The sequence below is a fragment of the Sphingomonas sp. A2-49 genome (assembly GCF_025548555.1).
Classification (GTDB): Bacteria; Pseudomonadota; Alphaproteobacteria; order Sphingomonadales; family Sphingomonadaceae; genus Sphingomonas.
In genome coordinates, this window is sequence record NZ_JAJLPA010000017.1 from 1 (window position 1) to 55,221 (window position 55,221).

At 70.3% G+C, this 55,221-nt stretch carries 56 protein-coding genes and 2 tRNA genes (1 of these 58 only partly in view); 31 read left to right on the top strand and 27 right to left on the bottom strand.

Annotation, left to right across the window (positions count from 1 at the left end; genetic code table 11):
* The 5 genes from LPN01_RS13240 to LPN01_RS13260 all read left to right on the top strand — a co-directional run.
* Positions 1-2,741 (top strand): TonB-dependent receptor plug domain-containing protein (locus LPN01_RS13240; RefSeq protein WP_316748176.1); only part of this gene is annotated, 2,741 nt, incomplete at its 5' end.
* 54 nt (positions 2,742-2,795) lie between these two features.
* Positions 2,796-3,557, top strand: a complete 762-nt coding sequence (locus LPN01_RS13245) for a glycosyltransferase family 2 protein (protein ID WP_262828887.1) — start codon at positions 2,796-2,798, stop codon at positions 3,555-3,557.
* An 83-nt stretch (positions 3,558-3,640) separates the two neighbouring features.
* Positions 3,641-5,215 carry an MFS transporter gene (locus LPN01_RS13250; RefSeq protein ID WP_262828888.1) on the top strand — a complete coding sequence of 525 codons (1,575 nt, stop codon included), beginning with the start codon at positions 3,641-3,643 and terminating at the stop codon, positions 5,213-5,215.
* Positions 5,216-5,288: 73 nt separating this feature from the next.
* Positions 5,289-5,471: a hypothetical protein gene (locus tag LPN01_RS13255; protein ID WP_262828889.1), complete on the top strand. Its 183-nt coding sequence runs from the start codon at positions 5,289-5,291 to the stop codon at positions 5,469-5,471.
* Between the two features lie 29 nt (positions 5,472-5,500).
* On the top strand, positions 5,501-7,252 hold the full coding sequence (locus tag LPN01_RS13260) for a histidine kinase famiy protein (protein WP_262828890.1): 1,752 nt from the start codon (positions 5,501-5,503) through the stop codon (positions 7,250-7,252).
* Positions 7,253-7,258: 6 nt separating this feature from the next.
* Here the strand turns inward: LPN01_RS13260 and LPN01_RS13265 are convergent.
* From LPN01_RS13265 to LPN01_RS13300, 8 genes are all read right to left on the bottom strand, one after another.
* Positions 7,259-7,334: transfer RNA gene (locus tag LPN01_RS13265), tRNA-Val, on the bottom strand.
* 55 nt (positions 7,335-7,389) lie between these two features.
* Positions 7,390-8,388, bottom strand: coding sequence for a MarR family winged helix-turn-helix transcriptional regulator (locus LPN01_RS13270; RefSeq protein WP_262828891.1), 999 nt, complete (start codon positions 8,386-8,388; stop codon positions 7,390-7,392).
* Positions 8,389-8,507: 119 nt separating this feature from the next.
* Entirely contained in the window at positions 8,508-10,016 is a 1,509-nt protein-coding gene (locus tag LPN01_RS13275) for an NAD(P)(+) transhydrogenase (Re/Si-specific) subunit beta (protein ID WP_262828958.1), read from the bottom strand.
* 154 nt (positions 10,017-10,170) lie between these two features.
* Positions 10,171-10,470: an NAD(P) transhydrogenase subunit alpha gene (locus LPN01_RS13280; protein ID WP_262828892.1), complete on the bottom strand. Its 300-nt coding sequence runs from the start codon at positions 10,468-10,470 to the stop codon at positions 10,171-10,173.
* 10 nt (positions 10,471-10,480) lie between these two features.
* On the bottom strand, positions 10,481-10,696 hold the full coding sequence (locus LPN01_RS13285; RefSeq protein ID WP_262828893.1) for a type II toxin-antitoxin system HicB family antitoxin: 216 nt from the start codon (positions 10,694-10,696) through the stop codon (positions 10,481-10,483).
* Positions 10,693-10,938, bottom strand: coding sequence for a type II toxin-antitoxin system HicA family toxin (locus LPN01_RS13290; RefSeq protein ID WP_262828894.1), 246 nt, complete (start codon positions 10,936-10,938; stop codon positions 10,693-10,695). The genes LPN01_RS13285 and LPN01_RS13290 overlap by 4 nt, the downstream gene beginning before the upstream one ends.
* A gap of 2 nt (positions 10,939-10,940) precedes the next feature.
* Positions 10,941-12,062: an NAD(P) transhydrogenase subunit alpha gene (locus tag LPN01_RS13295; protein WP_262828895.1), complete on the bottom strand. Its 1,122-nt coding sequence runs from the start codon at positions 12,060-12,062 to the stop codon at positions 10,941-10,943.
* An 11-nt stretch (positions 12,063-12,073) separates the two neighbouring features.
* Entirely contained in the window at positions 12,074-12,196 is a 123-nt protein-coding gene (locus tag LPN01_RS13300) for an aa3-type cytochrome c oxidase subunit IV (RefSeq protein ID WP_262828896.1), read from the bottom strand.
* 156 nt (positions 12,197-12,352) lie between these two features.
* On the opposite strand from LPN01_RS13300, the gene LPN01_RS13305 reads away from it, so the two are divergent.
* Complete coding sequence (locus tag LPN01_RS13305) at positions 12,353-13,777, top strand: sigma-54-dependent transcriptional regulator (protein WP_262828897.1); 1,425 nt, start codon at positions 12,353-12,355, stop codon at positions 13,775-13,777.
* Between the two features lie 4 nt (positions 13,778-13,781).
* On the opposite strand, the gene LPN01_RS13310 is transcribed toward LPN01_RS13305, so the two are convergent.
* From LPN01_RS13310 to glmM, 7 genes are all read right to left on the bottom strand, one after another.
* The gene (locus LPN01_RS13310) at positions 13,782-14,666 is read right to left on the bottom strand and encodes a bestrophin family protein (RefSeq protein WP_262828898.1); all 885 of its coding nucleotides are present in this window, start codon (positions 14,664-14,666) and stop codon (positions 13,782-13,784) included.
* A 71-nt stretch (positions 14,667-14,737) separates the two neighbouring features.
* Positions 14,738-15,793, bottom strand: coding sequence for a dihydropteroate synthase (folP, locus tag LPN01_RS13315; protein ID WP_262828899.1), 1,056 nt, complete (start codon positions 15,791-15,793; stop codon positions 14,738-14,740).
* Between the two features lie 79 nt (positions 15,794-15,872).
* The gene (locus LPN01_RS13320) at positions 15,873-17,009 is read right to left on the bottom strand and encodes a site-specific DNA-methyltransferase (protein WP_316748237.1); all 1,137 of its coding nucleotides are present in this window, start codon (positions 17,007-17,009) and stop codon (positions 15,873-15,875) included.
* 191 nt (positions 17,010-17,200) lie between these two features.
* The gene (locus LPN01_RS13325) at positions 17,201-17,860 is read right to left on the bottom strand and encodes a ribonuclease HII (RefSeq protein ID WP_262828900.1); all 660 of its coding nucleotides are present in this window, start codon (positions 17,858-17,860) and stop codon (positions 17,201-17,203) included.
* Positions 17,848-18,672: a bifunctional hydroxymethylpyrimidine kinase/phosphomethylpyrimidine kinase gene (gene thiD / locus LPN01_RS13330; protein ID WP_262828901.1), complete on the bottom strand. Its 825-nt coding sequence runs from the start codon at positions 18,670-18,672 to the stop codon at positions 17,848-17,850. The genes LPN01_RS13325 and thiD overlap by 13 nt, the downstream gene beginning before the upstream one ends.
* Before the next feature lie 244 nt (positions 18,673-18,916).
* Entirely contained in the window at positions 18,917-19,153 is a 237-nt protein-coding gene (locus LPN01_RS13335) for a DUF1272 domain-containing protein (protein ID WP_262828902.1), read from the bottom strand.
* Complete coding sequence (gene glmM / locus LPN01_RS13340; protein ID WP_262828903.1) at positions 19,153-20,505, bottom strand: phosphoglucosamine mutase; 1,353 nt, start codon at positions 20,503-20,505, stop codon at positions 19,153-19,155. The genes LPN01_RS13335 and glmM overlap by 1 nt, the downstream gene beginning before the upstream one ends.
* Positions 20,506-20,562: 57 nt before the next feature.
* Between glmM and LPN01_RS13345 the strand changes: the two genes are divergently transcribed.
* Positions 20,563-21,783 (top strand): dicarboxylate/amino acid:cation symporter, encoded by a 1,221-nt coding sequence (locus LPN01_RS13345; protein ID WP_262828904.1) that lies wholly within the window; start codon positions 20,563-20,565, stop codon positions 21,781-21,783.
* A 128-nt stretch (positions 21,784-21,911) separates the two neighbouring features.
* On the opposite strand, the gene LPN01_RS13350 is transcribed toward LPN01_RS13345, so the two are convergent.
* Positions 21,912-23,726: a peptide MFS transporter gene (locus LPN01_RS13350; protein ID WP_262828905.1), complete on the bottom strand. Its 1,815-nt coding sequence runs from the start codon at positions 23,724-23,726 to the stop codon at positions 21,912-21,914.
* Positions 23,727-23,848: 122 nt separating this feature from the next.
* Here LPN01_RS13350 and LPN01_RS13355 point away from each other — a divergent pair, with 122 nt between their 5' ends.
* On the top strand, positions 23,849-24,442 hold the full coding sequence (locus tag LPN01_RS13355) for a nitroreductase (protein WP_262828960.1): 594 nt from the start codon (positions 23,849-23,851) through the stop codon (positions 24,440-24,442).
* A 37-nt stretch (positions 24,443-24,479) separates the two neighbouring features.
* Positions 24,480-24,836, top strand: coding sequence for a GntR family transcriptional regulator (locus LPN01_RS13360; RefSeq protein WP_262828906.1), 357 nt, complete (start codon positions 24,480-24,482; stop codon positions 24,834-24,836).
* Positions 24,837-25,024: 188 nt separating this feature from the next.
* Here LPN01_RS13360 and LPN01_RS13365 read toward each other — a convergent pair whose 3' ends face one another.
* Positions 25,025-25,843, bottom strand: coding sequence for an arylamine N-acetyltransferase family protein (locus LPN01_RS13365; RefSeq protein WP_262828961.1), 819 nt, complete (start codon positions 25,841-25,843; stop codon positions 25,025-25,027).
* A 138-nt stretch (positions 25,844-25,981) separates the two neighbouring features.
* Complete coding sequence (locus LPN01_RS13370) at positions 25,982-27,712, bottom strand: acyl-CoA dehydrogenase (protein ID WP_262828907.1); 1,731 nt, start codon at positions 27,710-27,712, stop codon at positions 25,982-25,984.
* A gap of 36 nt (positions 27,713-27,748) precedes the next feature.
* On the opposite strand from LPN01_RS13370, the gene LPN01_RS13375 reads away from it, so the two are divergent.
* Entirely contained in the window at positions 27,749-28,681 is a 933-nt protein-coding gene (locus LPN01_RS13375) for an L-threonylcarbamoyladenylate synthase (protein WP_262828908.1), read from the top strand.
* Between the two features lie 144 nt (positions 28,682-28,825).
* Here the strand turns inward: LPN01_RS13375 and LPN01_RS13380 are convergent, their stop codons facing one another.
* Complete coding sequence (locus LPN01_RS13380; RefSeq protein ID WP_262828909.1) at positions 28,826-29,644, bottom strand: flagellin; 819 nt, start codon at positions 29,642-29,644, stop codon at positions 28,826-28,828.
* Between the two features lie 275 nt (positions 29,645-29,919).
* On the opposite strand from LPN01_RS13380, the gene LPN01_RS13385 reads away from it, so the two are divergent.
* From LPN01_RS13385 to fliS, 18 genes are all read left to right on the top strand, one after another.
* Positions 29,920-31,248, top strand: coding sequence for a sigma-54 interaction domain-containing protein (locus LPN01_RS13385; RefSeq protein WP_262828910.1), 1,329 nt, complete (start codon positions 29,920-29,922; stop codon positions 31,246-31,248).
* Positions 31,245-31,604, top strand: a complete 360-nt coding sequence (gene fliE / locus LPN01_RS13390) for a flagellar hook-basal body complex protein FliE (protein WP_262828911.1) — start codon at positions 31,245-31,247, stop codon at positions 31,602-31,604. The genes LPN01_RS13385 and fliE overlap by 4 nt, the downstream gene beginning before the upstream one ends.
* A 3-nt stretch (positions 31,605-31,607) precedes the next feature.
* Entirely contained in the window at positions 31,608-33,287 is a 1,680-nt protein-coding gene (fliF, locus tag LPN01_RS13395; RefSeq protein WP_262828912.1) for a flagellar basal-body MS-ring/collar protein FliF, read from the top strand.
* A complete protein-coding gene (gene fliG, locus LPN01_RS13400; RefSeq protein ID WP_262828913.1) occupies positions 33,284-34,327 on the top strand; it encodes a flagellar motor switch protein FliG in 1,044 nt (347 codons plus the stop codon). The genes fliF and fliG overlap by 4 nt, the downstream gene beginning before the upstream one ends.
* Positions 34,320-35,057 carry a flagellar assembly protein FliH gene (locus tag LPN01_RS13405; RefSeq protein ID WP_262828914.1) on the top strand — a complete coding sequence of 246 codons (738 nt, stop codon included), beginning with the start codon at positions 34,320-34,322 and terminating at the stop codon, positions 35,055-35,057. The genes fliG and LPN01_RS13405 overlap by 8 nt, the downstream gene beginning before the upstream one ends.
* The gene (locus tag LPN01_RS13410) at positions 35,051-36,376 is read left to right on the top strand and encodes a FliI/YscN family ATPase (protein ID WP_262828915.1); all 1,326 of its coding nucleotides are present in this window, start codon (positions 35,051-35,053) and stop codon (positions 36,374-36,376) included. Before LPN01_RS13405 ends, LPN01_RS13410 begins: the two co-directional genes overlap by 7 nt.
* Complete coding sequence (locus tag LPN01_RS13415) at positions 36,369-36,800, top strand: hypothetical protein (protein ID WP_262828916.1); 432 nt, start codon at positions 36,369-36,371, stop codon at positions 36,798-36,800. Before LPN01_RS13410 ends, LPN01_RS13415 begins: the two co-directional genes overlap by 8 nt.
* Positions 36,801-36,835: 35 nt before the next feature.
* Positions 36,836-39,346, top strand: coding sequence for a flagellar hook-length control protein FliK (locus LPN01_RS13420; protein ID WP_262828917.1), 2,511 nt, complete (start codon positions 36,836-36,838; stop codon positions 39,344-39,346).
* A gap of 23 nt (positions 39,347-39,369) precedes the next feature.
* Positions 39,370-39,996 carry a flagellar basal body-associated protein FliL gene (gene fliL / locus LPN01_RS13425; protein ID WP_262828918.1) on the top strand — a complete coding sequence of 209 codons (627 nt, stop codon included), beginning with the start codon at positions 39,370-39,372 and terminating at the stop codon, positions 39,994-39,996.
* A 4-nt stretch (positions 39,997-40,000) separates the two neighbouring features.
* Positions 40,001-40,939, top strand: coding sequence for a flagellar motor switch protein FliM (locus tag LPN01_RS13430; protein WP_262828919.1), 939 nt, complete (start codon positions 40,001-40,003; stop codon positions 40,937-40,939).
* A complete protein-coding gene (gene fliN / locus LPN01_RS13435; protein WP_262828920.1) occupies positions 40,936-41,238 on the top strand; it encodes a flagellar motor switch protein FliN in 303 nt (100 codons plus the stop codon). Before LPN01_RS13430 ends, fliN begins: the two co-directional genes overlap by 4 nt.
* Before the next feature lie 11 nt (positions 41,239-41,249).
* Positions 41,250-41,504, top strand: a complete 255-nt coding sequence (locus LPN01_RS13440) for a flagellar biosynthetic protein FliO (protein ID WP_262828921.1) — start codon at positions 41,250-41,252, stop codon at positions 41,502-41,504.
* Positions 41,501-42,382: a flagellar type III secretion system pore protein FliP gene (gene fliP / locus LPN01_RS13445; RefSeq protein WP_262828922.1), complete on the top strand. Its 882-nt coding sequence runs from the start codon at positions 41,501-41,503 to the stop codon at positions 42,380-42,382. The genes LPN01_RS13440 and fliP overlap by 4 nt, the downstream gene beginning before the upstream one ends.
* A gap of 10 nt (positions 42,383-42,392) precedes the next feature.
* Entirely contained in the window at positions 42,393-42,662 is a 270-nt protein-coding gene (gene fliQ, locus LPN01_RS13450; protein WP_262828923.1) for a flagellar biosynthesis protein FliQ, read from the top strand.
* 226 nt (positions 42,663-42,888) lie between these two features.
* Positions 42,889-43,659 (top strand): flagellar biosynthetic protein FliR, encoded by a 771-nt coding sequence (gene fliR / locus LPN01_RS13455; protein WP_262828924.1) that lies wholly within the window; start codon positions 42,889-42,891, stop codon positions 43,657-43,659.
* The gene (locus tag LPN01_RS13460; RefSeq protein ID WP_262828925.1) at positions 43,659-44,798 is read left to right on the top strand and encodes a flagellar biosynthesis protein FlhB; all 1,140 of its coding nucleotides are present in this window, start codon (positions 43,659-43,661) and stop codon (positions 44,796-44,798) included. Before fliR ends, LPN01_RS13460 begins: the two co-directional genes overlap by 1 nt.
* 50 nt (positions 44,799-44,848) lie before the next feature.
* Positions 44,849-46,336 carry a flagellar filament capping protein FliD gene (gene fliD, locus LPN01_RS13465; protein ID WP_262828926.1) on the top strand — a complete coding sequence of 496 codons (1,488 nt, stop codon included), beginning with the start codon at positions 44,849-44,851 and terminating at the stop codon, positions 46,334-46,336.
* On the top strand, positions 46,336-46,734 hold the full coding sequence (fliS, locus tag LPN01_RS13470) for a flagellar export chaperone FliS (protein WP_262828927.1): 399 nt from the start codon (positions 46,336-46,338) through the stop codon (positions 46,732-46,734). The genes fliD and fliS overlap by 1 nt, the downstream gene beginning before the upstream one ends.
* 37 nt (positions 46,735-46,771) lie before the next feature.
* On the opposite strand, the gene LPN01_RS13475 is transcribed toward fliS, so the two are convergent.
* Genes LPN01_RS13475 through argH form a run of 5 tightly spaced genes read right to left on the bottom strand, consistent with a single transcriptional unit; the run spans position 46,772 to position 51,368 of the window.
* Positions 46,772-47,725: a zinc transporter ZntB gene (locus LPN01_RS13475; RefSeq protein WP_262828928.1), complete on the bottom strand. Its 954-nt coding sequence runs from the start codon at positions 47,723-47,725 to the stop codon at positions 46,772-46,774.
* Positions 47,722-48,510, bottom strand: a complete 789-nt coding sequence (locus tag LPN01_RS13480; protein WP_262828929.1) for a bifunctional precorrin-2 dehydrogenase/sirohydrochlorin ferrochelatase — start codon at positions 48,508-48,510, stop codon at positions 47,722-47,724. Before LPN01_RS13480 ends, LPN01_RS13475 begins: the two co-directional genes overlap by 4 nt.
* Complete coding sequence (lysA, locus tag LPN01_RS13485; protein ID WP_262828930.1) at positions 48,480-49,757, bottom strand: diaminopimelate decarboxylase; 1,278 nt, start codon at positions 49,755-49,757, stop codon at positions 48,480-48,482. Before lysA ends, LPN01_RS13480 begins: the two co-directional genes overlap by 31 nt.
* Before the next feature lie 10 nt (positions 49,758-49,767).
* Entirely contained in the window at positions 49,768-50,004 is a 237-nt protein-coding gene (locus LPN01_RS13490) for a hypothetical protein (RefSeq protein ID WP_262828931.1), read from the bottom strand.
* Positions 50,004-51,368, bottom strand: a complete 1,365-nt coding sequence (gene argH, locus LPN01_RS13495) for an argininosuccinate lyase (RefSeq protein WP_262828962.1) — start codon at positions 51,366-51,368, stop codon at positions 50,004-50,006. Before argH ends, LPN01_RS13490 begins: the two co-directional genes overlap by 1 nt.
* A gap of 130 nt (positions 51,369-51,498) precedes the next feature.
* Between argH and LPN01_RS13500 the strand changes: the two genes are divergently transcribed.
* The gene (locus LPN01_RS13500; RefSeq protein ID WP_316748212.1) at positions 51,499-51,981 is read left to right on the top strand and encodes a TlpA disulfide reductase family protein; all 483 of its coding nucleotides are present in this window, start codon (positions 51,499-51,501) and stop codon (positions 51,979-51,981) included.
* 4 nt (positions 51,982-51,985) lie between these two features.
* On the opposite strand, the gene LPN01_RS13505 is transcribed toward LPN01_RS13500, so the two are convergent.
* From LPN01_RS13505 to LPN01_RS13515, 3 genes are all read right to left on the bottom strand, one after another.
* Positions 51,986-52,537: a hydrolase gene (locus LPN01_RS13505; RefSeq protein WP_262828933.1), complete on the bottom strand. Its 552-nt coding sequence runs from the start codon at positions 52,535-52,537 to the stop codon at positions 51,986-51,988.
* A gap of 6 nt (positions 52,538-52,543) precedes the next feature.
* Positions 52,544-53,365, bottom strand: a complete 822-nt coding sequence (locus tag LPN01_RS13510) for a DUF429 domain-containing protein (RefSeq protein ID WP_262828934.1) — start codon at positions 53,363-53,365, stop codon at positions 52,544-52,546.
* A gap of 54 nt (positions 53,366-53,419) precedes the next feature.
* Positions 53,420-53,493, bottom strand: a tRNA-Gln gene (locus LPN01_RS13515).
* A 172-nt stretch (positions 53,494-53,665) separates the two neighbouring features.
* On the opposite strand from LPN01_RS13515, the gene LPN01_RS13520 reads away from it, so the two are divergent.
* Both LPN01_RS13520 and LPN01_RS13525 read left to right on the top strand, forming a co-directional pair.
* Positions 53,666-54,688: a Ppx/GppA phosphatase family protein gene (locus LPN01_RS13520; RefSeq protein ID WP_262828935.1), complete on the top strand. Its 1,023-nt coding sequence runs from the start codon at positions 53,666-53,668 to the stop codon at positions 54,686-54,688.
* A gap of 19 nt (positions 54,689-54,707) precedes the next feature.
* Positions 54,708-55,221 carry the 5' portion of an RlmE family RNA methyltransferase gene (locus LPN01_RS13525; protein ID WP_262828936.1) on the top strand. Its footprint extends 158 nt past the window's final position, so the window shows 514 of its 672 coding nt (coding positions 1-514); it begins with the start codon at positions 54,708-54,710; its stop codon lies beyond the right edge, outside the window.

Below are 55,221 nucleotides of genomic sequence, written 5' to 3' on the forward strand. Positions count from 1 at the left end.
GCATCCGCCGCCCCGATTACGAAGCGCCCAATCCGATCGTCTCGCTCGACGCGGCGACGCTGGAGCGATCGGGCAACACCAACGTCACCACCTTCCTGCAACGCGTGCCGGCGCTGACCAATTCGCTCGACAGCACGCGCACCGCCGGACGGTCGCAGGCGGACGGCGCGGTGGGTCAGGTCGGGCTCAACCTGCTCGACCTGCGCGGCCTCGGCCCCAACCGCACGCTGGTGCTGGTCAACGGCCGCCGCCACGTCGCCGGCCAGGCGGACAGCGCCGCGGTCGACATCAACGCGATCCCCACCGACCTGATCGAGCGCATCGACGTGCTGACCGGCGGCGCGTCCGCGGTCTATGGCGCCGACGGCGTGTCGGGCGTCGTCAATTTCATCATGAAGCGCGACTTCGACGGTATCTCGGCGCGCAGCCAGTTCGGCATCTCGGACCGCGGCGACGCCGGCAACCGCTTCGCCTCGATCGTGGCGGGACGCAATTTCGCCGCCGGCCGCGGCAACCTGACGCTCGCCTACGAATACAATGCCGACGATCCGCTTGCGAACGACGACCGCGACTATCTGGCGCTCGCCAGGCGGCAGTTCTTCGTCAATGCCGACAGCTACGATCCGACCCGGCCGGGCAGCTACCAGCAGGTGCCGGTCACCGACCTGCGCTATCCCTATGGCTCGAACCAGGGCTATATCACGATCGGCAACCAGATCTTCCGCGGCGACGGCGCGATCTACACGCCCGGTCGCAACCTGGTGAACGATGGCTATTCGATCGGCGGCGACGACACCCCGGTCGCAGGCTATATCGGCGACATCTTCCCCCGCACGCGCCGCCACGCGGTCAACTTGCTCGGCCATTTCGATGCGTCGGATGCCTTCAAGCTCAGCGCGGAGGGCAAGTTCGTCCAGAACACCGTCACCACCTTCGGCGGCTACGGCGGCAATTATCCCGCCACGATCGCGCTCGACAATCCGTTCATCCCGGCGACGATCCTCGCCGCGGCACGCGCCAACGGGCTGACCGCGATCGACGTCAACCGCAACAACTTCGACATCCCGCGTCGCGGCGAGGAGGATCGCCGCCGCACCTGGCGCGGCGTCGTCGACGCGACCGGCCGGATCAGCGACCACGCCAGCTACGACGTGTCCTACACCTATGGCCGCACCGACGTGCGTGCGACCAAGCTCAACGACCGGCTCGCCGACCGCTTCACCGCGGCGCTCGACGTCGTGCGCGATCCCGCCACGGGCCAGCCCGTCTGCCGCTCGCGCGCGGCCGGCTGCGTGCCGGTCAATCTGTTCGGCGGGACGACGGTCGATCCCGCCTCCTTCGCTTATTATCTCAGCAACCCCGTCAACGACGCGCGGATCGAGCAACAGGTCGTCAACGCGTCGCTGACCGGCGACTTCGGCCAGGTCTTCCGCCTGCCCGGCGGGCCGGTCCAGTTCGCGGCCGGCGGCGAATATCGCAAGGAAAGCAGCCGCTTCCGCCCCGCCGACGACCTCGTCAACAACCGCTTCTACCAATATGACGAATATATCATCCCGACGCCCTCGTCGGGCAGGTTCGACGTGTGGGAGGCGTTCGGCGAGGTCAACGCGCCGATCCTGAAGGACGTGCCCTTCGCGCAGGTGCTCTCGGTCGGCGCGGCGGGTCGCTATTCGGACTATTCGACGATCGGCAGCACCCGCGCCTACCAGTTCAACGGCGTGTGGGCGCCGATCCGCGACATCAGTGTCCGCGGCAGCTACGGCCGTTCGGTCCGCGCACCCAACATCGGCGAGATCTTCCGCCCCGCCACCGGCACCAGCAACTTCTTCTCCGACCCCTGCTACGTCGGCAATCGCGGCAACGGGACGCAATATCGCGTCGCCAATTGCCAGTCGCTGATCGCCGGGCTGGGCGGCAACGTCGCGGCTTTCACCGCGGCGAACAATCCCAATGCGACGATATTCATCCCCGGCACCGTCCAGGGCAACCCGGACCTGCGCGCCGAGGTCGCCCGCACCTGGACCGCGGGCGTCGTGCTGCGCCCGCGCTTCGTTCCGGGCCTCGACATCGCGTTCGACTGGTACGACATCCGGCTGAAGGACGCGATCAACCAGCCCGACGCCAACGTCATCGCGCAACTGTGCGTCGATCAGCCCAGCCTCGACAACGTCTATTGCCGGGCGATCAGCCGCCAGCGCGGCACCGGCTTCATCGACGGCTTCGTCGTCCAGCCGCAGAACGTCGCCGCGTTCCGCACCGCAGGGCTGGAGATGAACGCGAGCTACCGGTTCGACACCGGTCGCTACGGAAAGTTCGACCTGCGGCTCGTCGGCGGCTACCTGCACCGGCTGGAACAGGTCGCGACGCCGGGCGCCGCGGTCGAGAACAACGTCGACGCGCTGTTCCGTCCCCGGTTCAACGCCAACTTTTCGCCGACGTGGAGCCTCGATGCGATTACCGTCAGCTACAACCTGCGCTGGCAGAACGGCGTGCGCCGCTTCAGCCGCTTTGCGACCGACGACAATCCCAGCCTCGTCGATCCGCGCTATTTCCGCTACAAGGCGCTGTGGCAGCACGACCTGCAGCTGCAGATCGCCGCGACCGACGCCTTCGCCTTCTATGGCGGGGTCAACAACCTGACCGACCAGAAGCCGGACATCGGGTTCGAGACGAACGTGCCGATCTCGCCGCTCGGCCGCTATCTCTACGCCGGCGCCAAGGTGAATTTCGGCCGGCGCTGACGGCGGCGGGCGCGGCGCTTGATCCGCGCCGCGCCTCCGCACATAGCGGTGGCCATGTACCAGACCTTCGACCCGCTGCCCGCCGGGCTGCCGCTTGATGCCTATGACGTCGTCATCCCCTGTCACGATCGCGCACATGTCGTCGCCGATGCGGTGGCGAGCGTGCTGGCGCAGGACCACCCCCCCGTCCGTGTCGTCGTGGTCGACGACGGTTCGCGCGACGACGGCGCGGCGGTGATCCGCGCCCTCGCGGCGGCGCATCCGGGCCGGGTCGACGCGGCGATCCTGCCGCGCAACGGCGGCGCATCGAACGCGCGCAACGTCGGCGCCGCGTTCGGTCAGGCACCGTGGATCGCCTTCCTCGACAGCGACGACGTCTGGCTGCCCGGCGCCGCGCGCGCAATGCTCGGCGCCGCCGCGACGCAGCGTGCCGACATCGTCGTCGGCCGGTTCGCGCGGGTCGAGCACGGCGGCCCCGTCGGCGAGCCCGAATGCGGCTGGGACGGCGGCGACATCCGCGCGGCGCTCGCCACCGGGGGCGTGATCGGTCCGTCCTGGTCGATCGTCCGGCGTGACACCGTCATGGGGGTCGGCGGCTTCGATCCCAGCTTCCACAATTGCAACGACTGGGATTTCTACACGCGTGCCGCCGCCGCGGGCGCCGCGTTCCACCGCATCGCCGCGACCGTCGCGCTGTACCGGACGGTGGCGGGCGCGCGCCTCGTCAACGACCTCGCCATCGGCGGCCGCAACGCGGCGCGCGTGCTGGCCCATCCCTATCTCGCGGGCGTCGCCGCGGACGCGTCGGTCACCTGACGCACCGGGCGCCGGATCGCGAACGCCGCTTCTGCGGCGGGCGGGGACCTGCTAGTCGCAGCCGTCATCGGGGTGGGAACGCAATGAACGGATTCAGCACGACGCTGTCGGATCGCCAGGCCGTCTGGGCGTTCGTGCTCGGCTGCCTCGCGGTGACCGCGGGCGTGTGCGCGCACCTGCCGATGTTCGCGATGGCGCGCGCGATGCACTATCGCCTCGCCGGCATGCCGATGGACGGTACGATGATCGCCGGCATGGGGCTGATCGTGGCCGGCACGCTCGTCGCCGCCTATGGCCTGTTGCCGCGCAACGTCGCGGCGCAGCGCGCGGCGGCGGCGGACATCGTCGTCTCGGCGCCCGAGGACGCACCGCTCGGACCCGCGCACTGGGGGCTGATGGCGGTGCTGGTCGTGGCGCTCGTCATCGACGTGATGAAGCCCGCCTCGCTGGGCTTCACCGTACCCGGGATGATCGGCGAATACGGCGTGCCCAAGCGCACGGTGTCGCTGGTGCCGTTCTTCGCGCTCGCCGGCACCGTCACCGGATCGGTGGTGTGGGGATGGATCGCCGACGTCTACGGGCGCAAGGCGTCGATCCTGCTGTCCGCCGTGATGTTCGTCGGCACGTCGATCTGCGGGGCGATGCCCAGCCTCGCGTGGAATATCGCGATGTGCTTCATGATGGGTGCCGCGGCGGGGGGCATGCTGCCCGTCACCTACGCGTTGCTCGCCGAGATGATGCCGAGCCGGCACCGCGGCTGGAGCCTCGTTCTGGTCGGCGGGCTCGGCGCGGTCGGTGGCTATTTCGCGGCGAGCGGCCTGTCCGCGCTGCTCCAGCCGGTGTTCGGCTGGCGCATCCTGTGGCTCGCCAACCTGCCGACCGGGCTGACGCTGGTCGCGCTCGGCGCGCTGATCCCCGAATCGGCGAAGTTCCTGCTCGCGCGCGGGCGCACCGCGGAGGCGGAGGCGGTCATGCGCCGCTTCGGCGCCACCGCGCAGCGACGCAGTTCGTCGCCCCCGCCGGCGTCCGCGCCGGGCCAACCGCTCGCCGGGTTGCGGCTGTACGGCAAGCTTGCCGCGCTGAGCCTGTGCGCGGCCTGCTGGGGTCTGGTCAATTTCGGCCTGCTGCTGTGGCTCCCCGCCGATCTGGTCGCCAAGGGCTATTCGGTCGGCGTCTCCAGCCGGTTGCTGGCCGAAAGCGCGCTGATCGCCTTTCCGACCGTGTTCGTCGCCGCCCTGCTGTACAGCCGGTGGAGCACCAAATGGTCGCTGGCGACGATGATCGCGGTGACGCTGGCGGGGCTGGCGCTGGTGCTCCGGCTGGAACTGGCGGGCGGCGGCAGCCCGGTACTGCCCGTCGCGCTGCTGATCGTCGGGACCAACGGGCTGATCGCGATCGTGCTGCCCTATACCGCCGAAAGCTTTCCCCTGCGCGTGCGCGGCCGCGCGACCGGCTGGGTCGCGGCGTGCACCAAGGCCGGCGGACTGATCGCGCAGGGGCTGACGATCAGCGGCATCGTGCTGTCGATGGGCGTGTCCTCGGCGCTGGTGATGCTCCCCACCGCGCTGTCGCTGCTGCTCGTCGCCGCCTTCGGCCGGGAAACCCGGGGCCGCGACCTGCGCGAGCTGGAAGCCGGCGACGCCGCGGTCGCGGCATAGCGGCACGCCCCTCGCCCATCGCATTTCGATGGTTAACGCAGGAACACCATTTCCCCCGCCGAGTTGAGCCGCGATGATCCAACCACCCGCAGGCGCCTTCGCGCTCGAAGAGGCCGACCACCTGACCCGCATCCACCTCAAGCTCGCGCTGGAGGACGTCGGCTTCGTCGTCACCGAGCGGGACGCGACGATCTCGCTCGAGGTCGAACCGGCTGCGCTTTCCTTCGGCGAGGGCGGCCCGGTCCGTCTTGCCTGACGGCGCGTCGTCCGCCATGCAGAACCGATATGGTTGAAAACGACGACGACGCTCGGCGGACCCACGCCAACCCCGGCGAGGCGTCCGGCGTACCGGCGCAGGGGACGATCGACAGCGGTCACGACGACCCGATCGGCCGGCCGGGCCTGCATCACTGGCGCGAAAGCACGATCACGCGGCCCGGCCTCGACGATCGCAGCGGGGTGTTCTTCGCCGCGATCGAGATGACGCGGATGCCGATGATCCTCACCGATCCGAACCTCGACGACAATCCGATCGCCTTCGCCAACAAGGCGTTCCTCGACCTGACCGGGTATGAGGAGAGCGAGGTGCTCGGCCGCAACTGCCGCTTCCTGCAAGGGGCGCAGACCGATCGCAACGCGGTCGGCGAATTGCGCGACGCGGTCGCCGCGCGCCAGTCGATCGCCATCGAACTGCTCAACTATCGCCGCGACGGATCGCCGTTCTGGAACGCGGTGTTCATCGGACCGGTCTATGACACGTCGGGCAAGCTGCTGTACTTCTTCGCCAGCCAGCTGGACGTCACGCGCCGGCGCAATACCGAACAGAGCTATCGCCAGGCGCAGAAGATGGAATCGATCGGCCAGCTGACCGCCGGCCTCGCGCACGATTTCAACAACCTGCTCCAGGTCGTGAACGGCAATCTCGACCTGCTCGCCGCGGTAACCGACAGCGAGCGCGCCAAGCGCTATGTCATCGCGGCGCAGTCCGCCGCAGAACGCGGTGCCAAGCTCACCCGCCAGCTGCTCGCGTTCGCGCGCAAGACGCGGCTGGAACCGCGGCCGGTCGATCTGGGACATCTCATCACCGAATTCGGCGACGTGCTGGAAAGCTCGATCAACAAGCGCGTCGACCTGCACCTCAGCCTGCGCCGCGGCCTGCCGCATGTCGTGATCGATCCCGACCAGCTCGAGATGGCGCTGCTCAACATCGTCAACAACGCCCGCGACGCGATGCCCGACGGCGGCGTGGTGACGATCGCGACGATGCCGCTGCGCCTCGACGACGACAATGCGCGCGACCTCGCGCCCGGCCAGTATGTGACGCTGGAGGTGCGCGACGAGGGCGTCGGCATGCCGGCCGAGGTGCTGGAACGCGCGGTCGAGCCGTTCTTCACGACCAAGGGCGTCGGCCAGGGCACCGGACTGGGCCTCGCGATGGCGAGCGGCTTCGTCCGCCAGTCGGGCGGGCGGATGGAGATCGAGAGCGAGGCGGATCGCGGCACCGTGGTGCGGATGATCTTCCCGGTCGCCCGCCTCGGCCAGACCGGGGCGTCCAACGAGGATCCGGAAGGGACGGCGACCGCCGTGGCACCGACGCCGCCGAGCGGGTACGTCGATCATGTCCTGATCGTCGAGGACAATGAGGAGGTGCTCGCGATCGCCAGCGAGATCCTGACCAGCGCGGGCTATCGCGTGACGACGGCGATCAGCGGCGAGGAAGGGTTGCGGACGTTCGAATCGATCCATGCGACCGATCACGTCGACCTGTTGTTCACCGACCTCGTCATGCCGGGCGGCATGAACGGGCTGATGCTGGCGGATGCGGTGATCGAACGCGATCCCACCGTGTCGGTGCTGCTGACCACGGGCTATAACGAGGAGCTGGTGGTCAACGGCCCACGCAAGCGCGCCACCGACGTGGTCAGCAAGCCGTATCGCCGCACCGAACTGCTCGACCGCGTCCGGCAGGCGCTGGCGCGGCGTGGCAGCGGCGGCCCGCGCCGTCACCGGTCCGACTTCGGTGCGGTGGAGGCCTGACCGCTATGGTGGGCGCTGACGGGCTCGAACCGCCGACCCTCTCGGTGTAAACGAGATGCTCTACCAACTGAGCTAAGCGCCCCCTTGCGGGTGGCGACGCCCTGCCAAAGCACGGCGGCGCGCGCAAGGGGGAAGCGTCACCCCGCCTCCACCTTGCGCATCGCCAGCATATAGCCCCGCATCGCCTCGCTGGCGCGGGGAGACAGCGCCATGAACGCACGGCGGCGGTCGAGCGGGTCGGGCTGGCGGACGAACAATTCCATCTCGGTCATCTTCGCGATCCAGCGCAGCGCGGTGGTCGGCGCGACGCCGGCGGCGATGCACAGGCTCGACACGCTCACCCGCGTGCCCTCCAGCTCGGCGGCGAACAGGTCGAGCAGCATGTCCCAAGCGGGATCCTCGAACAGCCCCTCGCCGATGAACTGGCCGAAGAACTTGCCGCGCAGGTTGCGCAGCTGGATGAGCCGGCGGACCTCGTGCGCGGCGATCGCCTGTCCGCCGGTCGCCGGGGGTTCGCCGTCGTAGCTGCGGCGGCGGTCGGCGATCGTGCGCGGCACCGGGGATTCCCGGCGGGTGAGGTCGGCGAGCAGGTCGGCGATGTGCGCCACCTGCTGGTCCAGCCGCTCCAGCCGCTCGCGATCGCCCTCCTCGCGCCAGCTGTCGTGCAGCTGCGGTACCTGCGTGGCGGACGCCGCCGCCAGCGCCGCGACCCGCTGTGCGGCGTCGGGGGCGCACAGCATCACCGCTTGCACGTCGAGCAGGTGCAGCGCGACGAGGTCGATCTGCTGTTCGTCGAAACTGACGACCGCGGGCACGGCGGCGCGGGCGAGATAGGCGGCGATCCGCGGCAGGCCTGCCTCCAGCGTCGCGGTCGCCACCCCGCCGGCCTCGATCACCAGCACCGGCCATGTCGCCAGCATCGGCAGCGTCTCCGCCACCGCGGACCAGCCGATCCGACGCAGCAATCGCGTCCCCGCGAGCAGGATCGCCGCCTCCGCCGCATCGCCGGCGGAGCCCGCCTCGGCGATCAGCAGCACCGGGATGCCCGACACGGTATAGGCCCGCCCGTCGCCGGCCGCTCCCCGTGTCGCCGACGACGCGGCACCCCGTCCGCCACCCTGCCTTGCCGTTGCCATCCGCGCAGGATAGGCGCCCGCGCGCCCGGATCGCGCGCAGTCACCTCCATTTCCGCGGGATAGCAAGTCTACGCACCATGGTTCAGAGGGTTATCACCTCCGAAATGGATGCACCACGATCAATCGAGGGCCTTGACGATCTCCTCGACCATCTTCTTGGCGTCGGCGAGCAGCATCATCGTGTTGTCCATATAGAAGACGTCGTTGTCGACGCCGGCGTAACCGACGCCGCCCATCGACCGCTTGATGAACAGCACCGTCTTCGCCTTTTCGACATCGAGCACGGGCATGCCGTAGATCGGCGAGGTCTTGTCGGTCTTGGCGGCGGGATTGGTGACGTCGTTCGCGCCGATGACGAACGCGACATCGGTCTGCGCGAATTCGGAGTTGATGTCCTCCAGCTCGAACACCTCGTCATAGGGCACGTTGGCCTCGGCGAGCAGGACGTTCATATGGCCGGGCATGCGCCCCGCGACGGGATGGATCGCATATTTGACGCGGACGCCGTGCTCTTTCAGCTTGTCGCCCATCTCGCGCAGCACGTGCTGCGCCTGCGCCACCGCCATGCCGTAGCCGGGGACGATGACGACCTGTTCCGCCTGGCTCATCAGGAAGGCGGCGTCCTCTGCCGACCCGCGCTTCCAGGGGCGATCGATCCGGTCGCCGCCGCCGCCGGCGTCCGCCGTCGCGCCGAAGCCGCCGGCGATCACGCTGATGAAGCTGCGGTTCATCGCCCGGCACATGATGTAGCTGAGGATCGCACCCGACGATCCGACCAGCGCGCCGGTGATAATCATCGCGCTGTTGTGCAGCGTGAATCCCATCGCCGCCGCCGCCCAGCCCGAATAGCTGTTGAGCATGCTGACGACGACCGGCATGTCCGCGCCGCCGATCGGGATGATGAGCAGGAAGCCGATCGCGAAGCTGAGGATCGTGATCGTCCAGAAGATCCAGGCGCTCTGGTCCTGCGTGAAATAGGCGATGAGCAACAGGATCGCGGCGAGGACGCCGAGGTTGATGACATGGCGGCCCGGCAGCATGATCGGCTTACCGCCCATGTTGCCGTTGAGCTTCAGGAAGGCGATGACGCTGCCCGAAAAGGTGATCGCGCCGATCGCGACGCCCAGCCCCATCTCGATCCGGCTGACCTGCCGGATCGCGGCGAAGGGTTCGCCGATCATCGGGATCACCATGTCGGCGATGCCGAAGGCGAGCGGATTGAGGAAGGCGGCGCAGGCGACCAGCACCGCGGCGAGCCCGACGAGGCTGTGGAAGGCGGCGACCAGCTGCGGCATGTCGGTCATCGCGATGCGCCGCGCGGTGGTGAGGCCAATGACCGCGCCGACACCGATCGCGGCGAGGATTTCGAGGACGGTCAGCCAGTCGATCTGACCGCTGATGAACCTCGCTTCACCGAGCGGCGAGCGCACATAGGTTTCGTTGAGCAACACCGGCACATGCGTCACCAGCGTCGTGACGACGGCGATCGTCATGCCGATCATGCCGAAGCGGTTGCCGCGCTGGCTCGATGTCGGCGAGGACAGGCCGCGCAGCGCGAGGATGAAGCACACCCCGGCGACCAGATAGGCGAGCGCAGCGATCGAGCTGCCTGCGGTTGCGTGTTCCATCATTTCCTCCCCGGCACGGGGAGGGGGACCGCGTGCCGCAGGCGCGTGGTGGAGGGGCCTCGCCCCCCGCACTGCACACGCCGACGGCGCCCCATGCGGCACGCCCCCTCCACCATGCTTCGCATGGTCCCCCTCCCCTTGCAGGGGAGGATCGTCACTTTGCGACCGGCGCCGGCCGGTCCTTCTTCTTGTACATCGCCAGCATCCGGCTGGTGACCGCGAAGCCGCCGAAGATGTTGATGCTGGCGAGCACCACGCCGAGCAGCCCCAGCCATTTCGACGACGTGCTGCCCGCGGCCGCGCCGGCGATCAGCGCGCCGACGATGATGACCGACGAAATCGCGTTGGTGACCGCCATCAGCGGCGTGTGCAGCGCCGGCGTGACCGACCACACGACGTAATAGCCGACGAAACACGCCATCACGAAGATCGACAGGATCGCAACGAAGTCCATGGCTTACCCCTTATGCCGCCAGCCGTCGCGGCTGCGGTACCGCGCGCCCCATTTCCTCGGCCGCTTCGAGCCAGCAGAGCACCGCATCATAGGCGTTGTCGAGCGCTTGCTGCGGCGTTTCGCCGTCGGAGCGGCAGCCGGGCAATTCCGGCACGATCGCGGCGAAGCCCCCGCCGTCGCTGACGCCCAGCGGCACGATATCGACTTCGTAGTCCTGAGGATTCATGCCTGTTGCTCCCGAACCGCGTCGACGAACTTCACCAGTTCGCGGATATAGACGGGTTTGATGGGCCGGTGCGCGGGAATGGTCAGGATTTGCGGCACCGACCGATGTTTCACCTTGTAATGTGACCCTTTGCGGGGAGGCGTGCAAGCGATGCCGAACGCACCGCACAGGCGCTCGATATCGTCGATGCGCCAGTCGCGCGGCCCCTGCCGCATCCGTTCGAGAAGCGCTTCGGCATCCACCGTTACGAAAGAAGCCGCGCGTTGACGATCCGGCCGTCTCTGGTCAGCCGCACCGCGTCGCCGATCTCGTCGTCGAGCACCGGGCGGCCCGCGTCCTTGTCCCAGAAGGTCGACAGGAAGTTGTAGAGATTGCGGCTGAACAGCGCCGAGGCGTCGGCGGGCAGGCGGCCGGCGACGTTGCGGTGGCCGACGATCCGGACGCCGTGGCGGGTCACCACCTCGCCCGCGACCGCGCCCTCGACATTGCCACCCTGCTCGACCGCGAGGTCGACGATGACGCTGCCGGGCTTCATCGACGCGACCTGCGCATCGGTGACGAGCCGCGGCGCCGGCCGGCCGGGGATCAGCGCGGTGGTGATGACGATATCCTGCCTGGCGATATGCGCCGACACCAGCTCGGCCTGCGCCGCCTTGTAGTCGTCGCTCATCTCGCCGGCATAGCCGCCGGCGCCTTCGCCCTCGATGCCCTTCACGCTTTCGACGAAGATCGGCTTGGCGCCGAGCGACTGGATCTGTTCGCGGGTGGCCGAGCGCACGTCGGTCGCGGACACCTGAGCCCCGAGCCGGCGCGCGGTGGCGATCGCCTGCAACCCGGCGACGCCGACGCCCATCACGAACACCTTGGCCGCGCTGATCGTCCCCGCCGCGGTCATCATCATCGGAAAGGCGCGGCCATATTCCGACGCGGCATCGAGCACCGCCTTGTAGCCCGCCAGATTGGACTGCGACGACAGTATGTCCATCGACTGCGCGCGGGTGATGCGCGGCATGAATTCCATCGCCAGCGCCTCGTAGCCCGCGGCGGCATAGCCCTCGACCCGGGCGCGGTCGCCGAACGGGTTGAGCCCCGCGACGATCCATGCGCCCGGCGCGACGCCGGCGAGGCCGGCGGGATCGGGACCCTGGACGCCCAGCACGATGCCCGCGCCGGCCAGCGTCTCGTCCCGGCTGCCGAGAGTGGCGCCGGCATCGCGATACGCCTGGTCGGCATAATCGGCGGCGGCACCCGCTCCCGCCTCGACCGCGACCGAGGCCCCGAGCGCGGCGAACTTCTTCGCGGTTTCCGGCGTCGCGGCGACGCGCCGCTCGCCGTCTGCATGTTCCCTGAGGACGGCGATCTTCATGGCGGCGGGTTTCAGGCGATCAGCCAGATCACCAGCGCGGCGATCACCGCGCAGGCGATGGCGCCCCAAAACAGCATCTTCGTCACGCTGCCATAGGTCGTTTCGTGCGCTTTCATGTCACCGTTGCCGGCCATCGTCCTACCCCTGTCTGCCCATGGCGCTCGCGCCCTTGCCATGGGTACCTGCCCGCAAAGCGTCGCCGTCGTCAAGGCAAGCAAAGCCGGACCGCGTTTAAGTCCGCCTTTACCGCCGCCGTGTATCTCCCGACCCGAAACGGGACGGGATTGACCATGACGCGCAACGGACAGCGCTTGCTTTTGCTGATCGACGACGAGCCCGCGCAGCGCCGACTGGTGTCGGCCCTCGCGGCGCGCGCCGGCTGGCGATCGATCTTTGCGTCGGACGGCGAGATGGCGCTGGCGCAACTGGGGACGCAGGACGGCATGCAGCTCGACGCGATCCTGCTCGACCATTGGGCGCCCGACGCCAATGCCGCGCCGCTGATCGCCGAGCTGCGCGAGCGGCGCCCGGCGCTGCCGATCCTGCTGCTCACCGCGAACGGATCGGTCGCGCATGCGGTCGCCGCGATGCGCGCCGGCGCCACCGACTTCCTGGTCAAGCCGCTCGCCCCCGAACGGCTGCTCGCCGCGCTGGAGGCGTCGGTCGCCGGCACCGCCGCGGGCGAGCTGCGACCGCTGACCGAGAAGATTCCCGCGCTGCTCGCGTTCGACGAGATCGTCGGGTCGTCCCCCGATTTCCGCGCCGCGCTGGCGATCGCGGCCAAGGCGGCGCGCGCGCGCGTCCCCGTGCTGGTCGAGGGCGAGAGCGGCGTCGGCAAGGAGGTGGTCGCCGACGCGATCCACGCCGCCAGCCCGCGCTCGAAGAAGCAGATGGTGACCGTCAATTGCGGCGCGATCCCCGCCAATCTGGTCGAATCCGAGCTGTTCGGGCACGAAAAGGGCGCCTTCACCGGCGCGTTCGAGCGCAAGATCGGCCGCTTCGCCGAAGCCGACGGCGGCACCATCCTGCTCGACGAGATCGGCGAGATGCCGCTCGAGACGCAGGTGAAGCTGCTGCGCGTCCTGCAATCTGGCGAGATCCAGCCGATCGGCGCGCGGCACCCGCGCGAGGTCGACGTGCGCGTCATCGCCGCAACCAACAAGAAACTGCTCGAGGAGGTCGAGGCGGGGCGGTTCCGCGAGGACCTCTATTATCGCCTCAACGTGGTGCAGGTGACGATCCCGCCGCTGCGCGAACGGCTGGGCGACGTGCCGCCGCTGGCGCGCCACCTGCTGGCGCGGATCGCGCAGCAGCCGGGGCTCCGCCCGCTGGGCATCACCGACGACGCGCTGGCGCTGCTGGTGCAATACGACTGGCCCGGCAACGTCCGCCAGTTGCAGAACGCGCTCTTCCGCGCCGCGGTGCTGTGCGAGGGCGCGGCGCTGACCCGCGCCGACTTCCCGCAGATCGCGGCGCTCGGCGACCGGCGGCCCGAGGTGGTCGGCGCCAAGACGGCGACGGCGTCGGGCGGCGGGGTGACGCTGTTCCGGTCCGACGGCCACATGCGCCCGCTCGAGGATATCGAGGCGGACGTCATCCGCCTCGCCATCGGCCATTATCGCGGCCGGATGACCGAGGTTGCACGGCGGCTGGGGATCGGGCGCTCGACGCTGTATCGCAAGCTCGGCGAGCTCGGCATCGACAACGCCGCCTGAGGCGTCACCACAGCACGCCCTTCACCGGCTTGACCGGGTCTGGCGCGACGTCGCCGATCGACTGGAGCAGGTCGATCTCGATCGTCCGGCACATCGCGGTCAGCGGCACGTCGTGGACGGTATTGGCGAACGGATCGACCAGGTCGTCGCCGATCTGCAACACCGCCAGGAACATGAGGCCGGCGAGCGTCGAGCCGAGCGGGGTCGCATAGCCCAGCGTCTCGACCAGCCCGATCGGCAGCAGGATGCAGAAGATGTGCGTGAACAGCGTCGGGAAGAAGCGGTACTGATTGGGCAGCGGCGTGTTCTTGATCCGCTCCATGCCGCCCTGCGCATTGGCGATATCGACCATCGTCGCTTCCATCCGCGTCTGCTGGATCGTGTCGATCCAGCCCAGCCGGCGCGCATCGTCGACGCGCCGGCCGGTGCCGTCGAGCAGCCCGTTGGCGATGTTGCTGCGCGCCAGCGCCGGTTCCGCCTCGCCGCGCGACAGGAACTTCAGCACCTGTTCGTCGACCGGCTGGCGGCGCAACTGGCAACGCAGCGCGTTGACATAGGCGATCTGGCGCAGGACGATCGTGCGGCGCAGGTCGTGCGCCTCGTCGATCGGCAGGAAATTGCGCGCCTCGCGGCTGAGGCTGCGCGAGGCGTTTATCATCGCGCCCCACAGCACGCGCCCTTCCCACCAGCGCTGGTAGGCGGAATTGTCGCGAAAGCCGATCAGCAGCGCGAGCACGGTGCCGAACAGCGTCAGCGGCAGCGACGGCGCCTTGAACGGCAGCGCATAATAGGTGACCGTGACGATGACGTCCCAGACGAACAGCAGGACGAGCGGTTTCCAGACTTCTGCGACGATGCGGGTCAGGCGGGGCGTGGGTGCAACGATCATGACGCTATCCGATGGGGTCGAAACGGTCCGAACGCATCAAAAATCGATATGCTGCAACGCAAAATCACAATTCAGCCACCCACCAGCGCCCGGTCGCGCAGCCCGCGCCAGACCTTGAGCGCCTGGACGGTCGCCGCGACGTCGTGGACGCGCAGCACCTGTACCCCCGCCTCGGCGCCTTTCAGCGCCAGCGCGAGGCTCCCGCCGAGCCGCGCGTCCACCGGGGCTTCGTTGTCGAGCGCGCCGATCATGCGCTTGCGGCTGGCGCCGAGCATGATCGGGCAGCCGAGGCCATGGAACAGCGCGATGCCGTTGATGAGCGCGAGATTGTCGGCCAGCGACTTGCCGAAGCCGATGCCGGGATCGACCAGGATGCGGCTGCGCTCGATGCCGGCCGCGACGACCGCGGCGATCCGCGCCTCCAGCCAGTCGAACACCTCGGTCAGCACGTCGCGATAGGCGATGCGACCATGTCCGCCCGCCTTGGGATCGGGCGAGTGCATCAGCACGACCGGACAGCCGGCGCGCGCGACGACGTCGAGCGCGCGCTCGTCCCACAGCAGCGCCGACACGTCGTTGACCAGATGCGCGCCGGCGGCGAGCGCCGCCGCCATCACCGCCGCCTTGCGCGTGTCGATCGACACCGGCGTGCCGCTGCGCGCGAGCCGTTCGACCACCGGCACGACACGCGCGATCTCGTCCCCCTCCCAGACGCTCGCGGCGCCGGGACGGGTCGATTCGCCGCCGAGGTCGACCAGCGCCGCGCCCGCCGCGGCCATGTCGACGCCCGCCGCAGCGGCGGCGGCGGGATCGTCGCCGTGCCGGCCGCCGTCCGAGAAGCTGTCGGGCGTGACGTTGAGGATGCCGGCGACGAGCGGCTGGTCGAGCCGCAGGATGCGCTCCCCGAGCCGCAGCGGCGCCCGCGGCGCGGTGATCGCGGCGTGGAGTGCCAGCGCGCGCGCGCCGAGCCCGGCGACGTCCGCCACCGGAACCGTGCGGCGCACGCCGTCCTCGATCGCCTCATAGGCGGCGAACCACTGCATGCCGCCCGCGATCCGCGCGACCATGTCGTCGGGATGGGTGACGGGCGTGTCGACGAACTGGACGGGGCGAAGGTGGAGCGTCATCGCCGCTGTGTCCTAGCTTGGCGGCGGCAAGGCAAGCGGCGGTTTCGGTTCCTCCCCGGCACGCCGGGGAGGACGTGCCCTAAGGCTGCGTCGCCAGCAGGTAGGTCTGGCGCAGCGTATCGATCGGTTGCAGCCTGCCCTCCCCCTCGTGGTGCCAGAAGGTCCAGCCGTTGCACGCCGGCGCGCCTTGCAGGCTGGCGCCCAGCTTGTGGATCGAACCGGTCGCGCCGCAATCGCTGAGCAGGCTGCCGTCGGCGCGGATCGTCACGCGGAATCGGCGCTTGGCATCGGTCAGCACCGCGCCGGGAGCGAGATAGCCGTTCTCCACCAGCACGCCGAACGCCACCTTGGGTTGCTGGCGCGGGCTCTGCATCGTCGCCAGCGCCGATTCGTCGAGGGGCAGCGCCGCAGCGATGCGCTCCTCCGCCGCGTCGATGTAATCGCCCTCACGCTCGATGCCGATCCAGCGCCGCCCCAGCCGCTTGGCGACCGCGCCGGTGGTGCCGGTGCCGAAGAACGGATCGACCACCACGTCGCCCGGCTTGGTGCAGGCGAGCAGGATGCGATAGAGCAGCGCCTCGGGCTTCTGGGTCGGATGGACCTTCACCCCGCCCTTCTTCAGCCGCTCCCCGCCGCCGCAGATCGGGAATTCCCAGTCCGATCGCATCTGCAACTCGTCGTTGAGCGTTTTCATGCTGCGATAGTTGAACGTGTATTTCGCGCCCTCGCCCTTCGACGCCCAGATCAGCGTCTCGTGCGCGTTGGTGAAGCGGGTGCCGCGGAAATTCGGCATCGGGTTGGCCTTGCGCCAGACGATGTCGTTGAGAATCCAATAGCCCAGGTCCTGCACCGCGGCGCCGACGCGGAAGATATTGTGATAGCTGCCGATCACCCAGATCGTGCCGTCGTCCTTCAGGATCCGGTGCGCCTCCGCCAGCCAGGCGCGGGTGAAGGCGTCATAGGCGGCGAAGGTGTCGAACTTGTCCCAGTCGTCGGTGACCGCGTCGACGTGACTGCCGTCGGGGCGGAACAGCTCGCCGCCCAGCTGCAAATTGTAGGGCGGGTCGGCGAAGACCATGTCGACCGACCTGTCGGGCATCGCGCGCATCGCCGCGATGCAATCACCGCGCACGATCGTGTCGAGCGGCAGGACGCGGGTGTCCTCCGCTGCGCGCGCCGCGACGCGCGGCTGCCTGACCTTGTCGATAACCGGCATCATGTCCCCCTTGGACGCCTATTCGCGCGAAACACGGGACTCGCGTCAAGCGTGCATTGGTTAATCCGGGTGGCCTGCGCCCGGCGGTCGTGCGGTGGGACGACGGTCGGCGCCCAAGATATGGGGAGCGCGATTCGGCCCCGCCCCAAGCCATGGGGGGTGTGACTCAAAAGACTCATCGCCGAAATTGGTTAGGCGCCGGGGTGCGGCGCCGCGCCGACCGGCGGCAGATCGGGCGTCGCCGTGATTCGGGCCCAGGCCGCGGCGACCGGCGCGAAGCTGCGGCGGTGGAGCGGCGTCGGCCCGTGGTCGCGCAGCGCGGCGAGGTGGCGGGGGCAGCCATAGCCCTTGTTCGAATGCCAGAAATAATGCGGATGCGCGGCGGCATGATCGAGCATGATCGCGTCGCGCATATGCTTGGCGACGACCGAGGCGGCGGCGATCGACAGGCTGTGGGCGTCACCACCGACGATCGCGGTCGCGGCATAGGACCAGCGCGGCAGGCGGTTGCCGTCGACCAGAACGTGACCCGGATCGCAGCCGAGCCTGGCGACGAGCGCGTCGACCGCCAGCGTCATCGCCTTCATCGTCGCCCAATAGATGTTGAGCGTGTCGATCTCCGCCGGCTCGACGATGCCGAGGCCCCAGACGCCGCGCGCCTGGATCAGGCCGCACAGCCGCGCGCGCTCCGCCGCGGACAGCTTTTTCGAATCGTCGATGCCGCGCGGCGTCCCCTTCGCCGGCAGCACCACCGCGGCCGCCACCACCGGCCCGGCGAGCGGCCCCCGCCCCGCCTCGTCGACCCCGGCGACGGGGGGCAGGCAGGTCTTTTCGTGTTTCAGTCCGGGCATGCCGCCTTCCACGTTGCGAACGGGACGCCGCCCAATGCGTGCCCCATCGGCCCATGTCCTGCGCCCAGCCCCGGCGCATGCGCAAGCGCCGCCTGGACAAAGGCGATGGCCCGCCCGACCGCGTCGCCCAGCGGCATCCCTGTCGCCAGCCCCGCCGCGATGCCGCTGGCCAGCGTGCAGCCGGTACCGTGGGTATGGCGCGTGTCGATGCGGGGATGCGTCCATATCGTGCGCACCCCGTCCCGGTCGATCAGACGGTCGACGACGAACTCATCGGCGGCATGACCGCCCTTCACCAGCAACGTCGTGCCAAATTCTCGGGCGAGCGCAACGGCGGCGGGGATCACGGAATCCGCGTCCAGCCGCTCGCGACCGCACAGCACCGCAAGTTCGGGAAGATTGGGCGTGACGACCCGACTCATCCGCGCCAGCCGTGCCATCGCCGCCACGGTCCTCGAGTCGGCAAGCCGCGCACCGCTGGTCGCGACCATGACGGGGTCGAACACGATCGCATCGCCGTAGAGCCCGTGGGCGAGTTCGTCGGCCACCACGGAAACCGTCTCCGCGCTGCCGATCATGCCGATCTTTACCGCGTCGATGCCGATATCCTCGGCCACGCAGGCCATCTGTCGCACGACCATCTCCGGCGGGACAGGCAGCACCGCTTCGACGCCGCGCGTATTCTGCGCGGTGATCGCGGTGATCGCGGTCATCGGGTGACCGCCGAGCATCGTGACGGTCTTGACGTCCGCCTGGATGCCGGCGCCGCCGCCGGAATCGGATCCGGCGATGATGAGGATCCGGGGGATCATGCGGGCAGTCTGGCCGTCGTCGGAATGGGGCGCGTCATGGCGCCGGTCATGGCAGTTCGTCGGCGCGCGGGACAGACGGTTCGTTCGCACGGAGGCGCCAAAAGGAAGAAGGAGCGTCCAGAGCTATTCTTACGTCGCCCCTGCGCACGACGGGATGACGATGGGCGGAACGGCCACCCTATCCTTCGCGTCTTCGCGCCTTCGCGTGAACGCCCTCCGCTTCGTCTCCGCACCTGTACGTGGATCAGCCCTCTGCATTCCCCCGGAAGCGCCGTTCGGTCCCCGCCGGATGCGCCTTCAGCACGCGGCCGGTGCGCGTCGGCCGGTCCATCAGCTCGCCGCCGCAATTGGGGCAACGCTCGTCCAGCGCGTCCGCGCATTCCGCGCAGAAGGTGCATTCCAGCGAGCATACGAACGCCCCCGGCGCGTCCGCCGGCAAGTCGGCGCCGCAGCGCTCGCAGTCGGGCCGCATCTCCAGCATCAGGCGGCCGCCTGCCGGACGGCGTCGCAGATCCGGTCGACCAGCGATTCGACCTGGCGGGCATCGTCGCCCTCCGCCATCACCCGGATCACCGGTTCGGTGCCCGACGGGCGGATCACCAGCCGCCCGCTGCCGGCGAGATCGGCCTCAGCCGCGGCGATCACCGCCTTAACCGAGTCCGCCTCCAGCGGCTTGCCACCGGCGAAGCGGACGTTCTTGAGCAATTGCGGCAGCGGCTCGAAGCGGTGCAGCACCTCGCTCGCCGGCGCGCCCGCGCGCTTCAGTTCGGCGAGCACCTGCAACGCGGCGACGAGGCCGTCGCCGGTGGTGCCATAGTCCGACAGGATGATGTGCCCCGACTGCTCGCCGCCGACGTTGTAGCCGGACGAGCGCATCTTTTCGAGCACGTAACGGTCGCCGACCGCGGTCCGGACCAGCCCAAGCCCCTGCGCCGACAGATGCCGTTCGAGCCCCAGGTTGGACATTACCGTCGCCACCAGCCCGCCGCCGGCGAGCCGGCCGGCGCGCGCCCAGCTGGTCGCGATCGTTGCCATCAGCTGGTCGCCGTCGACGACGCGGCCCGTCTCGTCGACGATGATGAGCCGGTCGGCGTCGCCGTCCAGCGCGATGCCGATGTCCGCGCCCGCCGCGACGACGGTTTCCGACAGCGTCTGCGGCGCGGTCGAACCGACGCCGTCGTTGATGTTGGTGCCGTTGGGGGTGATGCCGATCGACACGACGTCGGCGCCCAGTTCCCACAGCGCCGCCGGTGCGACCTTGTAGGCCGCGCCGTTCGCGCAATCGACGACGACGCGCAGCCCGTCGAGCCGCAGGTTTTCAGGGAACGTCGCCTTGGCGAAGTGGATGTAGCGCCCCTGCGCGTCCTCGATCCGGCGCGCGCGGCCGATCTGCGCGGAGGGCGCGAGCGGCACCTGCCCCTCGCCCGCGCTGTCGATCAGTTGCTCGATCGTCGCCTCGGCATCGTCTGACAGCTTGTAGCCGTCCGGGCCGAACAGCTTGATGCCGTTGTCGGAGAAGGGATTGTGGCTGGCCGAGATCATCACGCCGATATCGGCGCGCATCGACTGGGTCAGCATCGCCACCGCGGGCGTCGGCAGCGGCCCCACCATGATGACGTCCATGCCGACGCTGGTGAAGCCGGCGACCAGCGCCGATTCGAGCATATAGCCCGACAGCCGGGTATCCTTGCCGATCAGCACGCGGTGCTTGTGGTCGCCGCGCTGGAAATAGGCGCCCGCCGCCATGCCGACCTTCATCGCCATCGCCGCGGTCATCGCACCGGCGTTGGTCGCGCCCCTGATGCCGTCGGTACCGAAATATTTCCTTGCCATCGCGCCCGATCCGTTCCGCTATGCCTGCGTCCCGATCCCGTTGCGCCAAGGAAGCCGATGTCGCAAGCCACCCGTATCCTGATCGCGCTCGTCGTCGGCATCGCGCTGGGCATCGCCGCGGTCGCGGTCGACCGCGACTGGGCGCTGCGCATCACCGGCGTCACCCAGCCGGTTGGCGAGGCGTGGCTGCACGGCCTCCAGATGGTCATCGTGCCGCTGATCGTCGGCCTGCTCGTGACCGGCATCGCCGCGACCGCCGAGGCGGCGAAGGCGGGGCGCATCGCCGGTCGCGGGGTCGCGCTGTTCGTGGTGGTGCTGTGGTGCACGACGCTGATGTCGGCGGCGGTGATGCCGCTGCTGCTCGACCTGTGGCCGCTGCCGGAGGCGTGGGCGGCGGCGCTGCGCGGCGCGCTGACCGGTGCGCCGGCGATGGGCAAGGTGCCGACGCTCGCCGATTTCTTCGCGACCATCGTCCCCACCAACGTCGTCGCCGCCGCGGCGGGCGACGCATTCCTGCCGCTGACGGTATTCACGCTCGCCTTCGCCTTCGCGATCACCCGGCTGGACGAAGCGCCGCGGCGACGGCTGACCGATCTGTTCCAGGCGATCACCGACGCGATGCTGGTCATCATCGGCTGGGTGCTCAAGCTGGCGCCGATCGGCATCTTCGCGCTCGCCTATGGCGTCGGTGCGCGCACCGGGGCGGCGGCGTTCGGCGCGCTGGTCCATTATATCGTGCTGGTGTCGTCGGTCGGCTTCATCGTGCTGCTGGCGGGCTATCCGGTCGCGCGCTTCGCCGGCGGCGTGCCGCTGCGCGCCTTCGCCCGCGCGGTCGCGCCGGCACAGGCCGTGGCGATCAGCACGCAATCCTCGCTCGCCTCGCTGCCCGCGATGCTGAAGGGATCGGCGGAGATCGGCGTGGCGCCGGCGACGGCGGGGATCGTGCTGCCGGTGGCGGTCGCGATCTTTCGCGCGACCAGCCCGGCGATGAACCTCGCCGTGGCGCTCTACGTCGCGCACTGGCTGGGCGTGCCGATCGGGCCGGGTCAGCTCGCCGCGGGCGTCGCGACCGCGGCGATCACGACGATGGGATCGGTGTCGCTGCCCGGCACGATCAGCTTCTTCGCCAGCGTCGCCCCCGTCGCCTTCGCGATGGGCGTGCCGATCGAGGCGCTGGGCCTGCTGGTCGCGGTGGAGACGGTGCCCGACCTGTTCCGGACGGTGGGCAACGTGACGATGGACGTGGCGGTGGCGAGCGTGGTGGGGCGGAGGGCCTGAAATCCTCCCCGCTCGCGGGGAGGGGGACCGGCGCAACCGGTGGAGGGGGGCTTCCTCCGGCGTTGCGCGGCGTGGAAGCCCCCCTCCGTCAGCCTACGGCTGCCACCTCCCCGTGCCGGGGAGGACTGTCACTTCACCCCGTGCATCCATTTCCTGAGCGGCCACGACAGCAGCAACAGCACGATGCCGAGGCCGATCGCCCATTCGGCGATCAGCGTGAACACGCCGTTATAGGTGTCCAGGCTGACCTTCAGGTTGGTGACCTGTCCGCCGACCGTCTCGACGCTGGCGACCTGCGCGATCATGCCGGCGAAATATTGCGCGACCGAGATCGACAGGAACCACACGCCCATCATCAGCCCGACGATGCGCGCGATCGACAGCTTGGTAATCATCGACAGCCCGACCGGCGAGATGCACAGCTCCGCGAGCGAATGGATCAGGTACAGGCCCGCAAGCCACCAGATCCCGACCTTGAAGTCGGGCCCGACGAAGCTGCTGCCCCAGACGAGGAATAGGAAGCCCGCGCCGACGCCCATCAGCGCGAGGCCGAACTTGACCGGGATCGAGGGTTCGCGGCCCGCCGCCGCCAGCTTCGTCCACATCGCCGCCATCACCGGCGCGAACAGCACGATGAACAAGGCGTTGAACGTCTGCGTCTGCCCCGCCGAGATCGGATAGCCGAAGACGTGGAGATCGGTGTTGCGATCGGCGAACAGGGTCAGGCTCGACCCCGCCTGTTCGAACAGCGTCCAGAAGACGACGTTGAAGGTGATGAGCACCATCGCCGCCAGCATCATCTGGAATTCGGTGCGGCTGCCCGACACGAAGCTCCAGATCAGGATGCCGGGCACCGCGACGATGAACGTGCCGAACAGCAATTTGCCCATCAGCGGCAGCGCCAGCACATAGGCGAAGATCGATCCCGCCCCCGCGGTCGATTCCGCGCTGTTCATCAGGTTGACGAACAACAGGTAGAACAAAGGGATGCCGATGAGGGCCGCGGCATAGATGCCGATGGTGCGGTTGGCGGGCTGTCCCGCGGGCTGCTCGCCGTATCCGTCGAGGCGGCCGCCGTCGAATTGCACGAGCATCCACGACAGCATCATGCCGATCGCCGCCAACCCGAAGCCCGCCCACCAGCCGAGCCCGTCCCAGACCCCCGGAATGCCCACCGCGAGCAACGGGCACAGGAATTGCGACAGCAGCGACCCGAGGTTGATGCCCATGTAGAAGATGGTGAAGCCGCTGTCGCGGCGGCGATCGCCCTGCGCGTACAATTCGCCGACCATGGTCGAGATGTTGGGCTTGAAGAACCCGTTGCCGACCGAAACCATGCACAGCGCGATCAGCATCAGCGTCGTATAGAAGGGGCTGCGCGCGCCGTCGGAGGCGAAGCCGCCCTTGGCAATCGTGCGTTGCGGCTGGCCGTCCGCGCCGAGCAGCGCGACGCTGCCGTCGTCATTGCCCTTGATCGCGAGCTTGTTCGCGCCGTCGACGACGTAGCGTGTCTCGACGCCGCCCGCGCGCTCGACCGACACCGCATAGCGCTGGCCGTCGATCGTCGCATAGGGCTTGGCCGCGTCGCCGCCGAAGCAGAGGGTGAGATAGCCGAGCGCCATCAGGATCGCGCCGAACTTCACCGCGCGCTTCGACCCCAGATACTGGTCGGCGAGGTAACCGCCGACCAGCGGCGTCAGATACACCAGCGCGGTATAGCCGCCGTAGAGGCCCGTGGCGGCACGGTCGCCGAACAGGAAATGCTGCGTCAGGTACAGCGTGAGCAGCGCGCGCATGCCGTAATAGCCGAAGCGTTCCCACATCTCCGTGGTGAACAGGCGCGCGAGCTGGCGGGGATGGCCGAACCAGGTCTTCTCGGCGGCCGGATTGACGTGACTGATATCCGGCTCGGCGCGATTGTCCGCCGTCGGGGTGTCCACCATGCATTACGCTCCCTGATACGCTGGAGCTCTACGGGCCCCTGACCAAGCGGGCGACCCTAGCGACAAAGCCGTTGCTGTAAATATCGCGTGGGCCGTCTATGGCGCCGGGCATGGCCGATCCGATCTTCAACGACACCTCCACCCCGCTGTCGCTTCTCGCCACGCGGCGGTCGGGCAAGCCGCGCGATCTGGTCGCGCCCGGCCCCGATCGCGCGCAGCTGGAGCATATGCTGGCGATCGCCGCGCGCACGCCCGATCACGGCAAGCTGTCGCCCTGGCGGTTCGTCGTGATCGACGATCGCGACGCGCTGTCGCGCCTGATCGTCGAGGCCTATCGCGCCGAACGGCCGCAGGCGGCGCGGACGGAGATCGACTCGCTCGACCAGTTCGCGCGCCAAGCGCCCGCGCTGGTCGTCGTCCTGTCCTCGCCCAGCGCGACCAGCCATATCCCCCTGTGGGAACAGCAATTGTCGGCGGGGGCGGCGACCATGAACCTGCTCCACGCGGCGCATGCGATGGGCTTCGCGGGCGGCTGGCTGACCGGCTGGCCGTCGGTGTCGACCGCGGTGCGCGACGCGTTGGGCGGTCCCCACGAACGGATCGTCGGCTTCGTCTTCCTCGGCACGCCTGCACGCGCGCTGGAGGAACGGCCCCGCCCGGACATGGCACGGATCGTCTCGCATTGGCCCAAAGACCTATCCGCCACAGCGCGTTGACGGTGGACCTTTTCGCCCATTGCTGTATTAAGCCAGCATGACAGCGCTGAGCAACGAGGATAGCCCGGTCTATATCCGGCTGCGGGGCACGATCGCGGCGGGAATCCTGCGCGGCGACTATCGCGCCGGCGACCAATTGCCCTCGGTCCGCGCCTTCGCCGCCGAACACGGCGCCAACCCGCTGACCGTCGCCAAGGCATACCAGAGCTTTCAGGACGACGGCTATGTCGAGGTCCGCCGCGGCGTCGGCATGTTCGTGCTGCCCGGCGCGTCCGAAAAGTTGCGCGCCGCGGAACGGGCGAATTTCGTCGAGACGCAATGGCCGCGGATCCTCGGCTACATCGACCTGCTCGGCCTCGACGCCGCCGACCTGCTGGAACGCGAACGCGCCTGATTGTGGCCTGGGGGCGCAACGTCCCCGCGCCGCCGGCGCCGTTGCCGGCTTCCGCCGCTCTTCGCGACCTTTGATTCACGCGAAGACGCGATGGCGCGAAGGTGGTGCGGCCTTTGCGGCGTCGGCACGGGGGATGCCATTGCCGGCGGCGCGACCCCATTGCGTCTTCGCGTCTGCGCGCGAAGACATCAGAACAGCCCCAGCCGCTCCACTTCGTCCGGGGTCAGGTCGATGCCGAACATCAGCGACATGCGCATGCGATAGACACGCGGATCGGTGATCTCGGCGGCACTGCTGCTGTCCCCGGCGCGGCGGTGGTAGCGACGGTCGGTCAGCCCGGCGAGGCCGTGCGGCAGGACGATGCTGGCGATCGTCAGCCGGGTGAAGCGGCTCTCCGGCGCCGTCGCGGTCCAGTGATTCGACAGCGCGAGATCGGCGTCGAACACTGCCGTCTCGTGGAAACTGTATTGCGGTTGCCAGCCCTCGCCGGTGCCGCGGCCGTCGGTCGATCCGGGATCGCCCTTGCGGCTGAGCATCCAGCCGTGATCGGCGTGCCGGTCGAGGCGGAATACGGCGCCGTCGGGCGCGTCCGCCTGCCACCCGTCGGCGAGCGCCATCACCGGCGCATAGCTGCCGCCGAACCCGGCGTCGGCGATCCAGTCACGCCCGTCGATCGTCACGAGGCTCAAGGTATGCGTCAGTGGCGGCGCCTGGTCCGCGCCCAGCCAGACGCGGGCGAGTAGCGGACGGACGCGAAAGCCGAGCGCGGCCAGCGCGTCCATGAACAACCGGTTGTGCTCGAAGCAATAGCCGCCGCGCCGTGCGGTCACCAGCTTGGCGAAGACGCTGTCGGAATCGATCGCGATGCCGCGGCCGAGGCGCACGTCGAGGTTCTCGAACGGGATCGCGAGACGGTGCTCGCGCTGCAACCGGCCGAGGCCCTCGGCATCGGGCGTGACGCGCGCGGGCAGGTTGACGCGCGCAAGATAGCTGTCGAGGTCGAACATCTTGGAAAAACTCATGGGATGCGATTTGTGCCCCGCGCACGGGAAGGTCGCGCAGACGGCGCGGCGGATAGGGGCTCCCGTAGTCGCGAGCCCCTCCACCGTCGGCCGGCGCGCGCCCCCCCCTGACGGGGGAGGACTTCAGGCCGCGAACGCTTCCGCCGGCACCGCGTACAGCACGTCGGCGCTGGCGGTGGCCGCCGCCCTCAGCCCCATCGCTTCCGGCACGATCTGGTCGAGATAGAAGCGCACCGCGGCGCGCTTCACGACCGCGAACGCCTCGTCCCCCGCCGCGTGGCGCCCCTCGCGTTCCATCAGCCAGCCGCACGTCGCGACCGAGGTCATCGTCAGGAACGGATAGCTGGCGGCGAGCCGGTCGTCGGCGTCCGCGGTGACGAGGCGGTGGGCGATGGCGTCGACCGCGTCGATCAAAGCCACGAGGTCGGGATGCTCCGCTTCGGCGCGCATGTCCGCGACCAGCGCGGCGAAGGCGCCGCCACCTTCCTGGTTATGGCCGAGGCCGAGCTTGCGCCCGACAAGATCGGCCGCCTGAATGCCGTTGGTGCCTTCGTAGATCGGGGTGATGCGGGCATCGCGGAAATACTGGGCAGCGCCGGTTTCCTCGACATAGCCCATGCCGCCGTGCACCTGGATGCCGAGCGACGCCACCTCGTTGCCGATGTCGGTGCCATGCGCCTTGGCGAGCGGGGTGACGATCTCCAGCCGGTCCCGCGCCGCGGCATCGCCCAGCCCGGCGCGATCGACCTGGCCGGCGGCATAATAGACCAGCGCCCGTGCCGCCTGCGTCTGCGCCTTCATCCGCAGCAGCATGCGGCGGACGTCGGGATGGTCGACGATGCGCACCGGATCCTTCACCACCGAGCCGGCGCGCGCCGACTGGACGCGTTCGAGCGCATAGCCGACCGCCTTCTGCGTCGCGCCCTCGGCGATCTGCACGCCTTGCAGGCCGACGTTGAGACGGGCGTTGTTCATCATCGTGAACATCGCGCGCATCCCGCCATGCTCCGCGCCGATCAGCTCGCCGATGCAATCGTCATGGTCGCCGAAGCTCAGCACGCAGGTGGGCGAGGCGTGGAGCCCCATCTTGTGCTCGATCGACACGACGCGGACATCGTTGAAGTCGCCCGGCGTGCCGTCGTCGCGCAACCGGAACTTGGGCACCAGGAACAGGCTGATGCCGCGGGTGCCGGCGGGCGCGTCGGGCGTGCGCGCGAGGACGAGGTGGACGATATTGTCCGCCATGTCGTGGTCGCCGAACGAAATGTAGATCTTGGTCCCCTTGATCGACCAGGTCCCGTCGCCGCGCGGGCGCGCGGTTGCGCGCAGCGCGCCGACGTCGCTGCCCGCCTGCGGCTCGGTGAGGTTCATCGTGCCGGTCCAGGCGCCGGTGGCGAGATGCGGCAGGTACAGCGCCTGCTGATCCGGGCTGCCGTGATGGATCAGCGCCTCGATCGCGCCGACGGTCAGCGTCGGGCACAGCGCGAACCCCATGTTGGCGCTGCCCAGCGTATCGAGCACCGCGGTCTGGATCGCGAAGGGCAGCCCCTGCCCGCCGAATGCCTCGGGCACGCCGATCGTGCCCCAGCCGCCCTCGACGTAATCGTGATACGCCTTGACGAAGCTCGCCGGCATATGGACGCCGTCGGGCGACCATTTCGCGCCGACGGTGTCGCCTTCGCGGTTGAGCGGCGCCCATTCGCCGCCGGCGAATTCGCCGACCCCTTCCAGCACCGCATCGACGACGTCGGCGCTGGCGGCGGCGAACCGCGGCGTCCCGGCGAGTTCGTCGATGCGGACGACATGCTCCAGCACGAAACGCTGGTCGGCGACGGCGGCGGTAAAGGACATCATTCTCTCCCAGGATCGGCTTCGATATAGCCCCTCGCGATGGCCGATCCAAACCCGCGCATCTTACCCTACGGCATGGCCGCGATCGCGGAGGCCGCGGCGCGAATCGGTCGCGGCGAATGCGTCGCGGTGCCGACCGAGACGGTCTATGGCCTCGCGGCGGATGCGGGGAATGCGGCGGCGGTCGCGGGCATCTATGCCGCGAAGGGCCGGCCGAGCTTCAACCCGCTGATCGTCCATGTCGCCGACGCCGACGCGGCGGAGGCGCTGGCGGTGTTCGACGCCGATGCCCGCACGCTGGCGGCGGCGTTCTGGCCGGGCCCGCTGACGCTGGTGCTGCCGCTGCGCGCAGGCGCGCCGATCGCGTCGCTGGTGACCGCGGGCCTGCCGACGATCGCGATCCGCGTGCCGCGCCATCGCGCGATGCAGGCGGTGCTGGCGGCGAGCGCGCGGCCGCTCGCCGCGCCGTCGGCGAACGCCAGCAACGGCATCAGTCCGACCCGCGCGGCGCATGTCGCCGCCAGCCTCGGCACGCGCGTGCCGCTGATCGTCGACGATGGCGCGACCGCGGCGGGGCTCGAATCGACCATCGTGGCGGGTCGCACGATCCTGCGCCCCGGGCCGATCACCGCCGCGGACATGCCGTTTCCGGTCGTGCGACACTCTATAGACTCTATAGACTCTGGCATCACCGCGCCGGGTCAGCTCGCGGCGCATTATGCCCCGCGCAAGCCGCTGCGGCTGGGGGCGACCGATGCGCGCCGCGACGAATGGCTGATCGGCTATGGCACGGTCGCGGGCGACGACACGCTGTCCGCGTCGGGCGACCTGCGCGAGGCGGCGGCGCGGCTGTTCGATGCGCTGCACCGCGCCGATGCGGGCGACCGGGCGGGAATCGCGATCGCACCGGTGCCGTGCGACGGGCTGGGCGAGGCGATCAACGACCGGCTGGCCCGCGCCGCGCACCGCTGATCGGGACCGCCGGGCACGATCGCTCCGGACGGCCGAAACCCCCGGCGGCTCTGGGGCCGCCGGGGGTCTGGCTTGCTCGTCCTTGGGGGGAGAGCGCGGTCGGCGCCGACGCCCTTGGGGGGCGGCGCCAGCGCCGGAACCGGATTACTGGAGGAGCTTCAGGACGCCCTGCTGGCTCTGGTTGGCCTGCGCCAGCATCGCCGTCGACGCCTGGCTGAGGATCTGCGCCTTGGCGAGCGCGGTCGTTTCGGCCGAGAAGTCGGCGTCCATGATCTGGCTCTTCGCCGAAGCGAGGTTGGTCGAGTTGGTGGTCAGGTTGTTGACCGCCGACTGCAGACGGCTCTGGCCGGCACCCAGCGAGGCGCGCGCCGTGTTGACGTCGGTCAGCGCCAGATCGACGCTGGCCATCGTGGCCGCCGCCTTCGTCGTGTCGCTGACGTCGAGCGCAGTCGCCGAGATGTTCGCGGCGGTGATCGCCTTGCTGGTCAGCGTCACGGTGTTGGTGCTGTCCGCGCCGGTCTGGATGACCGTTGTCACATCGGCGCTCGTGCTGAACATCGCGGTGCCGTTGAACTTGGTGTTCGTCAGGATGTCGCTGATCTGCGCCTGCAACTGCGAGACTTCGGTCTGCATGTTGGTGCGGTCGCTGCCCTGATAGGTGCCCGACTTCGACTGGACCGCCAGCTCGCGGACACGCTGCAGCATGTTCGACACTTCGTTCAGCGCGCCGTCGGCGGTCTGCGCCAGCGAGATGCCGTCGTTGGCGTTGCGGATGCCCTGGTTCATGCCGCGGATCTGCGCGGTCATCGTGTTCGAGATGGCGAGGCCGGCGGCGTCGTCCTTGCCCGAGTTGATGCGCGAACCGGTCGACAGGCGCTCCATCGCGGTCGACAGCGACAGGTTGGCGGAGGTCGATGCATTGGCTGCGCGGAGCGATGCGACGTTCGTACCGATAACACTCATGTGATGTCTCCAATTAGCTGCGGCGCTCCCCGCCGCCCCCAGAGCGGAGGGCCGAGCCGCCAAATGGGATAACGGCCGGCTTGCGGGCGGCTTTAGAAGAAAAATGCGCCGTGGCCGCAGCGCGGTTTATTGCCCCCTTCCCCGTCCCCCTACGTGCACGGGCGTCGCGCGCGCGGTCGCGGAACGCGCCCGGAAATATTTTGCCGGCCGGCAACCGCTTTAACGCCGCGTTTACCCATCTTGCCGCATTGCAGGCATGTCCTTGGGGGATAGCCATGCGTTCGATTTTTCCATCTGCTGCGGTCGTGCAGCGCAAATATGCGCTCGTGTCGGGGCTTCGCGCCCAGGGCTTCGGCGTGGGCGCGTTCGACACCGGCCAGCCCGGCCCGGCCGACCTGTTCCTGGTCGCCGAGGGCGAGGCCCCGCCCGCCCCGGCGCGCACCGTCATCATCGGCCACGACGGCGACCGCCACGTCGTGCCTTCGCGCGACGGCCATCCCGCGCGCATCGCCTTCGGCCCGGCGGATGCGGCGGTCGGCAACGGCTTCGCCCGCGCGCTGGTCGCCGGCCCGGACATGCCGACCGCGGCGGACCCCGAATCGCTGGCGCTGCTGGCGCTCGCCGAGCGCGTCGCGCAGGCGGACATCACCGTGCTCATCAACGGCCCCACCGGCACCGGCAAGGAAGTGCTGGCGCGTGCGATCCACAACAATTCGCCGCGCAAGGCCGGGCCGTTCATCGCGATCAACTGCGCCGCACTGCCCGAAACGATGTTGGAGGCGCTGCTGTTCGGCCACCAGAAGGGCGCGTTCACCGGCGCCTCGTCGGGCGGCGAAGGCTTCTTCCGCGCCGCCGACGGCGGCACCATCCTGCTCGACGAGATCGCCGAGATGCCGCTGCAATTGCAGGCCAAGCTGCTGCGCGTGCTCCAGGAGCGCGAGGTGGTGCCGATCGGCGCCTCGGTGCCGCAGAAGATCGACGTCCGCGTCATCGCCTGCGCCAACCGCGACCTTCAGGGCGAAGTCGCCGCCGGCCGGTTCCGCGCGGATCTCTATTACCGCCTGTCGGTCTTTCCCCTGTCGACCAAGCCGCTCGCCGAGCGCCAGCAGGATATTCCCGCGCTCGCCGCGACGATGATCCTGCGCCATGCCGGCACCCGCGCGGTGGTGCCGTGGCCGACGACCGCGGCGATCGAGCAGCTGCTGCGCCACGACTGGCCGGGCAACGTCCGCGAGCTGGAAAACGTGATCCAGCGCGCGCTGCTGTTCGCCGGCGGCGAGACGATCGAGGCGAGCCACATCGTGTTCGACCGACCGATCAGCTTCACCTTCGCCAACGTCTCCGCGGCGGTCACGCCGCTGTTCCCGCAGGCCACGCCCGCCGCCGAACCGGCGGCGTCGGGCGCGACCCTCGGCAACGTCGTGCAGATGAGCGAATTCCAGGCGATCCGCGAAACGCTTGCGGCGTGCGGCGGCAGCCGGATCGAAACCGCGCGCCGCCTCGGCATATCGGAGCGCACGTTGCGCTACCGCCTCGCCAAGGCGCGCGAGCAGGGCGACGACCTCGCCCGTCCCGGTAGCACCGCCTGGGCGGTGTCGGCATGAGCGGCGTCGGTGGTGTCGGCGGCGCGATGAGCGTCGACCGGGTGATGCAGCTGCGCGCGCAGATCCTCGAACGCAACCAGGCGCTGAGCCGCGCCGGCGCCGCGGAGGGGCCGGCGTCGACGGGCGCGACGAAGCCGACCAGCTTCGCCGATACGCTCCAGGATGCGCTGAAGGACGTCAACGAGGGACAGAACAAGGCGTCCGCCCTGTCCGAAAGCTACGAGCGCGGCGAGACGGTCGACATCGCCAAGGTCATGCTGGCGCGCCAGCAGGCTTCGGTCGGGTTCGAGGCCACGCTGCAGGTCCGCAACAAATTGCTGTCCGCCTACAAGGACATCATGAGCATGCCGGTATAATCGATGAGCACCGCCCTCGCCACCACCACGCCCTCCGCCCTGCCGGAGAAATTCGCCAACCCGCTGCTCCAGATCAAGGGCGTGCTCGCCCAGCCGGCGGTGCGCCGCAGCCTGCCGATGGCGCTGCTCGTCGCGTTGATCGGCGCGGCCGCGCTCGCCTGGATGTCGCTGTCGACGCCGACGCAGAAGACGCTGTTCACCGGTCTGACCGACGCCGACAAGCAGGCGGTCACCAGCGCGCTGACGCAGGCCAGCATCACGAGCCACGTCGACGAGGGCACCGGTGCGCTGACCGTCGACGAGGACCAGTTCAGCAAGGCGCGGATGCTGCTCGCCGGACAGGGCCTGCCCAAGCAGGCGCCGGGCGGCTACGCCATCCTCGACCAGCTGCCGATGGGCGTCAGCCGCGCGGTCGAGGGCGAACGCCTGCGCCAGGCGCGCGAAACCGAACTCGCCCGCTCGATCGAGGATATCGACGCGGTGGCCGAGGCGCGCGTGCACCTCGCCACCCCGGAAGCGAGCGTCTTCGTGCGCGACAATGCCGCGCCCTCGGCGTCGGTCGTCGTCAAGCTCCAGGGCGGCCGCGCGCTGAGCCAGGCGCAGGTGCAGTCGATCATCAACCTCGTCGCCAGTTCGGTGCCGGGGATGAAACCCGAGAGCGTCACCATCGTCGACCAGATGGGCGCGCTGCTGTCCAAGCCGGGGGCCGGCGGCGTCGATGCCGACGGCGACGCGCGGCTGGAGATGCAGCGCAAGACCGAGGACAAGGTGCGCCAGCAGCTCGTCCAGCTGCTCACCCCGCTGGTCGGCGCCGGCAATTTCACCGCCGAGGTGCAGGCCGACATCAACCTCGACCAGACGCAGGCGACGCGCGAAAGCTACGACAAGGCCGGCACGCTGCGCGCCGAGACGGGCAACTGGACGGGCAACCAGGCGGCCGGTCCGGCGACGCCCGGCGGTATCCCCGGTGCGCTGTCGAACACCCCGCCGCCCGCAAGCCAGCTCCAGACGCCGCAGCCCGCGAACGGCGCGAGCGGCGCGCCCGCCGCGGATCCGACCCCGGTCGCCGGCGGCGCCGCGCCCAATCCCAACAAGCAGAGCGACAGCTTCCAGCGCGCCTATGACCTCGGCAAGGAAGTGTCGGTCACGCGCCAGACGCCGGGATCGGTCAAGCGCCTGTCGGTCGCCGTGCTGCTCCGCGATCCCGACAAGACGCGCCGCACCGCGATGGAGATCGGCCAGATCACCGACCTGGTGAAGAGCGCGGTCGGTTTCGACCAGGCGCGGCAGGATCAGGTGACGGTCATCAGCCGCAAGTTCGCCGATGGCGCCACCGCGACCGATGGCCCGGCCTGGTACGACAACGCCTGGTTGCCGGTGCTGGCGCGCAACGCCACCGCGATCGTCATCGCGCTGCTCGTCCTGCTGCTCGGCGTGCGTCCGCTCGCCAAGGGGCTGATGAAGAAGCGCGAGGATGCCACCCCGGCGCTCGCCGGTCCGGGCGGCGCGATCGGCGGCGCCAATGCCGAGGGCATCACGGTGCATGAGACGGTCAGCCTCGACCGGCTCGCCCAGACGCAGACGGTCGACGACCGGATCGGCGCGGTCCGCGGCTTCACCCGCGACAATCCGGCGCGCGCCGCGCTCGCGATCCGCGACATGATAAAGGCGGACGCCAAGTGAGCGCCCCCGCCCCCGCCCCGGTCGCCGCGGCGGTCCGCAGCTACACCGGCGTCGAACGCGCCGCGGTGCTGATGATGCTGGTCGGCGAGGAGGAGGCCGCGGCCATCCTCCAGAAGCTCGACCCCGAGGAGGTCCGCCAGCTCGGCTCGGCGATGTTCGCGGTCGCGGACGTGTCCGAACAGGAGATGGAGGACGTGCTCGACGATTTCGTCGGCAAGGCGCGCGAGCGCACCGGCGTCACCTTCGATCCGCGCCCCAAGATCGAGGCGGTGATGAACCGCGCGCTCGGCCCGGAAAAGGCGGAGAGCGTGCTCGCCCGCATCACCCCGCCCGAGGCCGCGTGCGAACTCGAGCTGCTCGACTGGCTCGACGCGAGCGAGATCGCGCAGATGATCGAGAAGGAACATCCGCAGATCGCCGCGGTGATGATCGCCAACCTCGACCCCGCGGTCGGCGGCCAGGTGCTCGAACTGCTGCCCGACGCGGTGCAGCCCGACATCCTCCACCGCATCGCGCGGCTGGGGCCGATCAACCCCGACGCGGTCGACACGCTGAAGGCGGTGCTCGCCAACCGGCGCGGCGGCAGCGGCGGCGGGCGCGCGGGCGGCAACGGCCTGACGCTGGGCGGCACGCGCGAGGCGGCCAAGATCCTGCAGGGCGCGCGCAAGGCGACGGAGCAGCGGGTGATGCCCAAGCTGTTCAAGATCGATAAGGACGTCGCCAAGGCGATCGAGGAGGCGATGTTCGTCTTCGACAATCTGCTCGACATGGACGACAAGAACCTCGGCACGCTGATCCGCAACGTGGACGGCGACATCCTGTCGCGCGCGCTGAAGGGCGTCGACGAGGGCGCGCGCAACCGCTTCCTCGGCTGCATGTCCGCGCGCGCCGCGGACGGCATCCGCGACGAGATGGAGGCGCGCGGGCCGATGAAGCTCGCCGAGGTGCTGGAGGCGCAGAAGGCGATGATCGCCATCGCCCGCAACCTCGCCAAGGACGGCACCATCGTGATGGGCGCGAGCGACGACGATTATGTCTGACTTTGTCGCGGGATTCGCTGCTCGCCACGATACGGCCGCGCACCTGTTGCAGGCCGCCTTCGCTCCCGCCGACGGCTTCACCCCGCGCGACATGTGGGCGACGCTGGAGCGCGAGCTGGGCGGCGAGCGCCCTGCGCCCGCGCCCGGCGGGCCGAGGCATTTCAGCCCCGCCGACCCCAGCGGCGACAAGCCGACGCACGGCTGGGACCCGCTCGATGCGCAGGCGGAGCCGACCGGCTTCATCGACCCGATCGAGACCGCGCATGCCGCGGGCTATGCGGAGGGGCTCGCGGCCGCCGCTGCCGCGGCACGCGAGGGCGGCGACCGCGACCGCGCGTTGCTGACCGAACTGACCGCGGCGCTCGCCAACGGCCACCAGCTCGACCGCGACCGGATCGCGGGCCAGCTGCGCGCCACGGTGCTGATGCTGGTCGAACGGCTGGTCGGCGAATGCGGCGTCGGCGCCGCCGTGCTGACCGCGCGGATCGAAGCCGCGGCCGAACTGCTTGCAGATGCGAGCGAATCGGCGCTGCTGCGGCTCCATCCCGACGACCTGCCGCTGGTCGAGGGCGGGTTGCCCAAGTCGATCTTCGCAGCGGGCGATCCGTCGCTGGCGCGCGGCAGCTTCGTGCTCGAAAGCGCATCCACGCTGGTCGAGGACGGGCCCGACCTGTGGCTGGGCCAGCTCGCCGCGGCGATCGACCGCGTGCCGGTGCCCGCCGCGTGCTGAACCGCTTCACCGCCGATTACCTGGAAACGCTGGCGGTCGCCGATTTCCGCCCGGCGCCCAAGGTGTCGGGACGCCTGTCCTCCTACGACGGGCTGCTCATGGAGGCGGTCGGCCTGTCGCTGCCGGTCGGTACGATCTGCGCGATCGGCGATCCCGGCGCCAGCGTCGAGGCGGAGGTGATCGGCTTCCGCAATGGTCGCACATTGCTGATGAACCTCGGCGGCCCGGCCGCGCTGCTGCCGCGCGCACCGGTGCGTCCCGTCGGCCCTCCGGGCGAGGCGGAGGTCGGCGCCGCGCTGCTGGGCCGCGTCGTCGACGGTGCCGGGCGTCCGATCGACGGACTGGGGCCGATCCGCGGCGCGGGCACATGGCCGCTCGCCGGCAAGCTGCAATCGCCGCTCGACCGCGGGCGCGTGCTGAAGCCGATGGACGTCGGCGTGCGCGCGATCAACGGGCTGCTCACCATCGGCCAGGGCCAGCGCGTCGGCATCATGGCGGGATCGGGCGTCGGCAAGTCGGTGCTGCTCGGTATGATGGTCCGCGCGGCGCAGGCCGACGTCATCGTCATCGGCCTGATCGGCGAGCGCAGCCGCGAGGTCGCCGACTTCCTGGAAACCAAGGTCGCCGGGGCCGCGCGCGCGCGATCGGTCGTCGTCGCGGTCCCCGCCAACCATTCGCCGGTGCTGCGCATCCGCGGCGCGCTGCGTGCCACCGCCATCGCCGAGGCATTCCGTGCCGAGGGCAAGCAGGTGCTGCTCATCATGGACAGCCTGACCCGCGTCGCGCATGCGGGCCGCGAGATCGGCCTGGCGCTGGGCGAGCCCGCCTCCGCGCGCGGCTATCCGCCCTCCGCGATCGCGATGCTGCCCAACCTGATCGAGCGCGCCGGCACCGACGTCCACACCGGCGGATCGATCACCGCGATCTACACGGTGCTCGCCGACGGAGACGACGGCAACGATCCCGTGGTCGATTCGGCGCGGTCGATCCTCGACGGGCATATCGTGCTCAACCGCCACCTCGCCGAACGCGGCGTCTATCCCGCGATCGACATCGGCCCCTCGGTCAGCCGGGTGATGACCGACATCGCCCACCCCGACCACGTCCACGCCGCGCGCGTGCTGCGCCGCCATCTCGCCACCTATGAGGAGAACCGCGATCTGGTGCTGATGGGCGCCTATCGCCCCGGCGCGGATCCGGCGATCGACGGGGCGATCGCGGCGCATCCGGCGGTGATGGAATATATCCGGCAGGGCGCCGACGAGATCGTCGCGCTGGGCGATGCCATCGCCGAACTGACCGGTGTCTTCGGTGCCTGACGCGAAGAAGCTGGCGCGCATCCATCGCGTCCGCACGCTCCAGCTCGGCCTGACCCGCGCCGACGAGATGCGCGCGCACGAGAAATTCGCCAGCGAGACGCATCTCGCCAGCCGTATCCAGGCGCTGGCCGACGCCGTGTCGCCGGTCGCCGATACCAGCGCCAGCGCGGCCGCGCTGGGCGCGCAGGCGCATTTCCGCGAACGGCTGCACCAATCGTCCGCCGCCGCGCAGACGCGCGTCCAGTCCGCCGAGATGTTCGTCAACCGCGCCGCGGAGGCGACGCGCGCCGCCAAGCGCGACCAGAGCGCGATCGAGAAGCTGCTCGACCGCGCCCGCCGTGCCGCGGTCGCGAAGGAGATGCGCAGCCTCGAGGACATGCCGCCGGCATCCCCATCGAAGGCAAAACGGCACGATCCTTGCTGATACCGGGATCGAACCCTCGCTGACGAGATCGCCCGATGATAACCGCCACCGCCGCCATCCTCCCGACCGCCCCCGGCCAGCCGGCCCGGGGCGCGTCGCCGGCCGGCGGGGACGCGTCGTTCGCGGCGTCGATGATGGCCGCCGGCAGCGCGACGGAGGGCGCCGCCGCCGCTCCCGCCACCGCCGTCGGCCGGCAAGCGATTGCCGTTCCCGGCATGCCGCTGCCGACCGCCGACGCGCCGGTGACGATGGACCCGGCGCTGGCCTGGCTGCCCGCGGTGGATATCGCGGTCCCCGCCCCGTTCGACATGCCGGCCGTCGCCGGTGTCGCGGGTGCCGCTTCGCCCGCCCCGCTGCGCAGGGTGCGTGACATTCCGGCGATCCTCGTCCTCGATCCCGCCGGCCCCGCGCCGATGCCGGTCCCGCCGCAACCGGCGCCGACCGGGGAAGCCCTGCCCCGCCCGGCCGATCCGGCCGATCCGGCCGACCCGGCCACGCCGGTGCCAGGGTCGTCGCCGGTCCTCCCCGCCGATCCGGACCTGCCGATCATCCTCGTCGATCCGGTCGCGGTGCCGCTGCCCGACATGGACCTGACGCTGCCCGCGCGCCGGGGCGCCGCGTCGGCGCCGGTCGTGGCGGCCGACGTTCCGCCCGCTCCGATCGCGCCACCGACCACGCGCGACGACGACCCCGTCGTGGAGCGCGAACCGGCGGACGACGACGCCCCGGCGTCGGACGGCCTGCCGGCGCCGCAGCCCGACGTGCCCGTCATCGCCGCGGCAGCGCCCCAACCCGTCCTGCCGGCGCCCGACATTCCCGCGACGACGATCGCGACGCCCGCGCCGGACCCGATCGCGATCCGGCCGCGCAACGCCGATGGCCCGATGCGCACCCCGCCCCCTGCCGATGCCGCCGCCACGCCGCCGCCCGTCGACGACCGGCCGGCCATGCCTACCGCGGCGCCGACGATGGCTGCCGATACCGCAAGCGCGCCGGTCGCCGCATCCGCAACCGCCGCCCCGACGGTAAGCGACCCGCTCGCCGGGCGGACCGCGCCGTCGGCCAAGCCCCACGATGCCGGGACGATGCGGAACGCCGGCAAGGCGCCGGCTGCCGAGCCGGACACGATCGTCAGGCATCCGCACGCCGCGGCAACCGCGGCCATCATGCCCGCCCGACCCGATACGGCGAGCGCGCCTACGGCCGGATCCGCCAGCGCGCCCCCGCCCGCGGCGCCCGGCTGGCCGGTTGCGGAGACGGTCGTGGGCGACGCTGCACGCGGCGTGGCGTCGCCGGCGATGCCGCGCTCCGGACCCGATCGCGCGACGGTGGCGGCGCGCATCGGCGACAATCCGGATACGAAGCGCGCTGCGACGACCCCGCTATCGCCGGATCCCACGGTGGCGGCGATCCCGGCCCCCATGGCGGCACGGATCGACCGGTCGGTTGCGGACGCGCCGCCGACACCCGGCATCGCTCCCGTACCGGAGCAGGCAGGCCAATTGACTACCGCCCCGCTCGCGACGGCAGGACAGGCCATGCCCGTCATGGCCGACGCGATGCCGGCACTGGTCGCCGATCCGCGCGCGACGCCGGCCGAGCGCCTCGCGCCCGCTCCGCCTGCCGGTACCGCGCCGCCGCGCGACGCGGCCGCCGCCCCGCCGGTAATCGCGGTCGCCGCGCCGGTCGCGGTCGCCCCGGCTCCCGTCGCCACCGCCCCGATGCAGGCCGCCGCCACGCCGCCCCAGCCGGGCTTCGTCCGCGAAGTCGCGCGCGCCAGCCGCCAGACGGTCGCGCTCGCGCCCCGGACGGCCCTGCCGCAGCCGGTTGCCGGCACCACCGCTCCCGCCGCGCAGGTCTTCGGCGCGGCGATGCACGCGGCGAGCGGCAACGACGACCGCCGGGCGACGGAGCCTGCCGATCCGGCGCTGCTCGCCACCGCCGCCCCGATTGCGCCACCCGCGGCCCATGCGACTGCAGCCACCGATGCCGCCGCACCGACGCTCGACCTGCGCCAGAATACGTGGCCCGCGACGATGATCGACCATATCGAGGCGCTGCGCGACGCGGCCAATGCGAACGACACGCGCATCCGCCTGGTCCCCGACGCGCTCGGCACGATCGACATCGCGGTGCGCACGGTCGGCGACGCGCTGCACGTCCGCTTCACCGCCGAGGATGCGACGACCCGCACGCTGATCGAGGATGCGCAGCCCCGGCTCGCCGCGATCGCCGGGGAGCGCGGCCTGCGCATCGGCCAGTCGATCGTCGAGGCCGGGATCGCCGCGCCCGGCCAGCCCCAGTCCGCGCAGAACCAGGGCCAGTCGTCCGCGAGCCAGTCCCAGTCCCAGTCCCAGCCGGGACAGCAGGCCCCGGCACAGGGCGCGGCGGGCGGCCACCAGTCGCAGACCGCGGCGCAGGCGCAGGCCGGCCAGCAGCAGCCCCGCCAGCAACCCCAGCAACCCCAAACCGCGCGCCGGCCAGGCGCGCCGGCACGCACCCCTTCCACCGATAGCGATGCCGGCGGCAACGGCCGTATCGCCTGACACACGACCGAGGAACACCGACGATGAGCGACAAACCCGAAGACGCCGCGCCCAAGAAGAAGGGCGGCAAGAAGAAGATCATGGTCATGGCGCTGGCGCTGGTCGTGCTGGTCGGCGGCGGCGTCGGCGCCGGCGTCTATGCGGCGAGCAGCGGACTGGTCGGCGGCGGCCACGCCGCGGCGGTCGAGGATCACGGCCCGAAGCTCGTTCCCAAATCCGAACAGAAGCGTGCGGCGGAAGCCGGCGAGGGCGGTGAGGGCGGCCATGGCGGCGGCGGCGAATCGGCCGGCAGCGGCGGCAAGCACGTGCCGTCGGGCGGCGACGGCGACAAATATGCCTCCAACTATTACACGATGGACCCGCAGTTCACCTCGAACCTCCAGGATTCGGTGCACGTCATCCAGGTCGGCATCGCCATCTCGACCCCGTACGACGACACCGTCATCGAAAACCTGAAGACCAACGACATCGCGGTCCGCTCCGCAGTGCTGCTGACGCTCGGCGACACGCCCGAGGAGCAGGTGTTCACCTCGGCCGGCAAGCAGCAGCTGCAAGGCCGGCTGGTGAAGTCGATCAACGGCATTTTGCAGCAAAAAGAGGGATTCGGCGGCGTTAGTAACGTCTACTTTACCAATTTCGTTGTTCAGTGAGGTCATGGTTAACGCCGGAGCAACCTCTGACCGACGGACGCGGGATCGCCAGCCCGCCGCGCATGCGGCCGGGCTCGGCGCGACCAAGCTCAACCCGTTCGGCGACCTGCACACGTTGCAGCACCTGTCCGCGCGCCTCGCCCGGTCGCTGCGCGGCGTGTTCGAGCCGTTGCTGCGGCGCGAGGTGCGCGCCTGGGCGGAGCCGCTGGTCGTGCAGCGCTTCGGCGACTATCGCGCGGAGCGCGCCGACGCGCTGACCGCGTGGCTGCCGATGACGATGTCGCCGCAGGGCGCGACCGGGCTGTGCGTGCTCGACGGCGTGTTCGTCCTCGAACTGCTCGACCTGTTCTTCGGCGGCACCGGTGCCGCGCCGGTGACGCTGCCCGCGGAATTCTCGCCCGCGGCGGAGGCGATGGTGACCAAGATCGGCGCGACGATCGCCGGGCCGCTGCGCGCCGCCTGGGAACCGCTCGCCCGCATCGACTTCACGCCGACGCGGGTCGAGGTGAACGCCGCGATGCTCGCCGCCGACGCCGACGACGCCATGATCGTCACCCGGTTCGGCCTCGCCGCGGGCGAGGACAAGCCGGTGTTCATCGACCTCCTCTATCCGGTGACCGCGCTGAAGCCGCATGCGCCGACGCTGACCGGCAAGGTGCTCGACAAGGCGGAGGCGGATCCCGCCTGGCGCACGTCGCTGACCCGCGCCGCGATGAACGTGCGCTTCCCGATCCGGTCGGTGCTGGCCGAACCGGTCGTGCCGCTGTCGATGCTGATGACCCTGAAGCCGGGCGACGTGATCCCGATCCATTTCGGCCCGGAAGTGCCGGTGATGGTCGGCAGCGACTGCCTGGGCAAGGGCACCGTCGGCACCTCGAACGGCCACGCCGCCGTCCGCCTCACCTCCATTGCCCGATTCGACGACGAAGGACCTGACGCATGAACGACATGACCGGCGGCTTCCCGCTAGATGCGGGGGTGGCCGCCAATTTCCGGTTGCTCCAGGACGTCGACGTCAAGCTGACCGTCGAGATCGGTTCGACCTCGCTGACGCTGCGCGAGCTGCTCGCGCTCGGCGAATCTAGCGTCATCGAGCTGGATCGCCAGGCCAACGAGCTGCTCGACGTGTTCGTCAACGGGACGCTGATCGGCCGCGGCGAGGTGGTGACCGTCGGCGACCGCTTCGGCGTGCGCATGACCGAACTGGTCACGCCCGACAAATCCGCCTCGGCGCGCGGCTGAGGGCTGAACCGATGCTCTGGTCCTACATCCTGAAACTCGTCATCCTGCTGCCGCTGGTGTGCGGGCTGATGATCGGCTGCCTCTACCTGTGGCGCCGGCTCGAGACGCGCATGCCGGGCAAGCCGACCAACCGGCTGATCGCGGTCAAGGAAACCATGATGATCTCGCCCGGCCTGCGCCTCGCGGTGCTCGATTTCGAGGGCAAGCGGCTGCTCGTCTCGGTCGGCCGCGGCGGCGTCGCCCTGATCGACAAGGTGGACCAATGAGCCCGACCGTCCTTCGCGGCGGCGCCGGCCCCGCGCTCGTCACGGCGTCGCACGCGGCTCCCGCCCGCCGCCGCGGCCGCCAGTGGATCTGGGCGTTACTCGCGATCGCGCTCGCATTGCTGATCGCGATGCCCGCACTCGCACAGGCTGCCCCCGCAGCCCCCGCCCCCGGCGTCGGCGACGCGGTCGACCGCGCGCTCGGCCAGCTGAGTTCGGGCGCGGCATCGGGCGGCGGCACGCAATCGGCGCCGCTGTCGCTGTCGCTCCAGGTCCTCATCATCATGGGCCTGCTGACGATCCTGCCGGGCATCCTGCTGATGATGACCAGCTTCACCCGGATCGTCATCGTGCTCGCGGTGCTGCGCCAGGCGCTGGGCCTGCAACAGACGCCGCCGAACCAGGTGCTGATCGGCCTCGCGCTGTTCCTGTCGCTGTTCATCATGGCGCCGACGATCAGCCAGATGAACACCCAGGCGATCCAGCCCTATGCCGCCGGCCAGCTGGCGGGCACGCAGATGATCGAGCGCGCCGGCGCGCCGCTTCACGCCTTCATGGTCAAGCAGACGCGGATCAAGGACGTGACGATGTTCGCCCAGATGGCGAAATCCGGCCCCTATGCCGCGTCGACCGACATCCCCTTCGCGGTGCTGCTCCCCGCCTTCGTGACATCGGAGCTGAAGACCGCGTTCCAGATCGGCTTCCTGATGTTCCTGCCGTTCATCGTCATCGACCTCGTCGTCGCGACGGTGCTGATGAGCCTCGGCATGGCGATGCTGTCGCCGACGATCATCTCGCTGCCGTTCAAGCTCTTGCTGTTCGTCCTCGTCGACGGCTGGGCGCTGACCATGGGCAGCCTCGCCAACAGCTTCGCCACCTGAGGACCGATCGATGGACGCCGATTACTTCCTCACCATCGCCAACCAGACGATGTGGGTGCTGGCGCTCGCCAGCGCGCCGATCCTGATCCCCGCGCTGCTCGCCGGGCTGATCCTGGGCATGATCCAGGCGGCGACGTCGATCAACGAACAGACGCTGACCTTCGTGCCCAAGCTGCTCGTCGTCGCCGTATCGATCATGATCTTCGGCAGCCTGATCCTCGGGCTGCTCAGCGATTTCACCGTCGGCATGTTCGAACGCATTCCCGAGCTGGTGAAGTGAGGCACGGGCCGCGAGTGCGCGCGCCCCGCGCGCCACACGGCCCGGCCCGGCCGGCGGGGCGCAGCACCCGTCCGACGACGCGGCTTCGCCGCGGCGGGGCCAGCATCGGACAGGCGCCAGCGCCGCGGCAAAGCCGCGTCGTCGATCCTCGGCCGTGCCGAGGTCGGCCGGGCTTGCGCCCCGGCATTCGCCGGGCGCGCGGGCGTGGCCGCGCTGACGCTGCGCCATGCTAGGCTTCGGCCTCGCGATCGAGCCGCGGCTCTGGGCGCTGATCTTCGTCATGGTCCGGATCGGGGCGGCGTTCGTCGTCGCGCCGGTGTTCGGCGCAGTGTCGATCCCGCTGCCGGTGCGCGTCGGCCTGTCGGGCGCGATCGGCATTTTCGTCCTGTCGGTGCATCCGGTCGTGCCGCCGACGCAGATCTTCGCGATTTCCACGTTCCTGGCGATCGCGGCGGAGGCGCTGGTCGGCGCCGCGATCGGCTTCATCCTCCAGATCGCCTTCGCCGCGCCGATGATCGCGTCCGAAATCATCGGCGGATCGATGGGCATCGGCTTCGCCTCGTCGATCGATCCGCAGAACGGCCGGTCGAGCCCCGCGCTCGGCCAGTTCTTCACGATCATGCTGACCTTGCTGTTCCTGTCGGCGGACGGACACCTCGTCCTCGTCGAGCTGCTGGTGAAGAGCTACGAGACGATGCCGCCGGGCACCTGGATCGCCCCCGACCGGCTGAAGCAGATCGCCTTCTTCGGCGGCTATGCCTTTCTCGCCGGGCTGCTGCTTGCGCTGCCGGTCGGCTTCCTGCTGCTGTGCCTCAACCTGATCGTCGGCATGGTCAGCCGCGCCGCGCCCTCGCTCAACCTGTACTCGGTCGGCCTGCCCGCCAGCCTTGCGGTCGGCGTCGTCGCACTCGCCGTCGCCTTCCCGGCGATGGGCGACTACATGCTCGTGATCGTCCGAGAGGGCCTCGCCGCCACCCAGTCGCTGGTGGGCATCTGATGTCGGAGGGTGGCGACAAGACGGAAGCCCCGACACCCAAACGCAGGGAAAAGGCGGCCGAAGACGGCAACATCCTGAAGTCCAAGGACCTCGCCACCGCATTGGTGGTGATGGCGGGCGTCGCGTGGCTGATCTTCGCAGGCCCGTCGCTCGTCGCGGCGTGCAAGGCGGTGATGGCCGCCAGCTTCCAGTTCGACCGCGCCGACGTCGAGGATTTCTCGCCATGGCGGCCTTTGCAGGAAGCGGGCGCGAAGCTGCTGCCCTCGCTCGTCACGCTGTTCGCGGTCAGCGTCGTCGCGACGATCGTCAGTTCCGCCGGGCTCGGCTCGCTGACCTGGAACAACAAGCTGCTCGGCTTCAAGGGCAACCGCATCAACCCCGCCTCGGGCCTCAAGCGCATTCTCGGTCCGCAGGGGTGGATCGAACTCGGCAAGTCGCTGCTGAAGGTCGGGCTGCTCGGCGCGATCGGCGGCTACATGCTGTGGAAGTCGAGCCGCACCACGCTCGGCCTGTCGTCGTCGAACCTCGGCGATGCGGTCGCGGCGCTGGGCGGCACGTTCGTCGGCATCATGATCGCGATGGCGGGCGGCCTGTTGCTGATCGGCCTGTTCGACGTGCCGGTGCAGATCATCCAGCTGCTCGGCAAACTGCGCATGTCGAAGCAGGAGGTGCGCGACGAGCACAAGGAATCGGAAGGATCGCCCGAGGCCAAGGGCCATCAGCGCGCGATGCAGCGCGCGATCGCGACCGGCGGCGTGCGCAAGGCGGTGGCGGAGGCGCACGTCGTGCTGACCAACCCGACCCATTTCGCGGTCGCGCTGCGCTACGATCGCGGCAAGGACCAGGTGCCCGTCGTGGTCGCGAAGGGCCGCGGCGCGACCGCGCTGGCGATCCGCGACGTCGCGGGCGAGGCGCGCGTGCCGATCCTCGAATATCCGATGCTCGCCCGCGCCGTCTATTACACCAGCCGCGAAGGGCAGGAGGTCCGCGACGACCTGTACGTCGCGATCGCCACCGTGCTCGCCTTCGTCTTCAACCTCAACGCCCTCGCGGCGGGCAGCGTGCCGCCGCCGATCGACGTGCCCGAGGACGCGCGCTTCGACGAACACGGCATCAAGCTGGCCAAGAAAACGGCTTAAGATCGGGGCGGCACGGCCGTTATCCAGGATGAAGCGCGGGAGCTCGACGTATGACCACCACGACTGCCACGACGAGCACCCCGACGCCGACGGCCACGACGACCGCCGGCGTCACCAAGAATGCCGCGCAGAGCATCCTCACCTCGCTCAACACCGGGTCGGGCGTCGACACAGCCTCGCTGGTCACCTCGCTGGTCCAGGCGCAATTCGCGGCCAAGACCGCGGCGCTGAACGCCCGCAGCACCGCACTCACCACCCAGATTTCCGCGACCAGCACGCTCAAGGGCACGATCGCCAATTTCTCGACCGCGCTCGGCACGCTCACCGGCGGCGGCACGTTGCAGACGCAGCCGGTCAGCTCGAACGCCTCCGTCCTGTCCGCCTCCGCGATCAGCGGCGCGAAGGTCGGGGCGCTCACCTCCAGCATCACCGTGTCCGCCCTCGCCTCCGCGCAGGGCGCGCGCTCGGCGGCCATCGCCGACCGGACCGCGACGATCGCCACCGGCACGCTGACGCTGACGCTGGGCACCGCGACCTACAACGCCGACGGCACCGCGATGACGGGCTTCGCCGCCGGCAGCGCGCCCGCGGTATCGATCGACGTCGGCACCGGCAGCCTCGACAGCATCGCCGCGGCGATCAACGCGGCCAAGGCCGGCGTCACCGCCAGCATCATCACCGATCAGGACGGCAAGGCCGTGCTGTCGCTGAAGGGCACCACCGGATCGGCGCAGGCGTTCACGCTGAAGGCCGACGACGGCGCCAGCCCGCTCGCGCAGTTCGACGTCGGGGTCGGCAGCGGCACGCTGACCGGTACCGCCGCCAATGCCCAGCTCACCATCGACGGCATCGCCGTGCAGCGCGGCAGCAATACGATCAGCGACCTGGTGACCGGGGTGAAGCTGCAACTGAACGCCGTGTCGCCGACCCCGGTGACGCTGGCCAGCACACGACCGACCAGCGCGCTGTCGCAGGCGGTCAGCGACTTCGTCGAAACCTACAACCAGGTCTACGCCAGCGCGAAGTCGCTGACCGATCCGATCAACGGCGACCTGAAGACGGATCCGGCGGCCAAGACGCTGCTCCGCTCGCTTCAGACACTGACCACCAAGACGCTGACCTCGAGCGCCACGGCGGGTGCACCGACGACGCTGGCGCAGCTCGGCGTGTCGACCAACCGCGACGGCACGCTGACGGTCAATGCCGATACGCTGGGCAAGACGGTCGCCGCCTATCCCGACGAGGTCGAGGCGATGTTCGCGACGACGTCGGGCAACGCGCTGGGCCTGAACAGCGCGCTCGGCGGCATTTCGCTCGCCGCGTCGAGCAGCCTGTTCGGCCTCGGCGCGTCGTCCGCGCGCTACACCAAGGCACAGACGGCGCTGGCGACCGAGCAGGACAAGATCACGACGCAGTCGGATGCGATGTCGACCCGGCTGACGCAGCAATTCTCGAGCATGAACAGCAAGGTGTCCGCCTACAAGGCGACCCAGACGTTCCTGGAAAACCAGATCAAGGCGTGGAATTCGAGCAAGTAATGGCATACGCAACCCTGCTCTCGGGCGACCCCTACGCCACCTATCGCCAGATCGACGTCGTCGGCCGCACCGCCGAGGCGCAGGGCCCCGGACTCGTCCAGCTGCTATATGAGGAAGTCGTCTCCGCGCTGCGCGCCGCCGCCTGGGCGGTCGAGCACAGCCAGCTGCGCACCAAGAGCGAACGCGTGACGCGCGCGACCGCGATCCTGTTCGCGCTCGAATCCGGGCTCGATTTCGAACACGGCGGCGACGTGTCGCAAACGCTGGCGCGGCTCTACGCCGGTATCCGCCGGTCGATCGTCGACGCGTCGGTCGGCACCGATCCCCGCCCGTTCCGCGACGCGGCGAGCAGCCTCAGCGAGATCGCCGACGCCTGGCGGACGGCGGCCTCCGCCTGACCCCCCGCGGCGGCCGTCCGATCGCGCGCCGCCGCCGTTATTGCGAGAACCAGCGCTGCTGGACGAAATAGGCGATCACGCCGACCGTGATCGTACCGCACAGCCCCATGATCGCGTCGAACGCCCACGGCTCCTGCGCATAGGGCAGGTGCGCGACGTTCATCCCGTACAGCCCGGTGATGAAGGTCAGCGGCAGGAACACCATCGCCACGATCGAGATGACCAGCGAGCGGCTGTCGATCTGTTCGCTGCGCAGGTCGGTCAGCGCCTCGTGCATCAGCGACGCGCGCTCGCGGATCGATTCCAGTTCCTCGACCATGCGCGCGGCGCGATCGGCCGCGGTGGCGAGGTGGCGCCGATCGTCGTCGGCAAGCCAGCCGCCGGGCAACGCGCCGAGCTTTTCCAGCGCCGCGCGCTGCGGGGCGAGGAACCGGCGGTAGCCGATCGCCGCCACGCGCACGCGCGTCACCGCGCGGCGCAGGTCGAAGATGCGGTTGGCGTCGAGCCGCTCCTCGCAATCGTCGAGTTCGTCGCCGAGGTCGGCGACATGCGGGTCGAGGTCGCTGGTGATCGCGGTCGCCACCGCCGCGATGAAATCGCCCGGATCGACGATGTCGCCCTTCTCCACGTCCTTTTCGACCTGCGCGATGCCGATCAGCGGCCGGCGCGACACCGAATAGACGCGGCCCCGGATCGCCCAGATCCGCACCGAGGCGAGCGGGTCGCCCGACGCCATCTCTTCCGACGAACGCCCGCGCAGGTTGAGCAGCGCGCCGTCCTCGAACGCCTCGCAGCGCGGCCGCGTCTCGGTCGCGGTCAGCGCGTCGACGACGTAATCGTCGAGCCGCGCCGCATCCCGCAGCCACGCCTGCGCATCCTCCTCGTTGGTGGTGAGGTGCACCCAAACGAAGTCGGCGGTGCAGGACAGCGCCTCCTTCACGGCGACACGATCGACCTGACCGCCGCTCACCCGATAGCCGAAACCGCTCATGCCAGCGCCACCTCGACCGTCAGGCCCCCGTGCGGCGGGGCGGCGGCGTCCCACGGTTCGCGCGCGGCATCGGCCCTCGCGCGGTCGAGGATCGCCGCCGGCACGCCCGGATGGTGCAGCACGCGGTCGGCGTTGGCGAGCGCGCGCGCGTCGCGCAGGGTCAGGTCGTCGGGGTCGGCGGAGGCGAGCACGATCCGGACGTGGCCGGTGGCGCGCGGCCGGTCCCCGGCCAGCCAGCGCGCGACGTCGGGATCGTCGCGCAGGGGATCGAGCGGACCGCCGGCGGCCATCGCCGCCCCCAGCGCGCGGCGGCGCGTGCCGCCATCGGGATAGCGTTGCCGCAGCGCCGATCGCGCCGCCTGCAACCCCTCGGCCAGCGCACCCAGCCCGGCGGGCAGCAACGCCTCCAGCCGCTGGCGCAGCGCCGCCGCCAGCCCGGCCGACACGCCGCCGGTGCCGATCGCGATCAGCACCGGCGCGCGATCGACGATCGCGGGCGTGGTGAAGTCGCAATGGTCGGGCCGGTCGACCGCGTTGACCAGCAGCCCGCGGGCCTTCAGCCGCGCCACCGCCGCCAGCGCCGCATCCTCGTCCTCGATCGCGACGATGGCCAGCGCCGCCACCGCATCCTCGCCGACGATCGTCGCGCCGGCGCGTTCGAGCAGGCGGCGCTTGGCATCGGCGGCCTCCCCCTCGCCGAGCAGGATCACCGCGCGGCCCGCCAGCCGCACGAACAGCGGCAGGCTGTGCAGCGTCACCGTGCCGGCGCCCCGGGGGTCAGCCATTCGGGCACGCGCTCGGCGGCCAGGATCGTCTCCGGCTCGATCCGGTCCGCGACCACCGCGAAGCGGTCTCCGTCGACCAGCACTTCGGGCACCAGCGCGCGGCTGTTGTAGGTCGAGGCCATCGTCGCGCCATAGGCGCCCGCGGTGCGGAACACGGCAAGGTCGCCGCTCTTCACCGTGTCGATCTCGCGCCCCATCGCGAAGGTATCGCCGCTCTCGCACACCGGGCCGGCGATGTTGGCGGTCATCCGGCCGCCGTCGGGCGTCACGGCGGCGAAATCGTGCCACGCATCGTACAGCGCGGGGCGGGCGAGGTCGTTCATCGCCGCATCGACGATCACATAGGGATTGGCGACGCCCGGCTTGACCCAGATCACCTCGGTCAGCAGCACGCCCGCGTTGCCGGCGATGACGCGGCCGGGTTCGAACATCAGCTCGACGTCCCAGCCCGCGGTGACGCGCGCGACCATCGCGCCATAGTCCGCCGGGCTCGGCAGCACGTCGCCCGCCTTGTACGGCACGCCGAGCCCGCCGCCCAGGTCGACGCGGGTGATCGCATGGCCGGCGGCGCGCAGGTCGGCGACCAGCGTGCCGATGCGGCGGTACGCCTCCTCCAGCCGCGACAGGTCGGCGAGCTGGCTGCCGATGTGACAGGCGACGCCGGTGAGCGCGAGGCCGTCGAGCGGCGCCAGCCGGTCGAACATCGCCGGCGCCTGGTCGATCGGCACGCCGAACTTGTTCTCGGCGCGCCCGGTCGAGATCTTGGCATGGGTCCCGGCATCGACGTCGGGGTTGACGCGCAGCGTCGCGGGCGCGCGCCTGCCCTTCGCATGCGCGATGGCGGCGAGGACGACGCCCTCTTCCTCCAGCTCCAGATTGAACTGGCCGATGCCCTCGTCGATGCCGCGCGCCAGTTCGGCGCGGGTCTTGCCGACGCCCGAGAACACGATGTCCGCGGCCGGGATCCCGGCGGCGAGCGCGCGCGCCATCTCGCCGCCCGACACGACGTCGGCGCCATAGCCTTCCTCGGCGAGGACGCGGAGCACGGCGAGGTTGGGGTTGGCCTTGATCGCATAGGCCAGATGGACGCGATCGAGATCCTTCAACCCGTCGCGGAACACCTGCGCGTGGCGGCGGAAGGTCGCGGTGGAATAGACGTAGACGGGCGTGCCCACCGCCTCCGCGATGCGCGGCATCGGCACGTCCTCGCAATGAAGCACGCCGTCGCGATAGTCGAAATGGTTCATCGGATCCGGATCAGTTCGGAGGAAGGTCGAATTCGTCGCTGCGCCGCTGCTCGGAATTCTTCAGCAGCTCGTCGCTGCGCTGCGGGCGCTGCTGCGTCGTCGGGGTGAGCAATTGCGCCGGCGTCGGCGTCGCCTTCGCGCCATAGGGGGCGACGGGCAGCGACGCGCCCTCGGCCGGCTGCAACTGCTTGGCCGCGCCGCATCCGGCGAGCGCCAGCAGCAGGGACAGGGCGATCGGGCGTTTCATCACAGCGTCTCCCGCGCCGCGGCGATCGCGGCGCGCACGTTGGCGGGGGCGGTGCCGCCGAAGCTGGTGCGGCTGGCGACCGAGGCGTCGACCGACAGCACGTCGTACAGGCTTTCGTTCACGCGCGGATCGATCGCCTGGAATTCGTCATAGGCCAGCTGGTCGAGACGGACGCCCAGTTCCTCGGCGCGCCTGACCGCACGGCCGGTGACGTGATGCGCCTCGCGGAACGGCAGCCCCGCCTCGCGCACCAGCCAGTCGGCGAAGTCGGTCGCGGTGGCGAAGCCCGATTCGGCGAGGCCGCGCATCCGGTCGGTGCGGAACGTCGCGCTGGCGATCATCCCCGTCATCGCCGCGATCGACAGGCCGAGCAGGTCGTGGCACTCGAACACCGGCGGCTTGTCGTCCTGCATGTCCTTCGAATAGGCGAGCGGCAGGCCCTTCATCGTCACCATCAGCGCGGTCTGGCAGCCCATGATCCGCCCGGCATGGCCGCGCACCAGTTCGGCGGCGTCCGGGTTGCGCTTCTGCGGCATGATCGAGCTGCCGGTCGACCATTGGTCGCTGAGCGCGACGAAGCCGAACGGCTGCGACGCCCACAGCACGAATTCCTCGGCCAGCCGGCTGAGGTGAAGCGCCGTCTGCGTGGCGCAGGTCAGGTAATCGATCGCGAAGTCGCGGTCGCTCACCGCATCCAGGCTGTTGCGCGTCGGCCCGTCGAAGCCGAGCGCGGCGGCCGTCATCCGCCGGTCGAGCGGAAAGCTGGTCCCCGCGAGCGCCGCCGAGCCGAGCGGGCACAAGTTCATCCGCGCGCGCGCATCGCGGAAACGCGACACGTCGCGCGCCACCATCTCGACATAGGCCATCAGGTGGTGGCCCAGCGTCACCGGCTGCGCCGATTGCAGGTGGGTGAAGCCCGGCATCACCGCATCGGCATGCTCCTCCGCCCGCGCCAGCAGCGCCGCGGTCAGCTCGCCGAGCGCGGCGAGCACCTCGTCGATCGCGTCGCGCACCCACAGCCGGAAATCGGTCGCGACCTGATCGTTGCGCGAGCGCGCGGTGTGCAGCCGGCCCGCGACCGGGCCGATCCGCTCCGCCAGCTTCGCCTCGGTCAGCATGTGGATGTCTTCGAGCGCCAGATCCTCCGGCACCCCGTTTGCGGCATAGTCCGCCGCGACCGCATCGAGCCCGGCGTCGATCGCCGCCGCATCCGCGGCCGATACGATCCCCTGCTGCGCCAGCATCGCGACATGCGCCTTCGATCCGGCGATATCCTGTCGCCACATTCGCTTGTCGAACGGGATCGATGCATTAATCTCGCGCATCACCGCCGCCGGGCCCTCGGCAAACCTGCCGCCCCACATCGAATTGGAACCGCTCATGTCCCTGCCGCCCGTCTTTCCGGCCTCGTCTGCGCGCGTCGCGATCGTCTGTCTCCTGGCGCTGGCCGCCGCGGGTTGCGATAGGCAAAGCCAGCCGGCCGCACAAGCGAACGTGAGTGCGCCCTCCGCGGACGAGGCGACGGGCACCTCCTCCACCGCGCTGGTCGGCGTCGATCGCAGCCATAAGGGCGCGGCCACGCCGACGACCACGTTCAAGGACGCCGCGGGCAAGCCGACGACCCTCGCCGCGTTCCGCGGCAAGCCGGTGCTCGTCAACCTGTGGGCGACGTGGTGCGGGCCGTGCGTCGCCGAACTGCCGACGCTGGAGGCGCTGGCGAAGCGCGGCACGATCCGCGTCGCCGCGATCAGCCAGGACACGCAGGCCGCGGCCAAGGTGCCGGGCTTCCTGAAGGCCCATGGCGCGCCGTCGCTGACGCCCTATCTCGACGATACGATGGCGCTGTCGCTCGGCTGGAACGCGAACCTGCCGACCACGATCCTGTTCGATTCGGCGGGGCGCGAGGTGTGGCGCTGGAACGGCGGCAACGACTGGAACGGCGCGGCGGCGGCGAAACTGATCGCCGAGGCGCGCTGACCGCTCACCCGGGCCGCACGTCGTCGCTCGCCACCACCCGCGCGATCTGCGGCAGGATGTGGCGGATCGCGAAGTCGTGCAGTTCGGCGGAGCGCGACGTGCAGGCATCCTCGACGATCACGACGTCGTAGGACAGCTCCCACGCGCTGCGCGCCGTCGATTCGACGCCGAAATTGGTCGCGATCCCGGCGATCACCACCGTCGTCACGCCGCGCCGGCGCAGGTGGAGGTCGAGATCGGTGCCGGTGAACGCGCCCCAATGGTGCTTCAGCACGACGATGTCGCCGTCCTGCCGCAGCCCCTCGACCAGTGCGCTGAACGCCGGCGGCGTGCCCTCCGCCGGCAGCCGCGGCTGGTCGACGTTGCGGCTGGGCATCGTGTCCGGCGTGAAGCCGACATGGACCAGCACCACCGGTGCCCCCGCCGCGCGGAAGCGATCGGCGAGCGTCCGGCCCCGCGCGACGACGTCGGCGGCGGCGTGCGGGCCCTTGTCGCCGGCGACAATGCCGTCCTGCAGGTCGATGAGGATCAGGGCGGTGGTACGGGGATCGAGCATGGCGCCTCAACCGGCGGAGGCGGCTGGTGTTCCCTGTTCGCACGGCACCCAGATCGCCGAATCGGCATCACCGAAGGGCTCGGCCGCTCCCTCCAGCGCGGCGATGCCGACCCAGGCGCAGACGACGGCGTCGATCATGTCCTCCTGCGCCTTGCGCGCGACCCCGCCGGCATCGGCGGGCAGCACCGGCAGCGCTGCCGCGACCCCGTCGATCCGCGTCGCCAGCAGCGCCACGATCCGCGCCCATTCCGCGGCGAGCAGCATGCGGCGCGCGGCGAGCGTCTCGTCCGGCCAATAGGTGCGCGTCTTGGACGCCTTGTACGGCAGCCGCCGCCGCGCCTGCGCCAGCACCACCAGCGCGGGATGCGGATAGACCTCGATCAGCCCGCCGGCGCGCGCATCGCGGGTGCGCAGCGGATAGCCGGCGGCGGCGAATCCGGCACGCAGCCGGTCGCTGAGCGGCCCGGGCCGGACCGCGCTCGGCGAATGCGTCCCGCAATACCGACCGCCGAACGCCCGCGTGACCGCATTGTCCGACGCCCGCCGGCCGACGATCGGCGTCCGTGCCAGCGGCATGTCGATCGCCACCAGATCGACCTTCGTGCCCGCGAGCGACGCTGCCGCCGCCAGCAACGCCGGCGCATCGGGCAGCGATCCGCGCGGGCGCGCATCGGCGACCGCCTCCGCGCCTGCGACCGACGCGATGAAATGCTGATAGGACGGCGCCACCGCACGCAGTCGCCACCGCGCGCCCTCCCGTATCGCCAGCGCAACGCCGCTCGGCTGGCCGGCGGTCCACGCCGCATCGATCCCCAGCACGGCGGTCATGCGGGCGGACTCAGCGGATCACGATGGGGGACGCTCGTCTGAGCGGGTGGTAAGTGGATGCCCGACAAGGACTCGAACCTTGATTGACGGAGTCAGAGTCCGCTCTCTTACCATTAGAGGATCGGGCAACGAGGAGGCGCGTTTAGGGGGCCCCGCCGGACCTGTCAACACGGCAAACGCGCCTCCGCTTGTCGCACGCCTCCACCCGCGCTACCTAGGGGGCAAGCACCGATCGGGTATCGTCCCGTGAGGCAGACAGAATAGAGAGTTACCACGGCGATGGGGGATGGATCCGCCCGAATGCCGTACCGGCAGGACGTTCCTGCCCGTCCGGCGCCAGCCCGGCCGCCACGCGGCCGCTGGTCCGACACACAGGCCTTTGCGGCGCTCGACCTCGGCACCAACAACTGCCGGCTGCTGATCGCGCGGCCGCAGGGCGACGGCTTCGCCGTGGTCGATGCCTTTTCGCGGATCGTCCGGCTGGGCGAAGGGCTCGCCGCGACCGGCCGCCTGAGCGACGCCGCGATCGAACGCACGATCGCGGCGCTGCGCGTCTGCGCCGACAAGCTGAAGCGCCGCAACGTCACGCTCGCCCGGTCGGTCGCGACCGAGGCATGCCGCCGCGCCGAAAACGGTCCCGCCTTCATCGCGCGCGCGCTTGCCGAAACCGGCATCCACCTCGACATCATCACCGCGGAGGAAGAGGCGCGGCTGGCGGTGCTCGGCTGCCATGCGCTGATCGAACCGGGCGACGACCCCGCGCTGATCTTCGACATCGGCGGCGGATCGACCGAACTGGTGCTGATCGACACGACGCGCGGCAGCATGCCCCGCGTGCTCGACTGGCATTCGGCGCCCTGGGGCGTCGTGTCGCTGACCGAACATGCCGGCGGCGGCGAGGGCGAGGACGGCCGGCTCGCGGCCTACGAGCGGATGCGCGGCATCGTCACCGACAGCTTCGCCGCCTTCGCCGCGCGCCTGCCCCGCGACGTCGCCCGCCCCCGGCTGCTCGGCACCAGCGGCACGGTGACGACGCTGGGCAGCGTGCACCTGGGGCTCAGCCATTACGACCGGGCGCAGGTCGACGGGCTGATCGTCCCCTCCGACGCGATGCGGCGGATCAGCGCCGACCTGTCGCGCAAGTCGATCCGCGAGCGCGCGCAGCTCGCCTGCATCGGCAGCGAGCGCGCCGATCTGGTCGTCGCCGGCTGCGCGATCCTCGAAACGATTCTCGACCTGTGGCCCGCCGAACGGCTGGGCATCGCCGATCGCGGCATCCGCGAAGGCATATTGCGCCGATTGATGGGGAGCCCCCGGCCGTGACGAACAAGAGCCCGATCCGATGAGCCGCGACGGCGGCGGCCTGCGCACGCGGGTCAAGACGGCGCGCGGCCGCACCGCGCAATCGACGCGCTGGCTCGAGCGCCAGCTCAACGATCCCTATGTGAAGCGGGCGAAGGCCGACGGCTATCGCAGCCGCGCCGCCTACAAGCTGATCGAGCTAGACGAGCGGTTCGGGATCATCCGCGGATCGAAGCGCGTCGTCGACCTGGGCATCGCACCGGGCGGCTGGAGCCAGGTGATCCGGCGCCAGGCGCCCAAGGCGACGGTGGTGGGCATCGACCTGTTGCCCGTCGACCCGATCGACGGGGTCACCATCTTCGAAATGGATTTCATGGACGATGCCGCGCCCGACCGATTGATGGCGGCACTGGGCGGGGCGCCCGACCTGGTGCTGTCGGACATGGCGGCGAACACCGTCGGTCACCCGCAGACCGACGCGTTGCGCACGATGGCGCTGGTCGAGACCGCGCTCGCCTTCGCCGTCGACGTGCTCGAAAAGGGCGGGACGTTCG

Bases quoted from the DNA above. Each gene is read 5' to 3' on its own strand.
- LPN01_RS13360 (WP_262828906.1), top strand. From the start codon at position 24,480: ATGACAGCGCTGAGCAACGAGGATAGCCCGGTCTATATCCGGCTGCGG.
- LPN01_RS13440 (WP_262828921.1), top strand. From the start codon at position 41,250: ATGCTCTGGTCCTACATCCTGAAACTCGTCATCCTGCTGCCGCTGGTG.
- LPN01_RS13260 (WP_262828890.1), top strand. From the start codon at position 5,501: ATGGTTGAAAACGACGACGACGCTCGGCGGACCCACGCCAACCCCGGC.
- LPN01_RS13520 (WP_262828935.1), top strand. From the start codon at position 53,666: ATGCCGTACCGGCAGGACGTTCCTGCCCGTCCGGCGCCAGCCCGGCCG.
- fliS (WP_262828927.1), top strand. From the start codon at position 46,336: ATGGCATACGCAACCCTGCTCTCGGGCGACCCCTACGCCACCTATCGC.
- LPN01_RS13380 (WP_262828909.1), bottom strand. From the start codon at position 29,644: ATGAGTGTTATCGGTACGAACGTCGCATCGCTCCGCGCAGCCAATGCA.
- fliP (WP_262828922.1), top strand. From the start codon at position 41,501: ATGAGCCCGACCGTCCTTCGCGGCGGCGCCGGCCCCGCGCTCGTCACG.
- LPN01_RS13275 (WP_262828958.1), bottom strand. From the start codon at position 10,016: ATGGAACACGCAACCGCAGGCAGCTCGATCGCTGCGCTCGCCTATCTG.
- LPN01_RS13345 (WP_262828904.1), top strand. From the start codon at position 20,563: ATGTCGCAAGCCACCCGTATCCTGATCGCGCTCGTCGTCGGCATCGCG.
- LPN01_RS13405 (WP_262828914.1), top strand. From the start codon at position 34,320: ATGTCTGACTTTGTCGCGGGATTCGCTGCTCGCCACGATACGGCCGCG.
- LPN01_RS13300 (WP_262828896.1), bottom strand. From the start codon at position 12,196: ATGGCCGGCAACGGTGACATGAAAGCGCACGAAACGACCTATGGCAGC.
- LPN01_RS13325 (WP_262828900.1), bottom strand. From the start codon at position 17,860: ATGCCCGGACTGAAACACGAAAAGACCTGCCTGCCCCCCGTCGCCGGG.
- thiD (WP_262828901.1), bottom strand. From the start codon at position 18,672: ATGATCCCCCGGATCCTCATCATCGCCGGATCCGATTCCGGCGGCGGC.
- LPN01_RS13305 (WP_262828897.1), top strand. From the start codon at position 12,353: ATGACGCGCAACGGACAGCGCTTGCTTTTGCTGATCGACGACGAGCCC.
- LPN01_RS13320 (WP_316748237.1), bottom strand. From the start codon at position 17,009: ATGCCGGTTATCGACAAGGTCAGGCAGCCGCGCGTCGCGGCGCGCGCA.
- fliE (WP_262828911.1), top strand. From the start codon at position 31,245: ATGAGCGGCGTCGGTGGTGTCGGCGGCGCGATGAGCGTCGACCGGGTG.
- LPN01_RS13285 (WP_262828893.1), bottom strand. From the start codon at position 10,696: ATGAATCCTCAGGACTACGAAGTCGATATCGTGCCGCTGGGCGTCAGC.
- lysA (WP_262828930.1), bottom strand. From the start codon at position 49,757: ATGAACCATTTCGACTATCGCGACGGCGTGCTTCATTGCGAGGACGTG.
- LPN01_RS13280 (WP_262828892.1), bottom strand. From the start codon at position 10,470: ATGGACTTCGTTGCGATCCTGTCGATCTTCGTGATGGCGTGTTTCGTC.
- LPN01_RS13490 (WP_262828931.1), bottom strand. From the start codon at position 50,004: ATGAAACGCCCGATCGCCCTGTCCCTGCTGCTGGCGCTCGCCGGATGC.
- fliR (WP_262828924.1), top strand. From the start codon at position 42,889: ATGCTAGGCTTCGGCCTCGCGATCGAGCCGCGGCTCTGGGCGCTGATC.
- LPN01_RS13510 (WP_262828934.1), bottom strand. From the start codon at position 53,365: ATGACCGCCGTGCTGGGGATCGATGCGGCGTGGACCGCCGGCCAGCCG.
- LPN01_RS13375 (WP_262828908.1), top strand. From the start codon at position 27,749: ATGGCCGATCCAAACCCGCGCATCTTACCCTACGGCATGGCCGCGATC.
- LPN01_RS13335 (WP_262828902.1), bottom strand. From the start codon at position 19,153: ATGCTGGAGATGCGGCCCGACTGCGAGCGCTGCGGCGCCGACTTGCCG.
- fliN (WP_262828920.1), top strand. From the start codon at position 40,936: ATGAACGACATGACCGGCGGCTTCCCGCTAGATGCGGGGGTGGCCGCC.
- fliF (WP_262828912.1), top strand. From the start codon at position 31,608: ATGAGCACCGCCCTCGCCACCACCACGCCCTCCGCCCTGCCGGAGAAA.
- LPN01_RS13255 (WP_262828889.1), top strand. From the start codon at position 5,289: ATGATCCAACCACCCGCAGGCGCCTTCGCGCTCGAAGAGGCCGACCAC.
- LPN01_RS13270 (WP_262828891.1), bottom strand. From the start codon at position 8,388: ATGGCAACGGCAAGGCAGGGTGGCGGACGGGGTGCCGCGTCGTCGGCG.
- LPN01_RS13370 (WP_262828907.1), bottom strand. From the start codon at position 27,712: ATGATGTCCTTTACCGCCGCCGTCGCCGACCAGCGTTTCGTGCTGGAG.
- LPN01_RS13245 (WP_262828887.1), top strand. From the start codon at position 2,796: ATGTACCAGACCTTCGACCCGCTGCCCGCCGGGCTGCCGCTTGATGCC.
- LPN01_RS13475 (WP_262828928.1), bottom strand. From the start codon at position 47,725: ATGAGCGGTTTCGGCTATCGGGTGAGCGGCGGTCAGGTCGATCGTGTC.
- fliL (WP_262828918.1), top strand. From the start codon at position 39,370: ATGAGCGACAAACCCGAAGACGCCGCGCCCAAGAAGAAGGGCGGCAAG.
- fliQ (WP_262828923.1), top strand. From the start codon at position 42,393: ATGGACGCCGATTACTTCCTCACCATCGCCAACCAGACGATGTGGGTG.
- argH (WP_262828962.1), bottom strand. From the start codon at position 51,368: ATGTGGGGCGGCAGGTTTGCCGAGGGCCCGGCGGCGGTGATGCGCGAG.
- LPN01_RS13430 (WP_262828919.1), top strand. From the start codon at position 40,001: ATGGTTAACGCCGGAGCAACCTCTGACCGACGGACGCGGGATCGCCAG.
- LPN01_RS13420 (WP_262828917.1), top strand. From the start codon at position 36,836: ATGATAACCGCCACCGCCGCCATCCTCCCGACCGCCCCCGGCCAGCCG.
- LPN01_RS13480 (WP_262828929.1), bottom strand. From the start codon at position 48,510: ATGGCTGACCCCCGGGGCGCCGGCACGGTGACGCTGCACAGCCTGCCG.
- LPN01_RS13310 (WP_262828898.1), bottom strand. From the start codon at position 14,666: ATGATCGTTGCACCCACGCCCCGCCTGACCCGCATCGTCGCAGAAGTC.
- folP (WP_262828899.1), bottom strand. From the start codon at position 15,793: ATGACGCTCCACCTTCGCCCCGTCCAGTTCGTCGACACGCCCGTCACC.
- LPN01_RS13505 (WP_262828933.1), bottom strand. From the start codon at position 52,537: ATGCTCGATCCCCGTACCACCGCCCTGATCCTCATCGACCTGCAGGAC.
- LPN01_RS13250 (WP_262828888.1), top strand. From the start codon at position 3,641: ATGAACGGATTCAGCACGACGCTGTCGGATCGCCAGGCCGTCTGGGCG.
- LPN01_RS13350 (WP_262828905.1), bottom strand. From the start codon at position 23,726: ATGGTGGACACCCCGACGGCGGACAATCGCGCCGAGCCGGATATCAGT.
- fliD (WP_262828926.1), top strand. From the start codon at position 44,849: ATGACCACCACGACTGCCACGACGAGCACCCCGACGCCGACGGCCACG.
- LPN01_RS13385 (WP_262828910.1), top strand. From the start codon at position 29,920: ATGCGTTCGATTTTTCCATCTGCTGCGGTCGTGCAGCGCAAATATGCG.
- glmM (WP_262828903.1), bottom strand. From the start codon at position 20,505: ATGGCAAGGAAATATTTCGGTACCGACGGCATCAGGGGCGCGACCAAC.
- LPN01_RS13460 (WP_262828925.1), top strand. From the start codon at position 43,659: ATGTCGGAGGGTGGCGACAAGACGGAAGCCCCGACACCCAAACGCAGG.
- LPN01_RS13295 (WP_262828895.1), bottom strand. From the start codon at position 12,062: ATGAAGATCGCCGTCCTCAGGGAACATGCAGACGGCGAGCGGCGCGTC.
- LPN01_RS13365 (WP_262828961.1), bottom strand. From the start codon at position 25,843: ATGTTCGACCTCGACAGCTATCTTGCGCGCGTCAACCTGCCCGCGCGC.